General features: G+C 71.3%; 57 protein-coding genes, 3 tRNA genes and 2 pseudogenes (2 of these 62 only partly in view). 23 read left to right on the plus strand and 39 right to left on the minus strand.

The annotated features are described in order from the left end of the window. The 3 genes and pseudogenes from FS532_RS03270 to FS532_RS03280 all read left to right on the plus strand — a co-directional run. Window positions 1-422: the end of an ATP-binding cassette domain-containing protein gene (locus FS532_RS03270; protein ID WP_144750255.1), read on the plus strand. 1,975 nt of this gene lie to the left of the window's left edge; the window shows 422 of its 2,397 coding nt (coding positions 1,976-2,397); its start codon lies off the left edge, out of view; the stop codon is at window positions 420-422. Window positions 423-552: 130 nt separating this feature from the next. Then, a pseudogene (locus tag FS532_RS18980) lies at window positions 553-642 on the plus strand (VOC family protein); the annotation flags it as partial. 28 nt (window positions 643-670) lie between these two features. Further along, entirely contained in the window at window positions 671-1,231 is a 561-nt protein-coding gene (locus FS532_RS03280) for a hypothetical protein (protein WP_144750256.1), read from the plus strand. A 6-nt stretch (window positions 1,232-1,237) separates the two neighbouring features. Here the strand turns inward: FS532_RS03280 and FS532_RS03285 are convergent, their stop codons facing one another. Next, window positions 1,238-1,813 (minus strand): TetR/AcrR family transcriptional regulator, encoded by a 576-nt coding sequence (locus FS532_RS03285; protein ID WP_144750258.1) that lies wholly within the window; start codon window positions 1,811-1,813, stop codon window positions 1,238-1,240. A 41-nt stretch (window positions 1,814-1,854) separates the two neighbouring features. Continuing rightward, complete coding sequence (locus tag FS532_RS03290; protein ID WP_144750260.1) at window positions 1,855-2,682, minus strand: helix-turn-helix transcriptional regulator; 828 nt, start codon at window positions 2,680-2,682, stop codon at window positions 1,855-1,857. Between the two features lie 101 nt (window positions 2,683-2,783). On the opposite strand from FS532_RS03290, the gene hxlB reads away from it, so the two are divergent. The 4 genes from hxlB to FS532_RS19160 all read left to right on the plus strand — a co-directional run bounded on the left by hxlB (window position 2,784) and on the right by FS532_RS19160 (window position 6,026). Next, window positions 2,784-3,344, plus strand: coding sequence for a 6-phospho-3-hexuloisomerase (hxlB, locus tag FS532_RS03295; protein WP_440130694.1), 561 nt, complete (start codon window positions 2,784-2,786; stop codon window positions 3,342-3,344). A 44-nt stretch (window positions 3,345-3,388) separates the two neighbouring features. Then, window positions 3,389-4,012: a 3-hexulose-6-phosphate synthase gene (hxlA, locus tag FS532_RS03300; protein ID WP_079238857.1), complete on the plus strand. Its 624-nt coding sequence runs from the start codon at window positions 3,389-3,391 to the stop codon at window positions 4,010-4,012. A 122-nt stretch (window positions 4,013-4,134) separates the two neighbouring features. Further along, window positions 4,135-4,779 carry a helix-turn-helix domain-containing protein gene (locus FS532_RS03305; protein WP_144750262.1) on the plus strand — a complete coding sequence of 215 codons (645 nt, stop codon included), beginning with the start codon at window positions 4,135-4,137 and terminating at the stop codon, window positions 4,777-4,779. Next, a complete protein-coding gene (locus FS532_RS19160; protein WP_354029636.1) occupies window positions 4,776-6,026 on the plus strand; it encodes a HipA domain-containing protein in 1,251 nt (416 codons plus the stop codon). Before FS532_RS03305 ends, FS532_RS19160 begins: the two co-directional genes overlap by 4 nt. Here FS532_RS19160 and FS532_RS03315 read toward each other — a convergent pair. The 11 genes from FS532_RS03315 to FS532_RS03360 all read right to left on the minus strand — a co-directional run bounded on the left by FS532_RS03315 (window position 5,983) and on the right by FS532_RS03360 (window position 15,609). Continuing rightward, a tRNA-Val gene (locus tag FS532_RS03315) sits at window positions 5,983-6,058 on the minus strand. The genes FS532_RS19160 and FS532_RS03315 overlap by 44 nt on opposite strands. Window positions 6,059-6,070: 12 nt before the next feature. Then, window positions 6,071-7,240: a M20/M25/M40 family metallo-hydrolase gene (locus FS532_RS18875; protein ID WP_222121924.1), complete on the minus strand. Its 1,170-nt coding sequence runs from the start codon at window positions 7,238-7,240 to the stop codon at window positions 6,071-6,073. Beyond that, the gene (locus tag FS532_RS18880; protein WP_222121925.1) at window positions 7,237-8,265 is read right to left on the minus strand and encodes a ketopantoate reductase family protein; all 1,029 of its coding nucleotides are present in this window, start codon (window positions 8,263-8,265) and stop codon (window positions 7,237-7,239) included. Before FS532_RS18880 ends, FS532_RS18875 begins: the two co-directional genes overlap by 4 nt. Continuing rightward, complete coding sequence (locus FS532_RS03325) at window positions 8,262-9,047, minus strand: SDR family NAD(P)-dependent oxidoreductase (RefSeq protein ID WP_144750264.1); 786 nt, start codon at window positions 9,045-9,047, stop codon at window positions 8,262-8,264. The genes FS532_RS18880 and FS532_RS03325 overlap by 4 nt, the downstream gene beginning before the upstream one ends. Further along, entirely contained in the window at window positions 9,044-10,387 is a 1,344-nt protein-coding gene (locus FS532_RS03330) for an MFS transporter (protein ID WP_144750266.1), read from the minus strand. Before FS532_RS03330 ends, FS532_RS03325 begins: the two co-directional genes overlap by 4 nt. Before the next feature lie 98 nt (window positions 10,388-10,485). Further along, the gene (locus FS532_RS03335) at window positions 10,486-11,436 is read right to left on the minus strand and encodes a polysaccharide deacetylase family protein (protein ID WP_144750268.1); all 951 of its coding nucleotides are present in this window, start codon (window positions 11,434-11,436) and stop codon (window positions 10,486-10,488) included. A gap of 53 nt (window positions 11,437-11,489) precedes the next feature. After that, window positions 11,490-12,551 (minus strand): Lrp/AsnC family transcriptional regulator, encoded by a 1,062-nt coding sequence (locus tag FS532_RS03340; RefSeq protein ID WP_144750271.1) that lies wholly within the window; start codon window positions 12,549-12,551, stop codon window positions 11,490-11,492. A gap of 149 nt (window positions 12,552-12,700) precedes the next feature. Then, complete coding sequence (locus tag FS532_RS03345; RefSeq protein ID WP_144750273.1) at window positions 12,701-13,057, minus strand: VOC family protein; 357 nt, start codon at window positions 13,055-13,057, stop codon at window positions 12,701-12,703. A gap of 68 nt (window positions 13,058-13,125) precedes the next feature. After that, window positions 13,126-14,613, minus strand: coding sequence for a hypothetical protein (locus FS532_RS03350; protein WP_144750275.1), 1,488 nt, complete (start codon window positions 14,611-14,613; stop codon window positions 13,126-13,128). Between the two features lie 93 nt (window positions 14,614-14,706). Further along, window positions 14,707-15,198, minus strand: coding sequence for an AAA family ATPase (locus FS532_RS03355; RefSeq protein WP_186321889.1), 492 nt, complete (start codon window positions 15,196-15,198; stop codon window positions 14,707-14,709). A 21-nt stretch (window positions 15,199-15,219) separates the two neighbouring features. Continuing rightward, window positions 15,220-15,609, minus strand: a complete 390-nt coding sequence (locus tag FS532_RS03360; RefSeq protein ID WP_144750279.1) for a tautomerase family protein — start codon at window positions 15,607-15,609, stop codon at window positions 15,220-15,222. A gap of 97 nt (window positions 15,610-15,706) precedes the next feature. On the opposite strand from FS532_RS03360, the gene FS532_RS03365 reads away from it, so the two are divergent. The 8 genes from FS532_RS03365 (at window position 15,707) to FS532_RS03400 (ending at window position 22,541) form a co-directional block, all read left to right on the plus strand. Then, complete coding sequence (locus FS532_RS03365) at window positions 15,707-16,234, plus strand: hypothetical protein (RefSeq protein WP_144750281.1); 528 nt, start codon at window positions 15,707-15,709, stop codon at window positions 16,232-16,234. Window positions 16,235-16,270: 36 nt separating this feature from the next. Further along, window positions 16,271-17,251 carry an aldo/keto reductase gene (locus FS532_RS03370; RefSeq protein ID WP_144750283.1) on the plus strand — a complete coding sequence of 327 codons (981 nt, stop codon included), beginning with the start codon at window positions 16,271-16,273 and terminating at the stop codon, window positions 17,249-17,251. After that, window positions 17,245-17,808, plus strand: a complete 564-nt coding sequence (locus tag FS532_RS03375; RefSeq protein WP_144750285.1) for a hypothetical protein — start codon at window positions 17,245-17,247, stop codon at window positions 17,806-17,808. The genes FS532_RS03370 and FS532_RS03375 overlap by 7 nt, the downstream gene beginning before the upstream one ends. Window positions 17,809-17,839: 31 nt before the next feature. Continuing rightward, complete coding sequence (locus FS532_RS03380) at window positions 17,840-18,217, plus strand: holo-ACP synthase (RefSeq protein WP_144750287.1); 378 nt, start codon at window positions 17,840-17,842, stop codon at window positions 18,215-18,217. Window positions 18,218-18,494: 277 nt separating this feature from the next. Continuing rightward, window positions 18,495-18,782: an acyl carrier protein gene (locus FS532_RS03385; protein ID WP_144750289.1), complete on the plus strand. Its 288-nt coding sequence runs from the start codon at window positions 18,495-18,497 to the stop codon at window positions 18,780-18,782. Further along, the gene (locus FS532_RS03390) at window positions 18,779-19,987 is read left to right on the plus strand and encodes an acyl-CoA dehydrogenase family protein (RefSeq protein ID WP_222121926.1); all 1,209 of its coding nucleotides are present in this window, start codon (window positions 18,779-18,781) and stop codon (window positions 19,985-19,987) included. Before FS532_RS03385 ends, FS532_RS03390 begins: the two co-directional genes overlap by 4 nt. Beyond that, window positions 19,984-20,958 (plus strand): amino acid--[acyl-carrier-protein] ligase, encoded by a 975-nt coding sequence (locus tag FS532_RS03395; RefSeq protein WP_222121927.1) that lies wholly within the window; start codon window positions 19,984-19,986, stop codon window positions 20,956-20,958. Before FS532_RS03390 ends, FS532_RS03395 begins: the two co-directional genes overlap by 4 nt. Continuing rightward, the gene (locus FS532_RS03400; RefSeq protein ID WP_144750291.1) at window positions 20,955-22,541 is read left to right on the plus strand and encodes an alpha/beta fold hydrolase; all 1,587 of its coding nucleotides are present in this window, start codon (window positions 20,955-20,957) and stop codon (window positions 22,539-22,541) included. The genes FS532_RS03395 and FS532_RS03400 overlap by 4 nt, the downstream gene beginning before the upstream one ends. 6 nt (window positions 22,542-22,547) lie before the next feature. Here FS532_RS03400 and FS532_RS03405 read toward each other — a convergent pair whose 3' ends face one another. After that, window positions 22,548-23,474, minus strand: a complete 927-nt coding sequence (locus tag FS532_RS03405) for an alpha/beta fold hydrolase (RefSeq protein ID WP_144750293.1) — start codon at window positions 23,472-23,474, stop codon at window positions 22,548-22,550. Between the two features lie 52 nt (window positions 23,475-23,526). Continuing rightward, on the minus strand, window positions 23,527-24,015 hold the full coding sequence (locus FS532_RS03410) for a peroxiredoxin (protein WP_144750295.1): 489 nt from the start codon (window positions 24,013-24,015) through the stop codon (window positions 23,527-23,529). Window positions 24,016-24,261: 246 nt separating this feature from the next. Here FS532_RS03410 and aceE point away from each other — a divergent pair, with 246 nt between their 5' ends. From aceE to FS532_RS03440, 6 genes are all read left to right on the plus strand, one after another. Next, window positions 24,262-27,006 carry a pyruvate dehydrogenase (acetyl-transferring), homodimeric type gene (gene aceE, locus FS532_RS03415; RefSeq protein WP_144750297.1) on the plus strand — a complete coding sequence of 915 codons (2,745 nt, stop codon included), beginning with the start codon at window positions 24,262-24,264 and terminating at the stop codon, window positions 27,004-27,006. 7 nt (window positions 27,007-27,013) lie between these two features. After that, window positions 27,014-28,243 carry a PucR family transcriptional regulator gene (locus FS532_RS03420; RefSeq protein ID WP_079235784.1) on the plus strand — a complete coding sequence of 410 codons (1,230 nt, stop codon included), beginning with the start codon at window positions 27,014-27,016 and terminating at the stop codon, window positions 28,241-28,243. A gap of 91 nt (window positions 28,244-28,334) precedes the next feature. After that, complete coding sequence (locus tag FS532_RS03425; protein ID WP_144750299.1) at window positions 28,335-29,276, plus strand: ACP S-malonyltransferase; 942 nt, start codon at window positions 28,335-28,337, stop codon at window positions 29,274-29,276. Then, window positions 29,273-30,277 (plus strand): beta-ketoacyl-ACP synthase III, encoded by a 1,005-nt coding sequence (locus FS532_RS03430; RefSeq protein WP_144750301.1) that lies wholly within the window; start codon window positions 29,273-29,275, stop codon window positions 30,275-30,277. Before FS532_RS03425 ends, FS532_RS03430 begins: the two co-directional genes overlap by 4 nt. 88 nt (window positions 30,278-30,365) lie before the next feature. Next, window positions 30,366-30,614: an acyl carrier protein gene (locus tag FS532_RS03435; RefSeq protein WP_058741348.1), complete on the plus strand. Its 249-nt coding sequence runs from the start codon at window positions 30,366-30,368 to the stop codon at window positions 30,612-30,614. Between the two features lie 87 nt (window positions 30,615-30,701). Beyond that, window positions 30,702-31,946, plus strand: a complete 1,245-nt coding sequence (locus tag FS532_RS03440) for a beta-ketoacyl-[acyl-carrier-protein] synthase family protein (protein WP_079235781.1) — start codon at window positions 30,702-30,704, stop codon at window positions 31,944-31,946. 220 nt (window positions 31,947-32,166) lie between these two features. Here the strand turns inward: FS532_RS03440 and FS532_RS03445 are convergent, their stop codons facing one another. The 6 genes from FS532_RS03445 to FS532_RS03470 form a co-directional block, all read right to left on the minus strand. Then, complete coding sequence (locus FS532_RS03445) at window positions 32,167-32,667, minus strand: DUF3145 domain-containing protein (protein WP_440130695.1); 501 nt, start codon at window positions 32,665-32,667, stop codon at window positions 32,167-32,169. Window positions 32,668-32,815: 148 nt separating this feature from the next. Continuing rightward, window positions 32,816-33,619: a DUF1684 domain-containing protein gene (locus FS532_RS18580; protein ID WP_186321890.1), complete on the minus strand. Its 804-nt coding sequence runs from the start codon at window positions 33,617-33,619 to the stop codon at window positions 32,816-32,818. Then, a complete protein-coding gene (locus FS532_RS03455; protein ID WP_260852535.1) occupies window positions 33,616-34,689 on the minus strand; it encodes an AI-2E family transporter in 1,074 nt (357 codons plus the stop codon). The genes FS532_RS18580 and FS532_RS03455 overlap by 4 nt, the downstream gene beginning before the upstream one ends. Window positions 34,690-34,750: 61 nt before the next feature. Beyond that, window positions 34,751-34,825, minus strand: a tRNA-Ile gene (locus FS532_RS03460). A gap of 13 nt (window positions 34,826-34,838) precedes the next feature. After that, window positions 34,839-36,050 (minus strand): glycosyltransferase, encoded by a 1,212-nt coding sequence (locus FS532_RS03465; protein WP_144750305.1) that lies wholly within the window; start codon window positions 36,048-36,050, stop codon window positions 34,839-34,841. Window positions 36,051-36,174: 124 nt separating this feature from the next. Continuing rightward, entirely contained in the window at window positions 36,175-37,086 is a 912-nt protein-coding gene (locus FS532_RS03470; RefSeq protein WP_186321891.1) for a multidrug DMT transporter permease, read from the minus strand. A 39-nt stretch (window positions 37,087-37,125) separates the two neighbouring features. Between FS532_RS03470 and def the strand changes: the two genes are divergently transcribed. Further along, the gene (gene def / locus FS532_RS03475; protein WP_144750307.1) at window positions 37,126-37,701 is read left to right on the plus strand and encodes a peptide deformylase; all 576 of its coding nucleotides are present in this window, start codon (window positions 37,126-37,128) and stop codon (window positions 37,699-37,701) included. Window positions 37,702-37,751: 50 nt separating this feature from the next. Here def and FS532_RS03480 read toward each other — a convergent pair whose 3' ends face one another. The 12 genes and pseudogenes from FS532_RS03480 to dusB form a co-directional block, all read right to left on the minus strand. Next, window positions 37,752-38,240, minus strand: coding sequence for a hypothetical protein (locus FS532_RS03480; protein ID WP_144750309.1), 489 nt, complete (start codon window positions 38,238-38,240; stop codon window positions 37,752-37,754). Window positions 38,241-38,425: 185 nt separating this feature from the next. Further along, window positions 38,426-38,498 (minus strand) — tRNA-Asn (locus FS532_RS03485). Window positions 38,499-38,626: 128 nt separating this feature from the next. Beyond that, window positions 38,627-39,637 (minus strand): D-isomer specific 2-hydroxyacid dehydrogenase family protein, encoded by a 1,011-nt coding sequence (locus FS532_RS03490; protein ID WP_144750311.1) that lies wholly within the window; start codon window positions 39,635-39,637, stop codon window positions 38,627-38,629. Further along, on the minus strand, window positions 39,634-40,572 hold the full coding sequence (locus FS532_RS03495) for an ATP-binding cassette domain-containing protein (RefSeq protein WP_144750313.1): 939 nt from the start codon (window positions 40,570-40,572) through the stop codon (window positions 39,634-39,636). The genes FS532_RS03490 and FS532_RS03495 overlap by 4 nt, the downstream gene beginning before the upstream one ends. Before the next feature lie 145 nt (window positions 40,573-40,717). Continuing rightward, the gene (locus tag FS532_RS03500) at window positions 40,718-42,391 is read right to left on the minus strand and encodes an ABC transporter ATP-binding protein (protein WP_144750315.1); all 1,674 of its coding nucleotides are present in this window, start codon (window positions 42,389-42,391) and stop codon (window positions 40,718-40,720) included. Next, on the minus strand, window positions 42,388-43,383 hold the full coding sequence (locus FS532_RS03505; protein WP_144750317.1) for an ABC transporter permease: 996 nt from the start codon (window positions 43,381-43,383) through the stop codon (window positions 42,388-42,390). Before FS532_RS03505 ends, FS532_RS03500 begins: the two co-directional genes overlap by 4 nt. Before the next feature lie 2 nt (window positions 43,384-43,385). Further along, window positions 43,386-44,051, minus strand: a complete 666-nt coding sequence (locus FS532_RS19200) for an ABC transporter permease (RefSeq protein ID WP_440130699.1) — start codon at window positions 44,049-44,051, stop codon at window positions 43,386-43,388. Between the two features lie 135 nt (window positions 44,052-44,186). Beyond that, window positions 44,187-44,495: pseudogene (locus tag FS532_RS19205) on the minus strand (ABC transporter permease); the annotation flags it as partial. Between the two features lie 72 nt (window positions 44,496-44,567). Beyond that, window positions 44,568-46,199 (minus strand): ABC transporter substrate-binding protein, encoded by a 1,632-nt coding sequence (locus FS532_RS03515; RefSeq protein ID WP_144750319.1) that lies wholly within the window; start codon window positions 46,197-46,199, stop codon window positions 44,568-44,570. 531 nt (window positions 46,200-46,730) lie between these two features. Next, complete coding sequence (dnaG, locus tag FS532_RS03520; protein WP_144750321.1) at window positions 46,731-48,662, minus strand: DNA primase; 1,932 nt, start codon at window positions 48,660-48,662, stop codon at window positions 46,731-46,733. Window positions 48,663-48,871: 209 nt separating this feature from the next. Further along, a complete protein-coding gene (locus FS532_RS03525) occupies window positions 48,872-50,161 on the minus strand; it encodes a deoxyguanosinetriphosphate triphosphohydrolase (protein WP_144750323.1) in 1,290 nt (429 codons plus the stop codon). Next, entirely contained in the window at window positions 50,158-51,330 is a 1,173-nt protein-coding gene (dusB, locus tag FS532_RS03530; RefSeq protein ID WP_144750325.1) for a tRNA dihydrouridine synthase DusB, read from the minus strand. The genes FS532_RS03525 and dusB overlap by 4 nt, the downstream gene beginning before the upstream one ends. A 47-nt stretch (window positions 51,331-51,377) precedes the next feature. Here dusB and FS532_RS03535 point away from each other — a divergent pair, with 47 nt between their 5' ends. Further along, window positions 51,378-51,875: an aminoacyl-tRNA deacylase gene (locus FS532_RS03535; protein WP_144750327.1), complete on the plus strand. Its 498-nt coding sequence runs from the start codon at window positions 51,378-51,380 to the stop codon at window positions 51,873-51,875. A gap of 140 nt (window positions 51,876-52,015) precedes the next feature. On the opposite strand, the gene FS532_RS18585 is transcribed toward FS532_RS03535, so the two are convergent. The 6 genes from FS532_RS18585 to leuA all read right to left on the minus strand — a co-directional run. Then, entirely contained in the window at window positions 52,016-52,186 is a 171-nt protein-coding gene (locus tag FS532_RS18585; protein ID WP_186321892.1) for a hypothetical protein, read from the minus strand. Beyond that, entirely contained in the window at window positions 52,183-52,932 is a 750-nt protein-coding gene (locus FS532_RS03540) for a DsbA family oxidoreductase (RefSeq protein WP_144750328.1), read from the minus strand. Before FS532_RS03540 ends, FS532_RS18585 begins: the two co-directional genes overlap by 4 nt. A 129-nt stretch (window positions 52,933-53,061) precedes the next feature. Next, a complete protein-coding gene (locus tag FS532_RS03545; RefSeq protein WP_144750330.1) occupies window positions 53,062-54,447 on the minus strand; it encodes a glycine--tRNA ligase in 1,386 nt (461 codons plus the stop codon). A 117-nt stretch (window positions 54,448-54,564) separates the two neighbouring features. Further along, the gene (locus FS532_RS03550; RefSeq protein WP_144750332.1) at window positions 54,565-55,362 is read right to left on the minus strand and encodes an isoprenyl transferase; all 798 of its coding nucleotides are present in this window, start codon (window positions 55,360-55,362) and stop codon (window positions 54,565-54,567) included. Further along, on the minus strand, window positions 55,359-56,207 hold the full coding sequence (recO, locus tag FS532_RS03555) for a DNA repair protein RecO (protein ID WP_144750334.1): 849 nt from the start codon (window positions 56,205-56,207) through the stop codon (window positions 55,359-55,361). Before recO ends, FS532_RS03550 begins: the two co-directional genes overlap by 4 nt. 259 nt (window positions 56,208-56,466) lie before the next feature. After that, window positions 56,467-56,828, minus strand: partial view of a 2-isopropylmalate synthase gene (gene leuA / locus FS532_RS03560; protein WP_144750336.1) — the final stretch only. It continues 1,408 nt past the right edge of the window; only the last 362 of its 1,770 coding nucleotides appear in the window; its start codon lies beyond the right edge, outside the window; its stop codon occupies window positions 56,467-56,469.

A 56,828-nucleotide genomic window follows, 5' to 3' on the forward strand; every position in this document is an offset into this window, starting at 1 on the left:
TCCCCGCCGCAGCCCGCGGCCTCGAGACCCTCCGCCAGGTCGGTCTCGGCTACCTGCGACTCGGGCAGCCCGCACCGGAGCTGTCCGGCGGCGAGGCCCAGCGCATCAAGCTCGCCACCGAGCTCCAGCGCGCCCGGACCGGCCACACGCTCTACCTGCTCGACGAGCCGACCACGGGACTCCACCCGGCGGACGTCGAACTGCTCTCCGACCAGCTCGCCCGCCTCACCGATGCCGGCAACACCGTCGTCGTCGTCGAGCACGCGATGGACGTCGTCGCCGTCGCCGACCACGTCATCGACATGGGTCCCTCCGGCGGTGCCGAGGGCGGCCGGGTGGTCGCCTCCGGCACACCGGAGCAGGTGGCGGCGTCCGCCGCCAGCCGGACCGCACCGTACCTGCGCGCGCAACTCGGGCTCTGATGCTCGGCACCCACCGGACTGGAGGCACGTGGCGGGCCCGCCCCGCGCCTCCAGTCCGGACACCGGCCGCACCACCCCGTTGGCCTGCTGGCCATGGCCATCACGCCGGAGAACGCCGGCATCGCCGTCCGCGAACTACCAGGATGTCTACCGGCTGAGCTACCTGCGCGGACCGAGCGGGATCATCGTGATGCTGGCCCAGGACCTCCGGAAGCGGTAGCGCGCGCGGGGCTCCGTATGCTGGTGCGATGCATTCCGGACGTGCGGTCCTGGCCGCTTCCACGACCTTGGCGATCCTGGCCGGAGCAGCGGTCGCCGTCGTGGCCTGGCCGTCGACACCGCTGCGAACCGGCCACCTCGTGGGCGGTGCCTGCGCCAGCTACGCGGCAGGGGACACATCCACGTCGATGAGTGTCACGATCCCGGTGCAGAACGACTCCGCAGGCGACATCGAGGTCGTCGGGAGCCGGCCCCTCGGGCAGGTCGGGACGGCGGACGTCGACCTCCGCGTCGCGCCTGGTCGCTCGTTCGGGTTCAACGGCTTCGGCACGCTCAGTCAGCTCGCCGAGGGCCACCGCACGGTCCCCCTCGACGGTGCGGTCCTGCCCGCACACCGGACCTCCACGGTGATCGCGACGATCACGCGGAGCGACGGCGCGCCCTTCGGTGCGATCGGCGGCCTCGAACTGGACCAGCGCGCCGTGCTCGGGACGATCCGCAGCACGGTGCTGCCCGCGACGCTCGGCGTCGCCGCGGCCGGCCGGATCGACGAGTGCGACCTCGACCAAGTCTCGCTCGACCGGGACTGACCGCGGTCAGTCGCCGACGAGGGCGGTGACCGCGTCCACGACGATCTGCCGACGGCGCGCGGGGGTCACCGCCGCGACGAGGGTGTCGAACTCGGGCGTGGTCGCACTCCAGAACGCGGCGACGTGCACGACGAGGCCGAGCAGGACCGCCGGGCGGTAGGAGCGGGGCAGGACTCCGGCGCGCTGGGCGTGCTCGACCGCGGCGACCGCCTCGGTGTCGGCCCCGACCAGGGCGTCGAGCGGAGCGGCCTCGCCGCGTTCGAGCCGGTGCCACGTGAGCAGCCGCTGCGCCCACGGACGCCGGACGTACGAGTCGTGCAGGCGTGCGGCGTACCCGGGCAGGTCGTCCGTGTCGATCGGGACCTCGTCCGAGGTCTCCGTGACCGTCTGGGCGATCAGCGCGTCGAACAGGCCCTCCTTGCTGCCGAAGTAGTGGAACACCTGCGCCTTGTTGCTCTCCGCCGCTGCGGTGATGCGTTCCAGGCGGGTGCCGACGAGACCGGCGGCGGCGAACTCGTCGCGGGCGGCGAGCAGGAGTCGTGCGCGCATCGCGTCGGCGGCAGGGGGCGTGAAGCGGGCCATGGGTCCACGGTATCGGCAGCCGGGCGGGACCGGGCCGTGGCTCAGCGGGCGAGCGCTGAGAGCTCCGCCCGCGACCGCGCACCGTACTTCCGCAGCAGGTTCGCGACGTGGTACTTCGCGGTGTTCACGGTGATCCCGAGCTGCGCGGCGACGTCGGCGTTCGGTGCTCCCGCCACGACGAGCCGGAGAACGTCGCGCTCCCGGGGCGTCAACGCCTCGGCGTCCTCGATGCGGTCGCCGAGAGCCGGCGGGTCGAGGGGCATCACGATCGAGATCGTGGAACCCCATCCGTCCGTCGACTGGACCCGGAAGTCCCCGTCGAGGGCAGACACCCGTTCGGCGATCGGGCGCACCGTGTCGTCGTGGACGTCGAGCGACCCGTCGCCGTCGTCGCGGATCTCGACGAGCAGGTTGCGCCCGTCGCAGTCCCACTGCACCCGCACACGCTCGGCGGTCCCCCGGTCGACGTGCGCGAGCACCGCGGTGCGCACGATGGCGCGCGCGGCGTGGGCGACCTCACCGGGCAGGGCGCGACCGGTCGCGGGCGGCTCGACGAACTGGATGTCGATCGCACCGAAGCGCACCAGCGGTCGCAGGTCGTTCCGCAGCCGGAGGAACGCGCGGGACACCGGCTCGACCAGGGCGTTCCGCTCCTCGTCGTTGCTCGTCCGGAGGTCGACCAGCGCGGCCGACGCGATCTCGGCGGCCTCGACGCGTGCGGCGCGGTCGTCGACGCGCGTCGACCGGAGCACCGCGAGCAGTGACTCCAGGGTCAGGGCGTGCTGATCGGCCCGTTCCGCGACCAGCCGTGCGTGCTGCACGACGAGCGCGCGGGTGGCGGGTTCGGCGAGCGGTACGGGGTCGACCATGGCGCGATACTACCCCCGCCCCACTCCCCTACCCGGGCGGATGGGAACGCCCGCTCACCGGGTAGCTGCGACGACGTCACGGACCGGTCAGGCTCGGGGTCATGCATCAGAACGCGCTCCGCATGGTTGCCGACGAGGTCGCTGGTCTCCTGGACCGACTCGTCGAGACCGCAGGCGGCCGGCTCGACGACCTCGCCGACCTCGTGACGACCGCCGATCGCGTCTTCGTCCACGGCGCCGGCCGGTCCGGCATCGCGCTCCGCATGACGGCGATGCGGCTCATGCACCTCGGGATCCCGACCCACGTCGTGGGCGAGGTGACCACCCCCGCGATCGGCAGTGGCGACCTGCTCCTCACCGCAAGCGGCTCCGGCACGACGAGCGGCATCGTCCGCGCGGCCGAGACCGCCACCGCAGCCGGAGCGACCGTCGCAGCGATCTCCACCACGGACGACGCGCCGCTCTCCCGCACCGCCCGGATGACGGTCCTGCTGCCCGCCGCGACGAAGACCGACCGATCCGGCGTCGCCTCCGCGCAGTACGCCGGCTCCCTCTTCGAACAGGGTGTCGCACTCCTCGGCGACGCACTGTTCCACACGCTCTGGCAGCGAAGCGGTCAGAGCGCCGACGACCTGTGGCCCCGGCACGCGAACATCGAGTGACTCCGGCCACGACCCCCACCCGCACGACAGGAAAGAAGCACATCATGCAGTTGCAGTTCGCCATGGACACCCTGACCACCGACGCCGCGCTCGAGCTCGCCGCCGCCGCAGCACCGCACGTCGACATCCTCGAGCTCGGCACCCCGCTCATCAAGAGCGAGGGCCTCTCCGCGATCACCGCGATCAAGCAGGCGCACCCGGACAAGATCGTCTTCGCCGACCTCAAGACGATGGACGCCGGTGAGCTCGAGGCCGACATCGCGTTCCAGGCCGGCGCCGACCTCGTCACCGTCCTCGGCACCGCCGGTGACAGCACCATCGTGGGCGCCGTGAAGGCCGCCGAGAAGCACGGCAAGGGCATCGTCGTCGACCTGATCGGCGTCGCCGACAAGCCGGCCCGCGCCAAGCAGGTCGTCGCCCTCGGCGCGACCTTCGTCGAGATGCACGCCGGTCTCGACGAGCAGGCCGAGCCGGGCTTCACCTTCGAGACCCTGCTGCGCGACGGCGAGTCCGCGGGCGTGCCGTTCTCGGTCGCCGGCGGTGTCAACGCCGGTTCCGTCGCGTCCGTCCAGGACGCCGGCGCGCGCGTCGCCGTCGCCGGCAGCGCGATCTACAGCGCCGACGACGTCGCGGCCGCAGCCGCGGAGATCCGCGCCGCCATCAAGTGACGCACTGAACGTGCGCACCTGAGGGACGGGAGGCACGGTGCCGGCTGGCACCGTGCCTCCCGTCCGTCATACGGTCCGGCCATTCGTTGCACTTCCTGTTCCGCGAGACGTAGCATGGGCGCGTGGTCACCATCGCCGAGTACGCGACCGAGCACGGCATCTCGCCGCGTCGCGCACGGACGCTCGCGCAGCAGGGTCGCGTTCCCGCTCGACGCATCGGACGCGCGTGGGTGCTGGACGACGACGCCACGACGTCACCGGTCACCGGTACCCGCCCGATGAGTCCGCGGACCAGGGTGATGTTCCTCCGCGCCCTCTCCGACCAGTCCGTCCGCGGGCTGACCGGCTCGGACCGTCGGCGCATCGCCGGCTACCTGAACCGACTCCGTCAGGCGGAGCACCCTGCCGCACTGCTGCGCGCGTGGTTCCGTGGGGCCGTGACGCCGAGCGGGTTCTCCCTCGGCGAGCTGCTCGTGCGTGCGGCGATGGACGGTGACGACGACATCGTCTCCGAGCGCCTCGCCCGCCCCCAACGCCGCTTCCTGAACTCGCCCGACCGCCTGGCTCGGGTGGTCGCGGACGAGCGGGCCATCCACGGGTTCACCCGCGCAGAACTCGCCGCCCGTGCCGGCACGACGGAGCACGACGTCAAGGCCGTCGAGTCCGGCGAAGCGATCGACTCGCTCGTCACCGTCCTGCAGGTCATCAACGCCCTCGACGTGCACCCGCTCGCGGTCCCCACCGCAGCGGTCAGGGACTCAGCGTGACGAAGGTCCTGCACGCGTGGCTCGAAGGTCGGTACGTCGGGGAGTTCGTCGACGCCGGGAGCGGGCGCGTCACCCTGCGCTACGACAGCGATGCGCCGGACACTCCCGTGTCGTTGTCGATCCCGCGCCACGGCACGGTGCCCGAGCACGCCGCGAGTCGGTTCCTCGACAACCTGCTCCCAGACCGGCCCGAGGCCCGCGAGTGGATGCGGCGCATCACCGACGCGAGGTCGACGAGCACGTTCGACCTCCTCGCGGAGGTCGGCGGAGACGTTGCGGGCGGTCTCGTCCTCCTCCCCACCGAGGACCTTCCCGAGTCCGCCGCGACGGCGCTCCTCGTGGCGGACGACGATGCGATCGCCTTCCGGATCAGCAGCCTGCACCAGGACCCCGACCGTTGGTGGGAACGCGCCGATCCGGCGCGGTTCTCCCTCGCCGGCAGCCAGCCGAAGTTCGCGCTCGCCGACGTCGGCGGGACCTGGTTCTGGTCGAACGCGTCCGTTCCGTCGACCCACATCGTCAAGCCCGCAGCCTCCACGAACCGTGGTGCAGAACGGGCAGAAGTCGCGGCTGAACGGCTCGCCGCGGACATCGGCCTCGTCGCACCGCGGGCGGACGTCCTCGACGTGGCCGGAGAGCGTGCCTACATCGTCGAGCGGTTCGACCGGGCAACGCAGCCGAACGGGCTCGCGACACGGATCCACGTGGAGGACCTCACCCAGGCCCTCGGTCAGGCGGGCGCGAGCAAGTACGCCATCGGCGCGAAACCGATCATCGAGCTGTTGCTGCGGCACGACCCGACCGGCGAGGCCGCTCACACCTTCCTCAGGCAGGCGGCCTTCAACGCCGCCATCGGCAACGCCGATGCGCACGCGAAGAACTACTCCGTCCTCCTGCGGCCCACGGGGATCCGGCTCTCCCCGCTCTACGACGCCCTGCCCACCCGGCTCTGGCCCGCCTACGACGACACGCTCGCGATGCGCATCGGTGGTGCGGAGCACCCGAACGAGCTGACGCTCGACCACTGGTCGAAGCTCGCGCGCAGGTCTGGTCTCGACGTCGACCGCGCTCGTACCGAGGTGCGGGAGGTCTACGAGGCCGTCGCTGACCGTGTCGACACTGCGTGGACCGAACTCGACGACGACCAGGCCGAACGCATGCGCGCCCTCGTCGCGGAGCAGACCAGGAAGATCACGTCTGCGGTGGTGGGCCCTGCCGGGATCGAACCGACGACATCCACGGTGTAAACGTGGCGCTCTACCAGCTGAGCTAAAGGCCCTTCCCCTCGATCCTAGACGAGTCGCCGCAGCACCCCCGCGGTGAGCGCCGTGCGCTCGACCATGCGGTCCAGGTCGACCCACTCGTGTCGCGCGTGCGCCCCGTCGCCGACCGCGCCGAGACCGTCGAGCACCGCTGCTCCGAGCGCCGCTGCGAAGTTCCCGTCGCTCGCGCCCCCGACGCTCGTCTCCGCGACGGTGAGGCCGAGTGCGGCAGCGGCCGTCTCGGCGACCCGGAACAGCTCGACGTTGCGGTCGGTCCGCGCCATCACGGGTCGGTTCCAGTCACCCGTCACCGAGATCGACGCCGCCGGGTTCGCCGGCTCGAGACCGCCGAGGACCTCGTCGATCCGTGCGGACTCGGCATCCGACGACACGCGGACGTCGAGCGCCGCCGTCGCCGCACCGGCCCGGACGTTGGGCCGGGTTCCGCCGGTGACGACCCCGACGTTCAGCGACGTGCCCGCGTCGAGGTCGGCCGCGCCGTGGAGCGCGAGGACCACCCGGGCGAGCTCGTCGACCGCGCTGGCGCCCCCGGCCGGGTGCAGACCCGCGTGCACCTCGACCCCGCGGATGTGGACGTCGAACAGTCCGACGCCCTTCCGTGCGGTCTTGAGTGCGCCGTTCGGCCCGGCCGAGGCCTCGAAGACCAGGACGGGGCCGGGGGTCCGTCGGACGACGTCCTCGATGACCGGGCGGGAACCGATGCTGCCGACCTCTTCGTCCCCGTTCAGGACGAGGCGGATGTTCGGCCGTGGGACGCCGAGGCCGTCGAGGAGCGCGACCGCGTGGGCGAACTGCACGAGCCCGGCCTTCATGTCGTAGGCACCGGGGCCGGTCAGTCGGTTGCCGTCGATCCGCACCGGCCAGTCGGCGAGCGTTCCGGCGGCCCACACGGTGTCGTAGTGGCAGAGCACGACGGCCCAGGACTCCGTCGCGTCGGGTGCCACGAGGTCACCGACGACGACCGGGCCGTGCTGTTCGGGCTCGTGGAGGGCGCGCTCGGCGAACGGCCCGACGGTGGCGGCGAGGAACCGTTCGACGTGGTGGAGTCCGACGCGGAGCAGGGCGAGGTCGTCCGAGGGGGTCTCCGTCTCGACGTACGCGACGAGGTCGTCGACCATCTGCGCGCGCCGGACGACCGCGGCCTCCAGGAGGTCGACGTCGACCACGGTGGCCGTCACCGCGCCGCTCCGACCGCCGCGACGAGGCCACGGATCCGGTCCTCGTCCATCGCGGCGCCGTCCTCCACCGCGACGATCTCGTCGACGAGCGCGCGGATGCCGGGCGTCGGGATGCCGAGCGTCTCCCCGGCTTCGACGACGGGGCCGTAGTGCAGCGGCACCTCGGTCTTCCGGTGCCGGACGGCGATGTCGCGCCAGATCCCGGAGCGGGTCTTCGACTGGGTGGCGAGCCACGCGACGAGGCCGTCGAGCGCAGCGGTCGTCGTGGCGGGGTCGGCACCGGGGGCGAATGCTGTCGGCTCGAACGCGTCGAACGGTTCCGGCGTGATGCCCTGCGCCTCGGTCACGGCGAGGACCTCCCGAGCGAGCGCGGCCATCACGTCGCGGTTGTCATCGATGAGGACGCTCATGTCCTCGTCCGCCAAGGCCGTCGCGGTGAGCATCGCGCCGAAGGCCAGCTTCGACCAGAGGAAGCCGGCGACGTTGTCCGTGACGACCGGGGCCCCCCATCGGCGCAGGTCCTCCGCGAGCTGTCGGTTGCGGTCGCTCGTCCCGCCGGCGTACTCGCCGAGCGACATCGCGCCGAGGCCGCCGTCCTGCACGACACCGGGGGCGACGACGTCCGCGAACAGATCGACGAACGCGATGACGGTGCGGTCGGCACCGACGTGGCGGGCGATCGTCGCCTCGTTGAGACCGTTCTGCAGCGAGGCGACCCAGCCGTCGCCGGCGAGCCGAGGTGCGATCCAGGCCGACGCCGGGTCGGTGGCGAGCGCCTTGACGGCGAGCAGGACCGGTCCGAGTGTGGTCGGTGCGTCGGGGTCGTCGAGGTGCCAGATCGGGAGCCGGGCCACCCGTTCGCCGTCGGCGGTCCGGAGGCGGAGTCCGTCGGCGCGCACCGCGGCGACGTGCTCGGGGTCGGCGTCGACGAGCTGCACGGGGACACCGGCGGCGTCGAGGTGCACGGCGAGGGTGCCGCCGATCGCGCCGGCACCGACGATCGTGTACGGAGTGCGGTCGGTCATGCGGGGACTTCCTCTCGGGTGGTGCTGCTGCTCAGCGGCAGGTTGTGCGCGCCGGTGGACGATCCGCCGTCGACGCGCAGGATCGTCCCCGTGACCCACCCGGACTGCTCCGGGTCGGCCAGCCAGACGACGGCCTTCGCGATGTCGGTCGGGTCGCCTGGTCGCCCGAGCGGGTTCGGCGACACGGCGGCGGCGTACTCGTCGCTCACGCGGTTCACCTCGCTGTCCACGACGACGAACCCCGGCGCGACGGCGTTCACCCGGATGCCGGCGGCCCCGAGCTCCAGGGCGCTCGCACGGGTCACCATCTCCAGCGCGGCCTTCGACGTGCTGTACGGAGCGGCGCCGGGGCGGGCGCGGAGGGCGGCACCCGACGTGATGTTGACGACGGTCGGGGTCCGACCGGACCGGGTGGCGAGGCGGCCGAGTGCCACGGTGGCGAGCAAGGGCGCTCGGACGTTGACGTCCTGCACGGAGTCCCACGTCGTGGCGTCGAGCTCGAGGAAGGGTGTCGCCGGGTAGACACCGGCGGCGTTCACGAGGACGTCGACGGGTGCCTGCTCCCACGCGGCGGTCACGGCACGCGTCGGGGCGTCCGGGTCGCGGAGGTCCGCCACGACCGTGCCTGCGGCGTCCGTGGAGCCGATCGACCCTGCGGCTGCGGCGAGTGCGTCGGCACGGTGGTCGACGAGCGTCAGCCGGTCGCCGAGGGCGGCGAACGACCGGGCCACGGCGAGCCCGATCCCGCTGGCCGCCCCCGTGACGAGCACGTGCCGCGTCATCGGAGGACCTTCCCCTTCGTCTCCGGCATCGTCAGGTAGACGACGAGTCCGATCGCCGCGGCCACCGCGCAGTAGACCCAGACGAGGTTCCCGTACCCGGCGCCGCTCATCCAGGTCGTGATGTAGGGCGCGGTCCCGCCGAAGATCGCGACTGCGAGGGCGTAGGGCAGGCCGATCCCGGTCGCACGGACCTCCGGCGGGAACTGCTCGGCCATGATCACCGCGCAGTTCGCCGAGTAGCCGAGCAGGAACAGGATGCCGATGACCTGGATGATGAGCAACGACCAGAACGTGCCGCTCAGGAACGTGAACGCCGGCCATGCGAACAGCAGGAACCCGCCGGCGAAGATCGACATCGTGGGCTTGCGTCCGATCTTGTCCGACAGGATGCCGGCGAACGGCAGCAGCACGAGGAACACGACCATGGCGATCACGTTCGCGAGGAGCGCCTGGTTGAGCGGGAGCCCCGTCGTGACGTGGGCGTAGGTCGGCATGTACGAGACCCACATGTAGTAGAGCAGGGTGCCGGCGATGGTGATCCCGAACACGCGTGCGGTGGCACCCGGGTGGTCGCGGAACATCGCGACGACGGCGTTGCGCTTCGGCGCGGCCGTCTGCGCGTCACGGTCCCGCTGGGCGGTGAAGGACTCGGTCTCCTCGACCGAGGTCCGCAGCCAGATGCCCACCAGCCCGATCAGCGCGCAGAAGACGAAGGCGGCGCGCCAGCCCCAGGCGTCCAGGGCCTCGGGTGAGAGCACCGAGGTGATGATCGCACCGATCCCGGAGGCGATCAGCACGCCCGCACCGACCGACACCTGCTGCCAGGATCCGGCGAAGGCGCGGCGCTTGGGAGCGGCCGACTCGACGAGGAACGCCGACGAGGAGCCGAACTCCCCGCCCGCCGAGAAGCCCTGCACGAGTCGCGCGAGGAGCAGCACGATCGGTGCGGCGATCCCGATCGTCGCGAACCCGGGCGTGATGCCGATGACGAGCGAGGCGGCGGCCATCAGCCCGATCGTGAGCATCAGCCCCTTCTTGCGGCCGTGCCGGTCGGCGTACGCGCCGAGGACCGCGGCGCCGATCGGACGCATCACGAACCCGACCGCGAACACCGCGAGCGTCGCGAGGAGCGCCGCCGCGTCGTTGCCCGGCGGGAAGAAGTGGTGGCCGAACACCGACGAGAACGTCGTGTAGACGGCCCAGTCGATCCACTCGACCACGTTCCCGATGCCGCCGGCGATGATCGCCTTGCGGCCGCGGGCCGTGAGCCGCGTCTCGTGCACGGCATCCGGCGCGGTGCCGGCGGCACCGAGCCTCGGGTTGGTTGCTTCTGCTGTCATCGTTGCGTCGACTTCCTGGGTGGGAGGAACGGGGGTGCGGAACGGGTGGAGCAGCGGACTGGAGGCGCGGGGCGGGGTCGACCCGTGCCTCCAGGCCGTCAGACGGTCGCGTCCGTGGCGGACGCTCCGACCGGGTCGAGACCGCTCGCGGTCGCGACGTGCTCGGCGAGGCCGGCGTGGGTGGTGAACCAGACGTCGTCGAACGAGCGGATGTGGGCGAGGAGCGCCTCGAGGACGACGAGGCGCGACCGGTGCCCGATGAAGTGCGGGTGCATGGTGAGTTGGAACACGCCGCCCTCGGCACGCGCCACGTCGAACTCGTCGCGCCAGATGCGGCCGACCTCGTGCGGCGGCGTGTACGGCCGCAGCGACTGGAAGCGCTCCATCATCAGGTACGGCGCGTCGTCGCGGATCCAGTCCACCGGGATCTCGACGATGCCCGTCGGCTCGCCGCGGTGCAGGATCTCGTACGGGTCGTCGTCGGCCATCAGCGAGGAGTCGTAGCGGAAGCCGAGCTCGCGGGCGACGTCGAGCGTGGAGTCACTGAAGTCCCACGACGGCGTCCGGATGCCCGTCGGGCGCACACCGGTCTGCGACGTCAGCACGTCGACCGCCCGGCTCAGCAGGTCCAGCTCGTCGTCGTGGCCGAGCAGGGTGTTCCGCTCGTGGATCCAGCCGTGCACCGCGACCTCGTGGCCGTGTGCGACGTACGTCGGGGCCTCGTCGGGGCGGAGCAGCGCGCACACCGCGGGCACGTAGAACGAGGACGGGGCCTCGTAGCGGTCGAGCAGCCGGAGGATGCGTGGGACGGCTGCTCGCGCGCCGTACTCCCCCATCGCCATCCGGCCGGGCGACGTCTCGCCGTCGCGCAGTGACGGGGTCTCGTGGTCGGAGTCGAACGAGATCGCGACCGCCACGCGGGCGCCGCCGGGCCAGCGGTCGGGGCCCTCCGGCGGCAGCAGGTTCCGTCCGGCGCGGACCTCCTCGACGTGGCCACGCCAGGTGGGCTCGTTCCACTGCCAGGGCTGCTGGTGGTCGGGCTGGGGCATGGTGTCCTCCTGTGGTGGTCGGGTCACGCGATCGTGGGGGCCGAGGCGTCGGGTCACGGGATCGCGGGGGCCGAGGCGTCGCTGGCCGGGACGAACCGGCCGTCCTCGATCCGGCTCCACATCCGTTTGACGGTGCGGAGCTGCACCGTCACGTCGACCTCGCGCACGCCGGGCAGCGCGCCCAGGACGTCGGTCGTGAAGGTGTAGACGGACGCGAAGTCGGGCAGGAACGCCTGGCCGATGAGGTTGTACCGTCCGAGCGACGCGGCGGCGTAGTGCACGGCGGGGTGCCCGGCGAGCTGTGCGGCCGCAGCGGAGAGCCGGTCGGGTGCGACGGAGATCCACACCTCGAGTTCGGTCGTGCGGCCGAGGAGCGCCGGGGCCACGAGCGGGCCGATCCGGAGTCGACCGCTCTGCACCAGGTCCTCGAGGGTGCGGCGGGTGGCCGCCTCGGACCGACCGACCTCGCGTGCGAGATCGGTGAGGGGCTTGCGACCGTCGCGGACGAGGGCGGCGAACACGGACCGCTCCTCAACGGTGGCGTCGGCGTGCAGCGGTGCCACGCCTTCGCCCGTCGACGGATCGGGAGCGGGCGCGTTCGCGGTCGCCGATCGCGGGGCGGCCGTGGGTGTCGGCCGCGGGCCGTCGCCGGGGAACACCGTGAACGGGGCGGTGAAGGTCCGCACGATCGGCAGGGCCTCGGTCTCGACCGGACGCCCGTCGACCACGATGGTGCTGAGGAACGCGGTCAGGTCACCGACCCGGGGCAGGACGACCTCGGCCGTGCAGTCCGCCGAGCCCGTGAGGGTCGCGGCGAACCGGACCTCGGGGCGTCGGGCGAGGGCATCCGCCAGGGCGTCGGCACGGTCGGCCCCGGACTTGATCCGGACCTTCGTGGAGACGCCGAAGCCGGCGGCGAGCACGTCCGACGCGGCGATGATCCGGACGGCTCCGTCCTCGATCAGACGTGTGACGCGGCGTTGTGCGGTCGAGGGCGAGCAGCCCGCCAGCTCACCGATCGCCGCCCAGGAGGCACGGCCGTCGTGCGCGAGGGCACGGAGGACGGCGCGGTCGACCTCGTCGGCGGCGGTGGGACGAGCATCCGTCAAGGTCATGCGGATCAACGTATTCCGTCATTCCACGACCGTCAATGCAAGATTTGCGTCACACACGACTCGTAACACGATGTTTTCATTCACCTCCACTGAGACGGACAGCGAAGGCCGCCCCGGTTCCCCGGGACGGCCTTCGTCGTGCACACGTGTCAGGACTGCGGCGGCGAGTAGAACTGCAGGTCGTTGCCCTCGGAGTCCTTGAACGGGAAGATCCGGCCCCACGGGTGCTCGCTGATCTCCCCCTCGACGTCCGCTCCGCGCTGCCGCAGCTCGGCGAGTTCGTCCTCGATGATGCCGTCCGGCTGGAAGGTGATCACCGCGCCGCCGGCGGACGAGACGCTCGCGTCCTCACGGGCGTTCAGGCCGATCATCAGACCGCCGACCTCGAGTTCACTCCAGTCGTCGCTCTCGTTCCGCACCGTCAGTCCGACGGTGTCGCGGTAGAACGCCACCGCTCGTTGCATGTCGGTCACCGGGACCCACACCGTTGCCACTCCGGATGCCATTGCCGTCTCGTCTCCGGCCGCGCGGTGCGGCCCTCGACGCCGTTGTACGCGAGCGTGTCCGCACGCCCTCACGGCGTTGCGGACTCCGGCTTGCCGGCGAGTGTGCCGGGGTCAGACTGGACGAGCAGCGGCGCCATCCGGAACCCGTGCACGTCCCCGCCGTTCATCGGCATCCGGAAGCCGGCGAGCTCCTCGTGCGCACCGGTGTCCGGGTCGACGGACCTGACCGATACCTGCCGCCCGTCGCGGACGACGGCGAGCAGTGCGCGGTCGTCGATCCACCCCGGGTACTCGATGCGCTGGTGTTCGTCGCCCGGGAGCACCGCGACCGGTCGCGTCTCCCGCGACCACGTGCGGAGGACGCAGGTCTCCCGTTCGAGGACGCCGGAGCGGTGCTCCGTCCGGAGCACGAGCAACCGCGAGCCGTCCGGACTGACCGCGCCGGAACCGACGAGTTCGAGCCCGAAGCCCGAGTACCTGCGGGGCCACGACGAGTCCAGGTCGATGAGGTCCAGTCTGCTGAACGGGTTCGCGACCCACCCGAACCCCACTGCGGCCCACCGACGGTCCAGGGAGAACTGCACGCTGGGCCCGGTCAGGTTCGGGCTCAGGCCGACGGCGAACTGGTGCTCGAGCTCCCGCACGTCGCCATCGCGTTCGATCGTCACCACTGCGGTGGCGTCGTAGACGTCGAGTGGAACGGAGTGCACGGTGGCCGACAGCCCAGGACCGCCGTCGAAGACCAGGGTGTTCGGGGGCTGCTCGGGTTCCACCACGACGGATCCGGACACGAGATCGATCCTGCGTCGCTCCGGAACGGGCCCTCGACCCCGGCGCCACGCCGTGTAGCGGGCGGAGGCTCCGTCAGGCGCCAGCTCCCATCCCCCGCAGTCGTCGCCGTCGGCGAACGGGTCGGTGAGACGGACCAGTCCCTGTCCGGGGTCCCACACCCAGATGCCGTCGGCGCCCGTGAGCATCCACGGCACCGGACTGTGTGGTCGGCCGGAGCGTGTCCGGCGCGCGGGGCCGGTCGGACGACGGGTCCGCGTGACGAGATCATCGGGGGTCGGGGCGACGCGTCGGACGATCTCGAGCGGCGCGGCCGCGTACTCGGCGGTGTTCATCACCGCGAGCGCGTCGAAGGTGGACACGTCCCACCGCGGGTCGTTCGCGACGATGCCGTGCCGGAGGGCTTCGCAGTACATCGCTGCGTCGATCGAGGTCCAGTGGTCGCCCGCTTCCTCGTCCATCGCGTGGTACAGGTAGTGATCGATCGCCTTCAGTACCTCGACGGCCGTCCAGGTCTCGCGCTCGGGTGCGGCGTGCTCGTACGGCTCGTGGTCGTCGTCCCAGTCGTGGCGGGCGTCGAACACCGCCTCGTTCTGTCCGACGAGCGCGGCGCCGAGCTCGGCCGCGGAGCCCGCGTCGACCGTCCCGACCACGACGGCGCCGTCCTCTCCGTGGTGGCCCCACCGGAGCGGCCCGCCGAACCGGGGTTGCAGGCCGGCCCAGACCAACACGCGGATGTGTTCGTGGTCGATCAACGAGTTGCTCACGACCACATCGTGGGAGACGGCCGCGCTCCGGCTCGACCCCCAGTCCGGGCTGTCGAGCCACGTGCGTGGGCCGCTCGCCGCGAGCCGCCCGTGTCACCGGTCCCGCAGGACCCGCTCCACGATCGCGTCGAGGCCCTCGTCCGGCCGCAGGGGTCGCTCCGTGACGAAGGGCAGCGGGTCCCAGCCGCGGTACCACTCCCGCATCTGCTCGGGAGTGAACTCCACGGCCTGCGGGCGGCTGCCGTGCCGGACCACGGTCTCGTCGAACGTCAGGTCGAAGGCGTAGAACCGTGCCTCGTCGGCATCACCCGCGATCCGCTCGATCATCGCCGCGTACCGGTCCGCGCGGAGGATGCCCTCGAGCACGACGTGGTGCCCCGCGGCGAGACAGTGCAGCGCAGCCGCTTCGAGGAGGGCCGCGTGCGCCATCCCGTCCGCGACGCCGGCGTCCTGGCGTTCCTTGTAGACGATCCGCCGGAAGTGGTCCTGCCCGAGGACGGCCGTGGGCCAACCCAGCGCACGCTGCAGCGCGGCTGCGACGGTCGACTTGCCGGAGCCCGAGTTCCCACGGATCACGATCAGCACGGGGTTCACGCTACGTCGTCGTCACACGTCGACCCGGTACCCGAGCGCCAGGTCCTCGGCGTTCACCCCGCGGATGCCCCAGTTCACCTTCGGCGTCTCGGTGATCGTGATCTCCACGCTGTGCGGCGCGATGCCCACCTCGGCCGCGATCCGGTCGAAGAGCTGCCGGATGAGCGCCCGCTTCGCGTCGGCGGACCGACCCTCGAACATCGACACCTCGATGATCGTGTAGTCGTCACCGCGGTCCTCCGGGTACACGAAGTCGGCCGGGTCGAGCCCGACGAACCGGTGGAAGCGCTTCTCCGCCGGGTAGTCGAGGGCCGCCACGACCGCGCCGTGGATCGCGTCGGACAGCTGCTGGCGTCGTGCATCGATGGAAGTCCGCCGTCCGTACACGATCACCTGCGCCATAGCGAGACCCTAGCGGGCCGGGCGCGGCGCAGCGCGGCGCGGCTGGCCCTGCGGGAGTGCCAGCAGTTCCGCGCCGACACCGGGTACCGTCACCCCCGTGAACGGAGTCGGAACCCTCGACGAAGCCGGCCGGCTGCGGCTGCTCGGCGCCGGTGTCACGGGCGCCGCGTTCGCCGTCGTGCTCGCCACCCTCGTCATCTCGTCGTGGGCGGGTTCGAGCACCGCGGTCGTGGTCTCGATCGCCATCCCCGCAGCGGTCGCCGGCATCGCGATCGCCGTGGTCCTGCAGCTCCGCGAGTGGCGGGCCGAGGGCGGGTACGCGCGCTCGGTGGTCGTCCGGAACTGGATCGTCGACGGGCAGGTGCCGGCCGGCGTCCCCGCGACGGAGTGGATCCCGCTCGTCCAGGCGCAGGCCGAACGCGAGGCCGCCGGCTGGGGGAAGATCGTCCTCAGCACACTGTGGATCGCGATGACCTGGTCGATGCGCGACCAGCACGGCCCCCTGATCACCACGATGTTGATCGCGCTGTGGATCGGACTCGGCCTCTGGAGCGCCGCATGGGTCATCCCGCGCGCCCGCGCCGCGAAGGCCCTGCTGCGGAACGGCGTCGCGACCGCGAACTGACCGTCGCCCGAGCACCGGGTGACTACGCTCACCGTCATGCAGAGTCGCACCCTCGGCCGTACCGGCCGCCCCGTGTCCGTCGTCGGCCTCGGCACCTGGCAGTTCGGCGGCGACTGGGGTCCCGTCTCCGACGCCGACGCGAACGCCGTCATGGACGCGTCCGTCGAGTCCGGCGTGACCCTCTTCGACACCGCCGACGTCTACGGAGACGGCCGCAGCGAACAGCTGATCGGCGCCTGGCGGACGGCGAACCCCGACGTCCCGCTGACGATCACGACGAAGATGGGTCGGCGAGCCGAGCAGGTCCCTGCGAACTACGTCGCCGCCAACTTCCGCGAGTGGGTCGACCGCTCCCGCCGGAACCTCGGGCAGGACACCCTCGACCTCGTCCAGCTGCACTGCCCACCGACCGCGGTCGTCGAGGACGACGCGGTCCACGACGCCCTCGACGCACTGGTCGCCGACGGCTCCGTCGCCGCCTACGGCGTCAGCGTCGAGACCGCCGACCAGGCGCTCGCCGCGATCGCCCGCCCGGGCGTCGCGACGGTCCAGATCATCCTCAACGCGTTCCGTCTCAAGCCGCTGGACCGCGTGCTGCCGGCCGCCCTGGAGGCACGGGTCGGCATCCTCGCGCGCGTCCCGTTGGCCTCGGGGCTGCTGTCCGGCAAGTACACGGCGGAGACCTCGTTCGCCGAGGTCGACCACCGCAACTACAACCGGCACGGCGAGGCCTTCGACCAGGGCGAGACGTTCAGCGGCGTCGACTTCGAGGACGGCGTCCGCGCCGCCCAGGCGTTCGCGGCGGCCCTGCCCGAGGGTGTCTCGGTGCCGCAGGCCGCGCTCGCGTGGATCATCGCGCAGGACGGTGTGACCGCCGCGATCCCGGGAGCCCGCAACCCGTCGCAGGCGCGCTCGAACGCCGGCGCCGGTGACCTGCCCGAGGTCCCGGGGCTCGACGAGACGGTGCGCGAGCTCTACGACGAGTGGTTCCGCGCCAGCGTGCACGACAAGTGGTGAAGCCGGCGGTCGTCGGGCTGGCGCTGACGGTGCTCACCGTCCTCGCGCTGCTCGTCGGCGGGACGAGCCCGTCAGGCGGGACGACCGCGTCCGCACCCCCGTGGCCGGCACCGACCGACCTGTCCGAGCGCGCCGACGCAGCAGGGCTCCGGAACGTGTGGGGCGAGCGGCTCGCCGAGCACGTCCACACCCACCTGACGATCCTGGACGGAGACGAGCGCGTCACCGTGCCGGCGAACATCGGGCACTCGGACCGGGAACGGTTCGCGGCGCAGCTCCACACGCACGACACCTCGGGCATCCTGCACGTCGAGTCGCCGACCCGGGAGTCGTTCACGCTCGGACAGTTCTTCGACGAGTGGGGCGTCCCGCTGACCGCCTGGCACGTCGGCGGTCTCCGCGGTGAACTGACGGTGTGGGTCGACGGCCGCCGGTACCTCGGCGACCCGCGCTCGATCGACCTGGCGAACCGACGTGAGATCGTGCTCGACGTGACCACTATCGGCGAGGTCCCGCGTCGGCCCGCAGCCTTCGACTGGCCCCCGCAGTACCGCTGAGGTCCGCCGCACCGTCGCGTAGCCTGCTGCCGTGACCACCATCCGGACCGGGACCGACCTCGCCGCCGTGGAGGACGTCATCGCCGGGATCACCGCGCACGGCGAGCGCTACCTGTCCCGCGTGTTCACCGCCCGCGAGCGTGCCGACGCCGGCGACGACCCCGAGCGCCTCGCCGCGCGGTTCGCCGGCAAGGAGGCGGTGCTGAAGCTCCTCCGGCCCGCGGCCACCGACGCCGTCCCCCTGACCGACGTCGCGATCGTGCACGACACCGTCGGCGCCCCCGTGGTCGAGCTCACCGGACGCGCCGCGGAGCTCGCGAACCGGATCGGCTGCGACACCATCGCGATCTCGCTCTCCCACGAGCGCGGGCTCGCCCTCGCGACGGCGGTCGCCCTCACCGCCTCCTGACGCCCTGGGGCCGCCCCGGGGCGGACGGGAGGCACGGTGCGGGGCCGCCCCGCGCCTCCAGGCCGGCGGGAACGCGCGTTCCTTCCCATCGCGCGCGACCTGGGATGCCGAATCGCGCGTAGTGAGCAAGAAGGAACTGCTCCCTACGCGCGGAACGGCCACCTACGCGCGAGACGGCACCCCGCCTGTACGCCCACACAGCCCCACGACGGTGCGTGCGGTTTCGCGCACCCGCACAGCGGTTTTCCGGGCCACCGTCCTCCTTATGGTTGCGGACATGGACCAGGACCCGACCACCTCCGCGACCCCCGTCGCACTCGCCGACCCGACGACCGAACAGGCCGTCCGACGCGCACTCGCTGACCACGGGCGCCTCACCGTCGACGCCATGGACGTGGCCTCGATCGCCGACCTCTACGCGCTCGGGCTGACCTCGCACGCGACCGTGAACGTCATGCTCGCGGTGGAGAACGACCTCGACGTGGAGTTCCCGGACTCGGTGCTGAACCGCTCGACGTTCGCGACCGTGGAGTCGATCGTGGCTGCCGCGGAGCTGGCGCAGTGATCGCGCCGGTCCTCGAACGCCGCGAACCGCGGACCGCTCCGACCGCGCCGGAGCCGGCGAAGGACCGTTTCGCTGCTCGCACCGCACTCGTGGCGGACATCGCCGCGCGCTTCGCCGACGAGGTCGACCGCGACGCTCGTCCCCCGCGCGAGGCGATCGCCGCCATGAAGGAGCACGGGCTCCTCGCCGCCGCGGTCCCGACCGAGCTCGGGGGCGAGGGCGCGACCCTCGCCGAGCTGTCCGTCATCGCGACCGAACTCGGGCGGTCCTGCGCCGCCACGGCGATGGTCTTCGCGATGCACCAGGGCCAGGTGATGGCGCTGTGGCGGCACGGCGGTGCGTCGTGCGGTGTCACGGCGATGATCGAGGCGGTGCGGGCCGGAGCGCTCGTCGCCTCGTCCACCACCGAGCGCGGCATCGGCGGCGACGCCCGACGGAGCACCTGCGCGATCGAGCCGGACGCAGCAGGACGGATCCGGCTCCGCAAGGACGCGCCCGTGATCTCGTACGCGACCGAGGCCGACGCCGTCTTCGTCACCGCTCGTCGGAGCGTCGACGCCGCGGCCTCCGACCAGCGACTCGTGATCTGCCTGCCATCGGAGACCACGCTGACGCAGACCTCGACGTGGGACACCCTCGGGCTCCGCGGCACGTGCAGCAACGGCTGGACGCTCGACGCCGAGACCCACGAGGACAACGTTCTCCGCGACGACTACGCCACGATCTCGGCCCGCACGGTCCTGCCGGTCTCGCACGTGCTCTGGGCGTCGGTGTGGCTCGGCATCGCCGCCGACGCCGCCGACCGTGGACGTCGTGCGGTCCGGAAGCAGGCACGTGCCGCGGTCGGGCAGACGCCGCCCGGCGCGCTCCGGCTCGCCGAGCTCCTCGTCGACCTGCAGGCGCTCGCGGACACGGTCCGTCACGCTGCGGCCCGGTTCGACGCCGTCGCCGACGACGGCGCGGTCCTCGAGTCGAGCAGCTTCGCCCTCGCGGCCAACGCACTCAAGATCGGTGCCTCCGAACGGGTCACCGACCTCGTCACCAAGGCGATGCGGATCGTCGGCATCGCCGGCTTCGCCGCCACCGGACCGCTCAGCGTGGCCCGGCACCTCCGAGACGCCCACGGGGCCGCCGTCATGGTGAGCAACGACCGTCTCCTCCAGAACGACGCCGGACTGGCACTCATGACCGGAGCAATCCTGTGACCATCACCGAACACCCCACGACCGCCCCCGCCGACACCGCCGTCGCCGACTCCGCCGCTGCCCTCGACGCCGCTCGGGCCGCCCTGCGCGCACGACTGCTCGCCGACGGCGTCCTCATCGACCTCGGTTCCCCCGGCCTCTACGGGCGGACCGGCGTCTTCGAGCGCGTGTACACGGCCGTCGACGCCGCCGCCGTCCGGAGCCAGCACGACCTCGACGCCGAGGTCCTCCGCTTCCCGCCGGTCGAGCCCCTCGCCGCGTTCGAACGCACCGACTACATCGCGTCCTTCCCGGACCTCGCCGCGTCGATCTCCGGGTTCACCGGCGACGACCGCACCCACCGCGCACTCCTGGCAGCCCGGGAGCGCGGCGAACGCTGGGAGTCCTTCCTGCAGCCGGCCGACCTGATGCTCACCCCGGCCGTCTGCCACCCGGTCTACGGACTCGTCGGCGACACCGTCCCGCAGGAGGGCCGCTCCTTCGACATCGTCGGCGACTCCTTCCGTCGCGAGCCGTCGCTCGACCCGATGCGCCTGCAGGCCTTCCACATGCACGAGTTCGTGCACATCGGCACCCCGGCGTCCGCCGAGGCACACCGTGACGGCCGGATCCCGATGATGCGCGCGCTGCTCGAGTCGTTCGGGCTCGCGATCGACGTCGTCCCCGCGAACGACCCCTTCTTCGGTCGCGTCGGGCAGATGCTCGCGCGCAACCAGGTCGAGCAGTCCCTCAAGTTCGAGTTCGTCACCCCGGTGTACGGCCCCGACCACGAGCCGACGGCGATCAGCTCGGCGAACCTGCACGAGGACCACTTCGGCACGTCGTTCGGCATCCGGACCGCGGACGGCGCGGTCGCACACAGCGCCTGCCTCGCCTTCGGCCTGGAGCGGATCACGATCGCCCTCTTCGCCGCGCACGGCACCGACCCCGACACGTGGCCGACGGAGGTCCGCACGGCCCTCGCGCTGTGAGCACGCACCACGGCTGGTCGGGATCGCCCGCCCTCCGCGTGGCGGTGCAGCTGCCGCGCGCGGCGCGCGCGGGCGTCGTGATCTGCCCACCGCTCGGGCAGGAGGGCATCATCGCGTACCGCACGCTGCGCCTGCTGGCGGACGGCCTGGAGGCGCGTGGCGTGGCCTCGGTGCGCTACGACCCGTCCGGACGTGGAGACGCCGCGCCCGACACGCGTCCGGACGCGCAGGTCAGGTCGGCTGAGCACGCCGCAGCGCTGCTGCGGTCCGCCGGCGTCGAGCACGTGACGTTCGTCGGGCTCGCGTCGGCGGCGCTCGTCGCTGCCGCGGCGGCAGCGGACGGCGACGGTCTCGTCGTCTGGGACGCCCCGGCCTCCGGCCGTGCGTGGCTGCGCGGGCAGCGTGCCCTCGCTGCCATGACGATCGGTCCGGACCGGGTGGTCGACGGCGTCGAGAGCCTGATCGGCATCGACGTGGACCCCGCCGAGGCGGACGAGCTCGCACGCCTGACGTTCGCAGCCCGACAGGACCCCACGGTGGCGCTCGTGCGCCCCGGCAGTCGTCCGCCGCGCGGGCTCGGCGCGGTCGACACGACCGAGGTGACCGGGAGCGCCGAGCTCCTCGACGGCTCGAGCCTCGTCGCGGTCATCCCGGGGTCCGCGGTCGAGGCGGTCGTCGCGTGGGTCGACGCCTGGGCCCCGACCACAGCACGCCCCGTCGCGCCACCGCCCCTGCACGAGGTCCTCGACGTCGACACCCGCGTGTCCGAACGGATCGTGCGCTTCGGCCCGGACGACCTCTTCGCGATCGAGACGGTCGGCTCCGGCCAGGCCGAGCACGCGCCCGTCGTGGTGCTGCACAACGGCGGCGCCGAACACCGGGTCGGCGTCGCGGACTTCCAGGTCCAGCTCGCCCGGGGTCTCGCGCGCGACGGCGCCCGGGTCGTCCGGGTTGACCGTCGTGGCACCGGCGAGAGCTCCGCCGTGGCCGCGGACGAACGCGCGCTGTTCTACACGCAGGAGTGGCTCGACGATCAGTCCGCCGTCCTCGACGCGCTGGCGACCCCGGCCGAGCAACTCGTGCTCGTCGGGATGTGCGCCGGCGCCTGGCTCGCCGGCCGGGACACCGAGGACCCGCCGCGGCTCGTCGTGGAGATCAGCCCGAACGACTACCGCCGGAACACCGCCCAGCCCGGCACCTACGCGGAGTCCTTCCGCACGGTCGCCCGTCCGTCACCGCTCCGCCTGCGGGTCCGCGGCTGGTGGAACGCGCTCGTCCCGGAACCGGTGCGCGAGCGCGTGGCCCGACGCGGGAGCCACGGCGGGGTCATCGGGCACCTGCGGCCGCTCGTCGAGCACGGCACCGACGTCGTCGTCATCGCCGCACCCGAGGACGCCGAGCTGTTCGACCGCCTCGGCGGTCGTCGTGCCGAACGCCGGTGGTCCGGCGAGGGACGATCCGGCCGACTGCAGGTGGTCCGGGTCGCGGACGGCGACCACGCCATGTTCTCCCCCGTGATGCGCGAGGCGACCCTCGCCGAGGTGCGCTCGCGCGTCGCCGCGGCGTTCCCCGTGCACGCCTGACCGAGGTCAGGCGATGCCGAGCACCCGTGCGACGGCGTCGGGGTGTTCGACGTGCGCGAAGTGCCCGCAGTCGTCGAGCAGCACGGTCCGTACCTGCGGCAGGAGCGCACCCAGGGCGTCGAGGTCCGACACCCGGGCGAACACGTCGTCCCGTCCGGCGACGGCCGTCACCGGGCAGGTGACCGCGCGCCAGCGGTCGAGGTCGTAGGTGGCCGCTGACCGTGCGGCACCGAGGAACGCCGTCGGGCGGAGCTCGTCGACGAAGGCGTCGAGCACGCTCCGGTCCAAGTGCCGCACGTGGGTGAACACCGGCGCGGCCAGGAGCGGGAGCAGCCCCACCCGCGCGAGCCCGCGGAGCACCGGCCGAGCCGTCTCCCGCGTCACGGCGAGCCCGGCCCGGAGCAGGGCGAACGCGGGCAGCCGGAGGACGCCGCGCCAGGGGTGCCGGGCCGCAGCGGCGGTGGCCACCGTCGTGCCCGAGACGAGCGCGACCGAGCGGACGCGTCCGCGAGCGCGCACGGCGAGGTGCATCGCGACGAACGCACCCATCGAGTGCCCCACGACGTCGACGGCGTCGATCCCGAGGGCATCGAGCACCGCGGTCAGCACGTCGACCGCCTCGTCGATGCCGAGCGGCGCAGCGGGCGCCGGCGACGATCCCCAGCCGGGCAGGTCGACCAGCACGAGGCCGCGCCCCGGGACACCCCCGGCGGCCTGCAGCAACGGCGTCCACGTCGACCACGACCCCGCGACGCCGTGCAGGAGCAGCATCGGGTCGGAGCCGACCCGGTGGTGGACGACGACGGGACCGACGCCGGTCGGCACGACCGTCCGGGCGAGGGACCACCTGCCGGGGTCCGCGGACACCGGGAAGGGTGCGTAGGGGTCGACGGCGACCACGCGCTCGCGCGATCCCGTGCCGATGGCGTGCACCGTGCCTCCAGTCCGTCCGACGCGTCAGCGTCTGCCGGAGGGATTCGGAACGCTAGCCGACGGGGACTGGTGCGGTGCAGGCGGCGAGCCGGTCGAGGGCAGCCCTGTACTCCGTGACGTCCCGGGCGACGCCCGGCTCGGAGATGATCGACGCCTTGATACGGCCCTGCACGTCGATCACGAAGGTCGCGCGCGTGGCGAAGCCCTTCTTCTCGAGGAACACGCCGTACTCCTTGGACACGGCACCGTGCGGCCAGAAGTCGGCGAGCAGTTCGAAGTCGTAGCCGTTGGACTCGGCGAACGACCGCAGCGTCGCCTTCGAGTCGACCGAGATACCGATGAGCTCGACCCGCTGGTCCTGGAACATCGCGATGTTGTCCTGCAGGGCGCAGAGCTCGTTCGTGCACGTGGACGAGAACGCGAGCGGGAAGAAGACGAGGGCGACCGGGCGGGAACCGCGGAAGTCGCTGAGGCGGACGTGCTCACCGAACTGGTTCGGGAGTTCGAAGTCCGGCGCGAGTGAGCCGATCTCCAGTGCCATCAGTGCGTTGCTTCTTCCTCGGGCGTGGGGTGTGCCCGGTGTCCTCGCGCACGCACGGGTCGCGTGTGCACGATCGGCAATCGTACGCCGACGCGTCGTGAATGCAAGCACCGGTCACGTTGCGCTCCGTCAGGTGACTCGTCGGTGGTGGGGCCTAGAGTGGACTGCGGTTCCCACCGCCGGTCGCGACCCGATCGATCGGTGGACCACCTATGTCCACCACCACGAGAACGAACGAGGTCAAGGGTGACGGTGAACGACCAGGACCCGTACAGCCACGGCAGCAGCGACCAGGACCCGGAGGAGACCGCCGAGTGGCGTGAGTCCCTCGACGGCCTGGTGCAGACCCACGGCCACCAGCGTGGCCGCGAGATCATGCTGAGCCTGCTCAAGCGGTCCAAGGAACTGCACCTCGGTGTGCCGATGGTCCCGACCACGGACTACGTGAACACCATCGCGCCGGAGAACGAGCCCGAGTTCCCGGGCGACGAGGAGCTCGAGCGCCGCTACCGCCGGTGGATCCGGTGGAACGCCGCGATCACCGTGCACCGCGCACAGCGTCCGGGCATCGCCGTGGGCGGCCACATCTCGACGTACGCGTCGAGCGCCGCCATGTACGAGGTCGGCTACAACCACTTCTTCCGCGCGCAGGACCACGCGTCCGGCGGCGACCAGGTCTTCTTCCAGGGCCACGCCTCCCCCGGCATGTACGCCCGCGCCTACATGGAGGGCCGGCTCAGCGAGGACCAGCTCGACGGCTTCCGGCAGGAGAAGTCCCACGCCGGCGGCGGCCTCTCGTCGTACCCGCACCCGCGCCTCATGCCGCACTTCTGGCAGTTCCCGACCGTGTCGATGGGCATCGGTCCGATCAACGCGATCTACCAGGCACAGCAGGCCAAGTACCTCTCCAACCGCGGCATCAAGGACGCCTCCGACCAGCAGGTCTGGGCGTTCCTCGGCGACGGCGAGATGGACGAGGTCGAGTCGCGCGGTCAGCTCCAGGTCGCCGCGAACGACGGTCTGGACAACCTGAACTTCGTGATCAACTGCAACCTGCAGCGGCTCGACGGCCCGGTCCGCGGCAACGGCAAGATCATCCAGGAGCTCGAGGCGTTCTTCCGCGGCGCGGGCTGGAACGTCATCAAGGTGGTCTGGGGCCGCGAGTGGGACGACCTGCTCGCCCGCGACACCGAGGGCGCGCTCCTCAACCTGATGAACCAGACGCCGGACGGCGACTACCAGACGTACAAGGCCGAGAACGGCGCGTACGTCCGCGAGAACTTCTTCGGGCGCGACCCGAAGGCGCTCGAGCTCGTCAAGGACTACACCGACGACCAGATCTGGAACCTCAAGCGCGGTGGCCACGACTACCGCAAGGTCTACGCCGCGTTCAAGGCCGCGACCGAGCACAAGGGCCAGCCGACGGTCATCCTCGCGAAGACGGTCAAGGGCTACGGCCTGGGCCCGAGCTTCGAGGGTCGCAACGCGACCCACCAGATGAAGAAGCTCACGCTCGACAACCTCAAGCAGTTCCGCGACGAGATGCGCATCCCGATCTCCGACGCGCAGCTCGAGGAGAACCCGTACACGCCGCCGTACTACCACCCGGGCAACGACGACGAGGCGATCCAGTACATGCACGAGCGTCGCCGTGAACTCGGTGGCTACGTGCCGGAACGCCGGACCAAGTACACGTCGATCACCCTCCCCGAGGACGCGAAGTACCAGGTCGTCAAGAAGGGCTCCGGCAAGCAGGAGATCGCCACCACCATGGCGTTCGCCCGACTGCTGAAGGACCTGCTGCGCTCCCCCGACTTCGGCGACCGCGTGGTGCCGATCATCCCGGACGAGGCACGCACGTTCGGGATGGACGCGTACTTCCCGACGGCGAAGATCTACAACCCGAACGGCCAGCACTACACGTCGGTCGACCGTGAGCTCCTCCTGGCCTACAAGGAGAGCCCGCAGGGCCAGATCATCCACGTCGGCATCAACGAGGCGGGCGCCCTCGCGGCGTTCACCGCGGTCGGTACCTCCTACTCGACGCAGGGCGAGCCGCTCATCCCGGTCTACGTCTTCTACTCGATGTTCGGGTTCCAGCGCACCGGCGACGCCATCTGGGCCGCCGGTGACCAGATGACCCGTGGCTTCATGATCGGCGCCACCGCCGGTCGCACGACGCTCACGGGCGAGGGCCTGCAGCACGCCGACGGCCACTCGCTGCTCCTCGCGACGACGAACCCGGCCGTGGTGTCCTACGACCCCGCGTACGGCTACGAGATCGGGCACATCGTCCAGGCCGGCCTCGACCGGATGTACGGCACGAACGAGGACGGCAGCGCGAAGCACGCCGACCCGAACGTCATGTACTACCTGACGGTCTACAACGAGCCGATCGTCCAGCCGGCGGAGCCCGAGGGCATCGACGTGGACGGCATCGTCAAGGGCATGTACCTGCTCAAGCCGAGCGAGCACGACGGCCCCAAGGCCCAGCTGCTCGCGTCGGGTGTCGCCGTGCCGTGGATCCTCGAGGCGCAGCAGCTCCTCGCCGAGGACTGGGGCGTGTCGGCCGACGTCTGGAGCGTCACGAGCTGGGGTGAGCTGTACCGCGACGGTCTGGACGCGGAGCAGCACGCGTTCCTCAACCCGAACGAGGCCCCGCGCACGCCGTACGTCACCGAGCGCCTGCTCGCGACGGAGGGCCCGGTCGTCGCGGTCAGCGACTTCATGCACGCCGTGCAGGAGCAGATCCGGCCGTTCGTGCCGACCGACTACGCCACCCTCGGCGCCGACGGCTTCGGCTTCTCGGACACCCGTCCGGCCGCTCGCCGCTTCTTCCACATCGACGGTCCCTCGGTCGTCGTGCGGACGCTGCAGCAGCTCGCCCGCCAGGGCAAGGTCGACGGCGCACTCGTCCAGCAGGCGATCGACAAGTACCGCCTGCACGACGTGACCGCCGGCACCACGGGCAGCGCCGGCGGCGAGAGCTGATCACCCGGTGACGACACCCCGCACCGACCCTGCCGTGGGCCGGGAGAACGACCGTGAACGGGCGCTCTCCTGGCTCCGGCAGGTGTCGGGCGAACTCTCGACCGCCACCATCAAGCGGCTCGAGGACACCCTCCCGTGGTACAGCGAGATGCCCCCGGGTCGCCGCTCCGCCGTGGGGCTCGTGGCGCAGGCCGGCATCACGTCCTTCATCAGCTGGCTCGAGGGCACCGCGTCCACCCCGTGGATCGCGGCCGCCGACGTGTTCGGGTCCGCGCCCCGCGAACTCCTGCGATCGGTGAGCCTGCAGCAGACGCTCCAGCTCATCCGCGTGGTCGTCACGGTCGTCGAAGAGCGCGCCAAGGACGACGAGATGCTGCAGGAGGCGATCCTCAAGTACTCGCGGGACATCGCCTTCGCAGCGGCCGACGTGTACGCCCGCGCGGCCGAGGCCCGCGGGCTGTGGGACGCCCGACTCGAAGCCCTCGTGGTCGACTCGATCCTCTCCGGCGAGTACGACGACGAGCTGCCGTCCCGCATCGCCGCCCTCGGGTGGCACGGCCACGGCGAGGTCGCGGTCCTGGTCGGCAACGCCCCGAAGCAGCTCGAGGTGGACCAGATCCGCCGGACCGCCCGCCACATGGACGCCGACGTGCTCATCGGCGTGCAGGGTTCGCGGCTCGTCGTGGTCATCGGTCGGGCCACCCCGCGGGACGACGTCCCCGAGGGCGAGGAACCCGTCTCGTTCACCGCGATCGCGCAAGCCCTGGAGCCCTCGTTCGGCGAGGGCCACCTGGTGCTCGGCAACGAGGTCCCCGGCGTGGTCGACGCCTCGACCAGTGCGAAGGGAGCCCTCGCCGGGTTCGCGGTCGCACGGGCGTGGCGTGGTGCACCCCGTCCGGCACTCGCCGACGACCTGCTCCCCGAGCGGGCCCTCGCCGGCGACCCCCTCGCCCGGTCGGCCCTCGTGCAGCGGATCTACGTGCCGCTCAAGGACCAGTCGACCGAGCTCCTGCAGACGCTCTGGTGCTACCTCGACACCGGGCGTTCGCTCGAGGCGACCGCCCGCGAGCTCTTCGTGCACCCGAACACGGTGCGCTACCGGCTCCGTCGCGTGGCGGACATCATCGGGTGGGACGCCACGCACGCGCGGGACGCCCTGATCGTGCAGTCGGCACTCATCCTCGGTGCGATGTCCGAGTCGACCGCCGGGCGGCGTCGCATCCCGCACCGCCGGTGAGCGCCGCCGCTAGGAAATGCACAATGTCGAATCAACATCACTGTGGGAAGTCCACACGGGGCCAACACGGGTCGACAGGCAGGATTGTCCGGTGATCGTCGTCGTCGCGCCCGGACAGGGCTCCCAGACCCCCGGCTTCCTCGCCCCCTGGCTCGAGGACGCCGCCGTTCGTGACCGTGTGGGGGCGTGGTCGGAGGCCATCGGCGTCGACCTCGCGAAGCACGGCACCGAGTCCGACGCGGACACGATCAAGGACACCGCGCTCGCGCAGCCCCTCATCGTCGCCGCCGGCCTCGTGACCGCCGACGCGCTGCTCGCCGACGGCCGCCGTGCCCTGGTGGGTGGGGTCGCCGGTCACTCGGTCGGTGAGTTCACCGCCGCCGGGGTGGCCGGGATCCTCGAGCCGACGGACGCCGTCGCGCTGGTCGCCGAGCGGGGCCGTGCGATGGCGGACGCCGCCGCGCTCGAGCCGACCTCGATGGCCGCGGTCCTCGGTGGGGACGCCGAGTCGGTCGCCGCGGCACTCGAGCAGCACGGCCTCGTGCCCGCCAACCACAACGGCGGCGGACAGACCGTCGTCGCCGGCTCGGCCGACGGCATCGCGGCCCTCGCCGCGGAGCCGCCGGCCAAGGCCCGCGTGATCCCCCTCGCCGTCGCCGGGGCGTTCCACACCCGGTACATGGCGTCCGCCGTCGAGCGTGTCGCCCCGGTCGCCGCCGCTGCGACCGTGCAGGACCCGACCCTCCCGATCTGGACGAACGCCGACGGCTCCCGCATCGACGACGGTCGCCGCTTCGTCGACCTCATGGTCAACCAGATCGCGAACCCCGTGCACTGGGACGCCGTGATGGAGTCCTTCGCCGGTGCCGGTGTGACCGGGATCATCGAACTCGCACCGGCCGGTGCCCTCGTCGGCCTGGCGAAGCGCGGACTCCGCGGCACGCCGACCGTCGCCATCAAGACCCCCGACGACCTGCCCGCAGCGATCGACCTGCTGCAGAGCGCGGGCCAGGAAGCAGACGCCACCGCATGACCGACCGTCCCACGCTCGCCCAGCGACGCGGCCACGAGTTCACCCGCATCCTCGCCTTCGGCGCTGCCCGCGGCGAGAACGAGGTGCCGAACGACGACCTCGTCGGCCCGATCGACTCGTCCGACGAGTGGATCCGCCAGCGCACCGGCATCGTCACGCGCAAGCGTGCCGGACAGGACGTCGAGGCGGTCGACCTCGCCGAGACCGCTGCGCGCGAGGCGATCGCGAAGGCCGGCATCGAGCCGTCGCAGATCGGCGTCGTCCTGGTCAGCACCGTGACCCACACGGTCGCGACGCCGTCCATGGCGTCGCTGCTCGCCGAGCGCATCGGCGCGACCCCGGCGGCCGCGTACGACATCAGCGCCGCCTGCGCCGGGTACGCCTACGGGATCGCCCAGGCCGACTCGTTCATCAAGTCCGGTCTCGCCGACCACGTGCTCGTCGTCGGGGCGGAGAAGCTCAGCGACGTCGTCGACCCGACCGACCGCTCGATCTCCTTCCTGCTCGGCGACGGAGCGGGTGCTGCCGTGATCGGCCCGAGCGACTTCCCCGGTATCGCCCCGACCATCTGGGGATCCGACGGCTCGAAGTGGGACGCCATCGGCATGACGGCGACCTACAAGGAGTGGGAGGCTGGCGCACCCCGTCCGACCATGCGCCAGGCGGGCCAGACGGTCTTCCGCTGGGCCGTGTGGGAGATGGTCAAGGTCGCCCGCGAAGCCCTCGAGACCGCCGGCGTCCGGCCGGAGGACCTCGCCGCCTTCGTCCCGCACCAGGCGAACATCCGCATCATCGACGAGTTCGCCAAGCAGCTCGGCCTGCCGGAGTCCGTCGTGATCGCACGCGACATCACCACCACCGGCAACACCTCCGCGGCGAGCATCCCGCTCGCCACGCACCGCCTGCTCGAGGAGAACCCCGAGCTCTCCGGCGGCCTCGCCCTGCAGATCGGCTTCGGCGCCGGTCTGGTCTTCGGCGCCCAGGTCGTCGTCCTCCCCTAGTCCATCCCGACGAGCCTCCGGGCGCGCGCGCCGCTCGTGCCCTAGGCTGGTCCACGGTCAAACGACACCCCCCTCAAGGAGAATCCCCATGGCCCTGTCCAACGAAGAAGTCCTCGCCGGCCTGGCCGAGCTGATCAACGACGAGACCGGCATCGCGACCGACACCGTCGCAGCCGACAAGTCGTTCACCGACGACCTCGACATCGACTCCATCTCGATGATGACCATCGTCGTCAACGCCGAAGAGAAGTTCGACGTCAAGATCCCCGACGAAGAGGTCAAGAACCTCAAGACCGTCGGCGACGCTGTCGACTTCATCGTCAAGGCGCAGGCCTGACGCGAACTTCCTGAGCGCCGCGGCCCCGGCGAACCGACGGCCGCGGCGCTCATCTCGTTCCATCCACACGAAAGAACACGTCGTTCCATGACCAACAAGACCGTCGTCGTCACCGGGATCGGTGCCATCACGCCCCTCGCCGCGACCGCCCCGGAGACGTGGGAGGCGCTGCTCGCCGGCAAGTCCGGCATCACCCGCATCGAGGACCCGCGCTACGCCGAGCTCGAACTCCCCGTCGAGTTCGCCGGCCAGGCGCGCCGGTTCCTCACGGACCAGCTCACCCGCCCGGAGACGAAGCGCCTCGACCCGTCGTCGCAGCTGTCGCTCGTCGCCGCGCGCGAGGCCTGGGCCGACGCCGGCATCGACGACGAGTCCGTCGTCCCCGAGCGCCTCATCGTCGACTGGGCGACCGGCATCGGCGGCGTGAACACGCTCCTCGACGCCTGGGACACCCTGCGCGAGAAGGGCCCGCGCCGCGTCATGCCGATGACGGTGCCGATGCTCATGGCGAACGGTCCGGCCGCCGCCATCGAGATGGAGTTCGGTGCCCGCGGTGGCGCCCGCACCTACCTGTCCGCGTGCGCGTCGTCCACCGAGTCCCTCGCCGAGGCCTACCGCCACGTCGCGAGCGGCGACGCCGACATCGTCATCACCGGTGGTGCCGAGGCCGCCCTGCACCCGCTGCCCCTCGCGGCGTTCGCGGCCATGCAGGCGCTCTCGCGTCGCAACGACTCCCCCGAGACCGCGTCGCGTCCGTACGACGTCACGCGCGACGGCTTCGTGCTCGGTGACGGCGCTGCGGCGCTCATCCTCGAGTCGAAGGAGCACGCCGAGGCCCGCGGCGCCAAGATCTACGCCGAGGTCGCCGGCGCCGGCATCACCTCGGACGCCTTCCACATCACCGCGCCGGACCCCGAGGGCAGCGCAGCCGCCCGCGCCGTCCTGCAGGCGCTCGAGCACGCCGGTGCCGCGCGCGAGGACGTCGTGCACGTCAACGCGCACGCCACCTCGACCCCGGTGGGCGACATCGCCGAGTACCACGCGATGCGCCGGGTCTTCGGTGACCACCTCGACCAGATCGTCGTGTCGGCCACCAAGGCGTCGACCGGTCACCTCCTCGGTGGTGCCGGTGCGATCGAGGCTGCCTTCACGGTGCTGGCGCTGCACAACCGCGTCGCGCCCCCGACGATCAACCTCACCGAGCAGGACCCGGAGATCGTGATGGACGTCGCCACGGCGCCGCGTGAGCTGCCGCAGGGCGACCTGCTCGCGGTGAGCAACTCGTTCGGCTTCGGTGGGCACAACGCGGTGGTCGCGTTCCGCACCGCCTGATCCGGTCCACCCCGGCCTGGAGGCCCGTCCCGCGTCGTCGGGGCGGGCCTCGGCTGGTTCCGTGACCGGTTCCGGCGCGAAAGCGACGCACTGCCGCCGAGTGCCGCCGTCTTCTCCGCGAAAGCGACAGTTCCCCGCCGAACATCGGCGGGGAACTGTCGCTTTGGTGGAACCGGAGGACGGGACGGAGGAAGGACGGAACGGAGGAATTGGTGCGGGCTCAGCCGACGCGGTGGAGCCAGACGACGGGGTTGCCCTCGGCCGCGTGCCGGAAGGGCTCGAGTTCGTCGTCCCACGCCTGACCGAGCGCCAGACGGAGCTCGCGGTGCAGCTCGAGGGCGTTGCTGCCGGCGACCTCCATCGCGTAGCGGACGCGGTCCTCGGGGACGACCATGTTCCCCGTGACGTCCGTCTGCGCGTAGAAGACGCCGAGGTCCGGCGTGTGCATCCAGCGGCCGCCGTCTGACTCCGAGGTCGGTTCCTCGGTGACCTCGTAGCGGAGGTGCTCCCAGCCGCGGAGGGCAGAAGCGATCGCGGCACCGGTGCCGACCGCGCCGGTCCAGGTGAACTCGGTGCGTCGGGCGCCGTCCTGCGCCGGCTGGTCGAGCCACGAGAAGTTCACGGCACGGGTCATGGCACGACCTGCCGCCCATTCGACGTGCGGGCAGAGCGCGCGTGGTGAGGAGTGCACGTAGAGCACCCCGGTGGTCGTTCCGTTCACGATTCCTCCGATTCGTCAGGTGCGACTTCCCCATCGACCTGTACTTCGGAGTGTTCGTTCGGAACCATCGATATCCGATTGTGATGTCCTTGCGGACACGCCCATTATGCAGCCTGGGCGCTGGGAACGCCAGACACCGCGTCGGGAGTCAGTGGAAGACGTGTCCGGTGGTGTCGACCGGGTGCCGCTCTCCCGCGGTGATCGCCACCGGGATGCGGTTCTCCTCCGGTGGGATCGGGCAGGCGAACTGGTACGAGAACGCGCACGGCGGCAGGACGAGCAGGTTCCAGTCGAGTACGACCTCGGCGGCGGCGCCGAGGTCGTCGAGGTACAGGAAGCGCCCCATGGAGTAGGTGCTGCCCGGGTTGTCCTCGGGCAGGGCGCTGGTGGCGTCCTGCACGATGAGCTGCAGCCGCGCCGACCCCTGGAACGGTGCCGAGCGGACCGCGACGAGCCGGACGGCCGTGCTGCCGAAGGCCGTCTCGATGTGTCCGGCGACCTCGAGCGGATCGCCGGCGGCGTCGAGGACGCTCCCACGCGCCTCCAGGCCATCCACCGGCTTGTACCTGCCGGACGTGACCCAGGCGTCGGACCGGTCGAAGCGCGCGATCGCCGCGAAGCGGGTGATCGCCTCGGATGCCGGGTCCCAGACGCGGAGCATGCCGCCGGACACCGTTCCTGCGAAGCCGTCGGGGAACGCGACCGTGGACGGGACCACGGCCTGGTCGCCGGCGACCAGGACCTCGCCGTCCACCGGGACACCGTCGACGACCACGCCGTCCTCGGCCGCGGCCGTGACGGTCAGACCGCCGGCAGCCGGGGCCCACGTGCCGGGGACGGGCCACACCGGCTGGACGTGGTCGACGTGCTGGGCGTTCACGAGCGCCAACGGGCCACGAGGACTCGTCGCCCAGCGCGCACGGCCGGCGACGTGGTCGTCGTGGTCGGTCACGACTGCTCTTGCCGCGGGTAGATGACCTTCTGGACGATGATGATCACCGACGCGGCCACGGGCAGGGCGACGAGTGCGCCGAGCACCCCGCCGATCGTGCCACCCGCGACGGCGGCGATCACGACGAGGGCGCCGGGGACCTGGACCGCGCGGGACATGATGCGCGGGGAGATCACGTAGGCCTCCACCTGCATGTACACGAGGTAGTAGATCGCCGCGGCGAGGGCGGTCGCGGGCGAGGCGAACAGGCACAGCAGCGAGATGACGATCGCGGCGGCCAGGGTGCCGACGAGCGGGATGAGCGAGCCGAGGAACGCGAACGACGCGAGCAGCACGGGCAGCGGGGCACCGATGATGAGCAGGAACACCAGGCTCAGGATGCCGTTGATGAGCGCCTGCGAGATCTGGCCGACCACGTAGCGACCGACGGCCTGGGTGATCTGCTCGCTGACGTCGATGAAGTTCTGCCGACGCGACGCCGGGACGAACCGGTAGGTCATCGACTTCATCCCGCGCATCGACGCGAGGAAGTAGAGCATCAGGATGATGACGATCACGGCACCGGTCAGCCCGGACAGGATGCCGCTGCCGACCGCCAGGATCCCGCCGCCCAGGCTCAGCAGGTTGCCCGGGTTCTCGACGAAGGACTGCACCGACTGCAGCGCGTGGTCGATGTCGAACGACCCCGAGAACTGGTCGGAGAGGTTCTGGACCCACTCCTGGTTCGAGATGTCCTTGACGATGTCCGGGAAGTTCTGGATCAGGTTCGTGGCCTGCTGCACCAGGATCGGGACGACCGCGAACACCACGCCCGCGAACGCCGCGAGGACCCCGACCACGACCACCGTGATGGCGACCCAGCGTGGGACGAAGCGCTCGAGGAACGAGACCAGCGGGTCGATGCCGAGCGCCAGGAACAGGGCGACGCCGATGTAGACGAGGACCGTGGACAGCTGGTGCACGATCGAGCCCGCGACGAGTGCGACGAGCACACCGATCGCGCCCATGAAGCCGATCCGGAACGCGTTGACGCGCACGCCGGTGCCACCACGGGTCACCTCGAACGTCACGTTGGGCGTCGGGCTGTGGTCCTCTTGCTGCGGTGTGTCGCGCTTTCTCGGCAGGTGCACGTAGGGCGGGCGGGACTTGAACCCGCGAATCGTTCGGTTATGAGCCGACTGCCTTGACCAGCTTGGCTACCGCCCCTCGCCGGGGACCGTCAGGCCACCGGCTCCCCACGATACAGCGACTCGAACGTCGAGAGCGTGCGGTTGATGTCGTGTGCCTCGATCATCGCCAGGCTGCGCTCCCGCATGGCCACGTAGTCCTCGTCCGACGCGGTGAGCACCGCCGTCAGCTTCGCCGCGAGGTCCTGCTCGTCACCCGGGATGAACAGGTACCCGTTGCCGTCGATGAGGTGCGGCAGTGCCATCGAGTCCGCCGCGACGACGGGGAGCCCGGAGGCCATGCCCTCGAGCGACGAGATGCTCTGCAGTTCGGCCGTCGACGGCATCGCGAACACCGTGGCGTTCGTGAGCGCCTGCCGCTTCGCCTCGTCGGAGACGAAGCCGAGGAACCGGATGCGGTCCTCCAGCCCGAGCTCCTTCGCCTGTGCCTTGAGCTTCGGGATCATCTCGCCGTCGCCGACGATGGTGAGCGTCGCCTCGAGCTCGGCCGGCAGCGCGGCGAGGGCACGGACGAGGACGTCGAGGTTCTTCTCCGGAGCGACCCGGCCGACGAAGACGATGTCGTTCTGCGCCGGGCGGCCCTCGCGCGCCACGTACCGGGTGGCGTCGATCCCGCACGAGATCGCGAGGACGCGCTGCCCGGCGATGGCCCGACGGAGGTAGTCCGCCGCGAGGTTCGTCGGCGTCGTGATCGTGTCGGCCAGCCGGTAGGTCTTCGCGGCGTCGTTCCAGGCGATCTTCAGCGCGATCGGCAGGGTCCGCTTGCCGAAGGGCGTGTACTCGAGCAGGTTCTCCGGCATGAAGTGGTTCGTCGCGACCACCCGGATACCGCGGTCGTGCGCCTCGTGCACGATGCCGCGGCCGATCACCACGTGCGACTGGATGTGGAGGACGTCCGGCTTGACGGCGTCCAGGATCGGCGCCGTCCACTTGCGGACGCTCCACGGCCAGACGAAGCGCAGCCAGGCGTGCAGCGGCCACTTGTACGACTTCAGGCGGTGCACCACGAGCGTGACGCCGCGGTGCTCCTCGTCGAAGGTGCCGTAGTGGCGGCTCGACGCGGGGGCGACGACGTGGACCTCGTGCCCGCGCTCGGCGAGGCCGACGGCGAGTTGCTCGGCGAAGGTGGCGGCGCCGTTGACGTCCGGCGGGAAGGTGTCCGCGGCGATCAGGACACGCAGCGGTCGTCGACCCCCCGTCGCACCCGTCGGCTCGGCGGTGGCGGTGGTGGCGTCCTCTGACACGGCGGGCGTCGTCCTCTCGTGGGCGATTGCTGGTCGGTCTCCGACGGTACCGCAGGGGCCCGACGGAGCGCGTCCGCCTCGCGGCGGACACGACCCTACGCAGGTATGACGGGTGCTCTGGCGCCTACGACCGGGTCTGCGGGTGGTGCTTCGCGAGCAGGAACACACCGGTGATGGCGATGGCGGCGGCGACCACGAAGCCGGCGACCGCGATGAACGGCGCACCGGCCGCCTCGCCGAGGACGATCACGCCGATGCCCACGGCGACGATCGGGTCGATCACCGTCAGGCCCGCGATCACCAGGTCGGCCGAGCCGGCGGAGTAGGCGTTCTGCACGAAGTACCCGCCGAGCGACGCGGCGACGATCACCCCGACGATCGCGAGGACCGTCAGCCAGTCGAACGTGTGGTTGACGAAGCGGTTCAGCGTGACCTTCGCCAGCGTCGCCACGAAGCCGTAGAGGATGCCCGCGCCGACGATGTAGTAGAGCGCGCTCTTGTGCTTCGCCACGACCCGGAACGACACCAGCACGAGGACGAGCACGACCGCCAGGATCACCAGCACCGTGACGAGCTGCTGCCGCGTGATGGCGCTCTCGTGGCCGACGAACGCCGCGATGCCCACGAAGATCGCGACACCGATGATGCAGGTCCACACCGCCCGGCGGGCACGCCGCCCGAGCGGGACGCCGGACGACCGCGAGGAGAACCACGTCGTGATGACCAGGGCGACCGCGCCGAGCGGCTGCACGACGATCAGCGGTGCGTAGGTGATGCTCACGAGCTGCAGGACGACGGCGATGCCGAGCATGAGCGTGCCGAGCACCCAGTAGCCGCTTGACACCAGCCCGACCACGTGCCGGACGCTGAGGCCCTTCGACTGCCGACCGAGACGTGCCTCGACCCGCTGCACGCCACGGCTCTGGAACTGCGCGCCGAGGGACAGGAACACCGCCCCGATGAGCGCGACGGGGATCATGAGCGCCTGGAACGGCGTGAGGTTCACCGCGTCCGGCAGCTGGAGGTCCGTCGTCACGCGTCGAGGCTACCGTCCCCCGCCGGATAACCTGGGTGAATGGCCGTTCTCCCGATCCGCATCACCGGCGAACCCGTCCTGCACGAGCGTGCAGCCGAGGTCACCGAGTTCGATGACGACCTCCGTTCCCTCGTCGCCGACATGTTCGAGACCATGGACCTGGCGCCGGGCGTCGGGCTCGCCGGACCCCAGGTCGGCGTCGGCAAGCGGCTCTTCGTGTACTCATGGACCGATGATGACGAGGTCCTGCACCGCGGTGTCGCCGTGAACCCCGTCCTGTGGACGACCCCCGCCGTCCCCGAGGCTGTGGAGGAGCTCGACGAGGACGACGAGTCCGAGGGCTGCCTCTCCGTGCCGGGTGAGCGCTTCCCGCTCCGCCGGTCCGGAGCAGCCCTGCTCCGCGCGGTCGACGAGCAGGGTGACCCCTTCGAGGTCGAGGCGCACGGCTGGCTCGCCCGCATCTTCCAGCACGAGTACGACCACCTCGACGGGTACCTCTACGCCGACCGGCTCGTGCACCCCTACGGCAAGCAGGTCGCCAAGGCGATCCGCAAGAACAGCTGGGGCGGGCCGGGCAAGTCCTGGTTGCCGGGTCGCGACCACCCCGAGGGCTGACGCCGCAGGACACCGCAGGCTGTCGCCCGGACCCAGCCTGGAGGCGCGGGTCAGCTCCGCCAGGCAGCGAGTGCGTCGCGCAGGTGGTCGGTCTCCGGATGGCCCGGGCAGTACTCGAGCAGACCGGCGGCGACGTGCGCCCGGGCCGACGAGGTCACCGCATCGACCCACGGGCCGCTCCCCCGCACGGCGCACCCGGACGCGAGCTCCTCGAGGGTCGCCCCACCGTCGGTCGCCTGCACGGCGGCCCGCTGCTGCGAGGACATCTCCGTCCCGGTGATCCGCTCGGCCGTGCAGTCGGTGCGGTCGTCCTCCCACACCGCCGAGTACGTCGTGTAGGTCTCGGTGCGCTCGGACGAGCCGTCCGCGCACACGAACGCGAACACGATCGGCGACGTCCCCGAGGCCGAGACCCCGGAGGTCGCACCGGTGTCGAGGGAGTCCTCCGGCTCGGACTCTGCTCCGGTCGTGCAGCCCACGAGGCCGATCGCCGCGGCGACGACGACGCCCACGGCGAGGGCTCGGCGCACGGTGATCACCTGTGAACGCTAACAGCTTCCGCCCAAGCGTCCGCTGCGAGTCCGGCTCGCCCGAGACTCGGCCCCAGCGACACTTCTCGCGCCCCGGAACCCGAGAAGTGTCGCCCAGCGCGAGACTCGGCCCACCGCGCGCGCTCGCACCTGCGCACGCAAAAGGCCCCCACCCGAAGGTGAGGGCCTGTCTGCTCCCCGAGTTGGACTCGAACCAACAACCTGCCGGTTAACAGCCGGCTGCTCTGCCAATTGAGCTATCGAGGATCACTGTCCGCTGGCGAATGTCGTGCGAACAACGGGTAACAGCATAGCAGCAACCCGGAGCCACCCCGCGCATCCGGCACGCATCCCGGGCGTGCCGCCCGCGGGACCGGTGCGCCGCGCGACCGTGCTCAGTACCCCGCCACCGGGTCGACGACCCCCGCGAACCCCGTGCCGGACCCACCGAGGAACGCCGCCGTGTTCAGCCGCACCCGCTCGGCGAGCAACGGCGCCACCATCTCCGGCGTGTCGGCCTGGTGCGGCGTGATGATCGCGCCCGGCTCGTCCCACAGCGGGTGACCGTCGGGCAGCGGCTCGGGATCGGTCACGTCGAGCCCCGCAGCGGCGATCGAGCCGTCACGCAGCGCGTCCACCAGGGCGTCGGTGTCGACGAGTCCCCCGCGGGCGATGTTCACCAGTCGTGCGGACGGCTTCATGATCGAGAACTGCCGGGCGCCGAACAGCTTCGCCGTGCCGGAGGTCATGGCGGCGGCGATCATCACGACGTCGGCATCGGGCAGGACCTCGTCGAGCTGGTCGGTGGTCACCGTGCGCGAAGCCCCGTCGACGGGCGACGACGAGCGCCGCACGACGGTCACCGAGACCTCGAACGGCGCGAGCAACCGGATGTACTCCTGCGCGATCCCGCCGGCACCGATCACGACGACGTTCCGGCCGTACAGCGAGACGCCCTCGGGCTCGGTCGCCCATGAGCGTGCACGGGCCCGCTTCTGCAGCACCCGGAGCGTCCCAAGGGTCAGCGCGAGGGCGTGCTCGGCGACCGGCTCGGCGTACGCGCCCTTCGCGGAGGTGAAGAGCACCCGGTCACCGTGGGACTGGATCAGCTCGGCGAACGCGTCGACGCCGGCGAACGGCAGCTGGACCCAGCCGACACCGGGAGCGGACTCCAGCGCATCGGACAGGCCCGCGGGGTCGCGGGGGTCGAGCCACACGAGCCCGCGGGCGTCGGTGTCGAGCGGGCCGACCGTTCCACCGGCGGACGCCACTGCCGCTTCGTGCAGCGACGCCGACGACGTGGCCGGCGCGATCGCGACCGGTCCGGCGGCGGGCGGCGCGATCGGCAGCGCAGCGCCCGCGTCAGTCACGACCGCGCGGTGCCCGCGAACGTCCGAGGCGCTCACGCGTTCTCCTGCCGTTCCGAACGCGGGCCGGTCCCGGCCGAGACGGGCCGGCGGGGAGCCGACGAGCGTCGGGCCGGGTTCACGGCCGCAGCAGCGGGGCGCCGCTTCACCGGCCGGGCCGCGGTGGACGCGAGCGTCTTGACGTACGGGTCGACGGGGTTCTCGAGGACCTCGTCGAAGGTGCCGAGGCCGACGAGCCGGCTCTCGGCCATGATCGCCACCCGGTCGGCGAGGGCCCGGGCCTCGCGGAGGTCGCTCGACACGACGACCGCCGAGAACTGCCGGTTCCGCTGCAGGGTCGCGAGCGCCTCGAGCACCGACTGGCGCACGAGGACGTCCACGCCGCGCGCGGGTTCGTCGGCGACGAGGAGCTGCGGCTCGAGGACGAGCGCCCGGGCGAGGGCGACACGCTGCCGCTGCCCGCTCGAGAGCTCCCACGTGTTGAGCCGCATCACCCCGAGCGGCAGGTGCACGGCGTCGACCAGGCGCGCGACGATGAGGCCGGCTTCCTTCCGGTCGAACCGCCGGTCGCGCACGTAGATCGGTTCGGCGATGGCTTCGCCGACGGTCAGGTCCGGGCTGAGCCGGTCCGCGCCGTCCTGCGGCAGGTAGCCGATGCGTCCGCTGAGCCGCTCGGCCTTCCGCGAGGTCGTCCGCAGCCCGCGGGTCTTCTGCCCGAGCACGGTGAGTTCGCCCCCGACGATGTGCCGGCGGTGGGCGCCCTCGCCCTCGCCGGTGGCGCCGAGCTGCCCCGCGATCGCCGCGGCGAACGTCGACTTGCCGGACCCGGACTCGCCGAGCACGGCGAGGATCTCCCCCTGGCGGACCGTCAGGCTGACGCCGTCGACGGCACGGATCGCGTCCGTCCCCCTTCCGCTCCGGTACTCGATCGACACGTCGTCTGCGACGACCGCCGGTCCGTTCACCGCGATCATGGGTCCCCTTCCACGCCGCCCCCTGGCGGCGGTTCGCGACGGGCCGGGTGCACCGGCCGTCGTGCGTGGTGCGGTGGAGGCGACTGCCTGGAGGCGCGGCGTGCGTCGTCGACGCACGCCGCGCCTCCAGGCTGGTCGCGTCGGGTCAGGACCCGGCGTTCTCCAGTGCCTCAAGCGTACGCCGTCGCTCGGCCTGTTCCGCTGGGTCCGGCACCGGGAGTGACGCCAGGAGTCGCTGCGTGTACGGGTGCTGCGGTGCGCCGAGGACCTCGGCCGTCGTCCCGGTCTCGACCAGGTCGCCGCGGTAGAGCACCGCGATCCGGTCCGAGAGCGCGCCGACGACCGCGAGGTCGTGGCTGATGAACAGCGACGCGAACCCAAGGTCCTGCTGGAGCTCGAGGAACAGCTCCAGCACGCGCGCCTGCACCGACACGTCGAGCGCACTCGTCGGCTCGTCGGCGATGAGCAGCTTCGGACGCAACGCGATCGACCGCGCGAGCGACGCCCGCTGCCGCTGCCCACCGGACAGCTCGTGCGGGTACCGGTCGCCGTACGCGGCCGGCAGCTGCACCATCTCGAGGAGCTCACCCACACGCTTCCGGGCGGCCCGCGGGCTCGACACCTCGCCGTGCACGACGAGCGGTTCGGCGACGCACTCCGAGATCGTGAGGAGCGGGTTGAACGAGGTCGCCGGGTCCTGGAAGACGAACCCGATGTCCTTGCGGTGCCGCTTGAAGTCCCGCTCGCGGTACCCGAGCATCTCGGTGCCGAGCACGCGGAGCGACCCGCCGGTGACCCGCGTCAGCCCGGCCATCGCCCGGCCGATCGTGGTCTTGCCCGAGCCGGACTCCCCCACCAGGCCGAGCACCTCGCCGGGACGGATGTCGAGGTCGACGCCCTTCACGGCCTTGAACGCGTGCGCACCGAGCCGGCCCGGGTACTCGATCTCGAGGCCCTTCGCCGACACCAGCGGCTCGACGTCCGACGTGATCGCGGCGCGACGGGCGGCTCCGGTCGAGGCCTCGAGCCGGGGCACCGCGGCGAGCAGCCGCTTCGTGTAGTCGGCCTTCGGGTCCGCGAAGAGCTCCCCGACCGGGGCTTCCTCGACGACCTCGCCCTGGTACATCACGGCGACGCGGTCGGCCAGGTCGGCGACCACGCCCATGTTGTGCGTGATGATCACGATCGCAGCGCCGAACTCGTCACGGCAGCGGCGGAGGAGGTCGAGGATCTCGGCCTGCACCGTCACGTCGAGCGCCGTCGTCGGTTCGTCCGCGATGATCACCGACGGCTCGAGTGCCAGCGCGCTCGCGATCACGACGCGCTGCTTCTGCCCACCGGAGAACTGGTGCGGGTAGTGGTCGACGCGCGTCTCCGGGTCGGGGATGCCGACCCGACGGAGGTAGTCGATCGCCTTCGCGCGGGCCTCCTTCTTGGAGACGCCGCCGTGCGCCCGGAGGCCCTCGGCGATCTGCCACCCGACCGTGAAGACCGGGTTGAGCGCCGTGGAGGGCTCCTGGAACACCATCGCGCCCGCCGTGCCGCGGAGGCTCCGCAGCTCCTGCGCGCCGACCGAGACGACGTCCGTGCCGTCGAGGTACACCGCGCCGCCGAGGGTCGCCGTCTCGGGCATGAGCCTGAGGATGCTGCGGGCCGTGACGGACTTGCCCGAGCCGGACTCGCCGACGAGGGCGAGGACCTCACCGGGGCGGACGTCGAGGGTGACGCCCTTGACCGCGTCGACGGCGCCGCCGTCCGTGGCGAAGGTGACGGTCAGGTCGTCGACGACGACGACCGGTTCCGTGGTGGTGTCGCTCATGCTGCCGCCCCTTCCGTGCTGGCGGCCTGCTTGCGCGACACCAGCTGCTTCAGCCGCCGGCGCGCACGCAGGCGGGGATCCGAGATGTCGTTGAGGCTCTCGCCGATGAACGTCACGCCGAGCACCAGCACGACGATCGCGACACCCGGGAAGACACCGGTCCACCAGACGCCGCTCGCGACGTCGGACAGCGCGCGGCTGAGGTCGTAGCCCCACTCGGCGCCGCTGGTCGGGCCGATGCCGAAGCCCAGGAAGCCGAGGCCCGCGAGCGTCAGGATCGCGTCACTCGCGTTCAGCGTGAGGATCAGCGGCAGGGACCGCGTCGAGTTGCGGAGCACGTGCCGCGTCATGATGCGCCACGGGTTCGTGCCCATCACGCGCGCGGACTCGACGAACGCCTCGTTCTTCAGGCGGACGGCCTCGGCGCGGACGACCCGGAAGTACTGCGGGACGTACACGACCGTGATCGAGATGGCCGCGGCGATGATGCCGCCGGAGTAGCTCGAGTTGCCGCCGGAGATGACGATCGAGACGACGATCGCGAGCAGCAGCGACGGGAACGCGTAGATGGCGTCGGCCACCACCACGAGGATGCGGTCGAGCCAGCCGCCGATGTAGCCGGAGACCATGCCGAGGATCACGCCGATGATGATCGACACGACGACGGCCACGATCACCACGAGCACCGCGGTCCGGGCGCCGTAGACCACGCGGCTGAACACGTCGAAGCCACCCACGGTGGTGCCCCAGATGTGCACGGAGCTCGGCTCGCCGGTGCGCGGGAAGCTCTGGCCGTCCGCGCCCTGCAGCTGGCCGAAGCCGTACGGGGCGATGAGCGGCGCGGCGATCGCGACGATCAGGTACAGGGCGCAGATGACCACGCCGGTGATGAGCATGGCGCGCTGCCAGCCCGTGCTCTTGCGGAGCTGGAGGACGACGGGCAGCCGCTTCCAGAGCGGCTCGTGGCGGTCGACGAGGGAGGTGTCAGCCATCTCTAGAACCTCACTCTCGGGTCGATCAGTGCCGCGACGACGTCGACGATGAAGTTCGTCACCGCGACGATCACGGCGAGCATCGCGACGATGCCCTGGACGGCGACGAAGTCGCGGGCCGACAGGTACTGGTTCAGCTCGAAACCGAGGCCGCGCCAGCCGAAGGTGGTCTCGGTCAGGACGGACCCGCCCAGCAGCATGGCGATCTGCAGTCCCATCACGGTGATGATCGGCACCAGGGCCGGACGGAACGCGTGCGTCCGGACGAGACGGGCCTCGCGGACGCCGCGGGAGCGGGCCGCGTCGACGTACTCTGAACCGAGCGACCCGATCATGTTCGCGCGCACCAGGCGCAGGAAGATGCCGGCGGTCAGCAGGCCGAGCGTCATCGCGGGCAGCACGGCGTGCGCCAGGACGTCGGTGATGATCTCGGCGTTGCCGGTCCGCAACGCGTCGATGATGTAGATGCCGGTCGCGCCGGGGATGTTGTCGAGGACGAGCGACACCCGTGTCGACGCCCGGTCACCGAGCGGCAGCCAGCCGAGCCACACCGAGAACACGAGCTTCAGCAGCAGCCCGCCGAAGAACACCGGCGTGGCGTAGGTCAGGATCGCGAGGGCGCGGAACAGCACGTCCAGCCACTTGTCGCGCATGTACGCGGCGAGCATGCCGAGCGGGATGCCGAGCACCAGCGCGACGATGAGCGCGTAGAACACGAGCTCCGCGGTCGCGCCGCCGTACGTGACGATGATCTCGGTGATCGGGCGGTTGTCGGTCGCCGTCGTGCCGAAGTCACCGCGGACGATGTTGCCGAGGTACTCGAAGTACTGCACGAGCACGGGTCGGTCGTACCCGGCCGCGTGCAGGCGCTCCTGCAGCTGGCTCGGGGTGAGGCGACCGCCGACGGACGCGGTGATCGGGTTCCCGATGACGCGCATCAGGAAGAACACGAGCGTCACCAGGATGAAGACGGTCGGGAAGATGAGGAGGAACCGGACGAGGACGTACCGGCCGAGCCCGCCACCACTGCCCTTGGCACTGCGCTGTGCCTGTGGCTTGGTGGGGTCGGAACCGTTCACGTCCTGCGTCGCCTCGGGGGTGCTGAGGGTCACGGGGAGGGGTGCCTTTCGTGGACGTGACCAGGGGGCGTCCCTCGTGGGAACGCCCCCTGGTCGTCGTCGGTGTTACTTGGAGAGGGTCGCGTAGCGGAACTTGTACGAGGAGTCGAGGGTCAGGCCCTTGACGTCCTTGGCCGCGACGGCGACGGACTTGCCCTGCAGCAGCGGCAGCGTCGAGATCTGCGTCGCCTCACGCTCCTGCGCCTGCTCGATCAGGGTGGCGCGCTTGTCCTTGTCGGACTCCTGCTGCTCGTCGGAGATGAGCCCCTGGATCGTCGGGTCGTCGTAGTGGTTCTGGACGAAGTTGTCCTTCGTGAAGAACGGCGACAGGTAGTTGTCCGCGTCCGAGAAGTCCGGGAACCAACCGAGCTGGTACACCGGGTAGGCGTCCTTCGTGCGCTCCTGCGCGTACGTCGTGTAGACCGTCGACTGGATGTTCACGGTGAACAGGCCGGAGTTCTCGAGCTGGGTCTTGAGCTCCGCGTACTCGTCGTCCGACGTCGAGCCGTAGTGGTCCGGTGCGTACTGGATGTCGAGCTGCACCTTGCCGGTGACGCCCGCCTTCGACAGGGTGTCCTTCGCCTTGTCGACGTCGGCCCCACCGTCACCGTCGCCGTAGAGCTTCTCGAACGGCTTCGCGGCGCCCGTCAGGCCGTCCGGGACCATCGAGTAGAGCGGCGAGTAGGTGTCGTTGTAGACGTCCTTCGCGAGCTTCTCGCGGTCGACGACGTCGGCGACGGCCTGGCGCACGGCGAGGGCCTTCGTCTCGTCGGCGTCCGACTGCTTCGCGCCGAACGGCTGCGTGTTGAAGTTGAAGACCAGGTAGCGGATCTCGCCGCCGGGGCCGTCGGTGACCTTGACCTTGTCGTCCTTGCGGAGATCGGCGATGTCGGTCGGCGTCAGCGAGCGGTACGCCACGTCGACGTCGCCCTTCTGCACGGCGAGCTTGAGGTCGGTCTCCTTGGTGTAGTAGCTCGCCGTGACCTCGTCGGTCTTCGGCTTGCCCAGGAGCCCGTCGTAGTTCTTGTTCGCCTTGTACTGGATCGTGTCGTTCTCCTTGTAGGAGCTGATCGAGTACTGCCCGGCGAAGGCCTTGCCCTTGACGACGTCGGCCGCCGGCGTGAGCTTGTCGGCGGAGAACACCTGCTCGTCGACGATCGGGCCGGCGGGGCTGGAGAGCACCTGCGGCCAGGTCTGGTCGGCGTGGTCGAGGTTGAACACGACCGTGGTGTCGTCCGGCGTGTCGATGCTCTTGAGGTTGGCGAGCAGGGACTGCGGGCCGTTCTCGTTGTTGATCTTCAGCTCGCGGTCGAACGAGAACTTGACGTCGCTCGACGTCAGGTCGTTCCCGTTGGCGAACTTCAGCCCGCTCTTGAGCTTGACCGTGTACGTCGTGTCGTTGGTGAACTCGCCGCTCTCGGCGATGTCCGGCTTGACGTCCGGGCTGCCGACGGGGGTGTTCATCAGGAACGGGAAGACCTGGTTCTGCACGGCGAACGAGCCGTTGTCGTACGAACCAGCCGGGTCGAGCGAGGTGATCTTGTCGGTCGTGCCGATGCTGATGCCGTCGAGGGCGGTGTCGCTGACACTGCCGCTCGCGCAGCCCGTGAGCACCAGCGCCGTCGCTGCTGCCCCGGCGCCGAGCGCGATGCCGCGCCTGCCCCACTTCGCTGTGTGCTTCTTGAACACGGATGCCATGTTCGATGCCTCTCTTGGTGGTGAATGCAAGGGTCCTGAGCCGGAGGTGGATCGTCTGTGTGCCCGGCCAGGAACGCTCATTGCTATCACCCTGTCACGGAACTGCACGAACCGAGGGAGATTTGTTTACACCGCTGTAATGCAGGAGTGCGTCGCGTGTTGCATCATCCGTGCGTGCGAGACCGGCGCGTCGCGCACGAAAGTTGCGCGTTGCAACGGGCGGTCTTGTCGCGCTCCACCCGCGCGGCGACTCGGCTTCGGTCCCCCGGTCGGGTTCCCTGAGGTCGCACGAAACGTCGCTCGCCCGGGCCGGACGCAGCACGTCGTGCGACCTCGGTGAAACGCACGCGGCATGTCGTGCGACCTCGGAAGGTTGGCTGGAGTCGCGGCGCTCGTGCGCCGAGGTCGCTCGAACTGCCGCTCCGCCGCGTCACGAGCGGCCATTCGTGCGACCTCGGCGCAACGCACGTGGCATGTCGTGCGACCTCGGGCACCGCCCGCCGCCACCGCCCGTCCGCCGGACCGGCTGCGCTAGGAAGCAGCCTCGGCGTCGGCGCGCAACCGCATCCGCTGGGCGTCGATGTCGACCAGCTGCCGTTGGATCTCGGCGCGGCGATCGGCCTGCTCGTGCGGGTCCGCCCGCTGCAGCTGCCCGAGCAGGGACGCTTTTCGCGCGAGGAGGTCCCGCTCCACCAGCGCCACGACGATGCTCCGGGCGTAGATCGCCAGGTCCTCGTCGGTGCGCGCCGGGATCGGCGCCAACGCGAGCTCCTGCACGAGCCCCCGGAACGGCGCCGGGACGTCCTGGAGCAACCGGTCGAGCCAGTCCCCTGCGCCGACGGCGTCGACGTTCGCGACCACGGCGTCCCGGACGACGGAGAGCATCGGCGCCGAGAACGTCGCGGCGGCGGCCAGACCGAGCAGCGGCGCACCGACGTGCCCGGGCTGCTGCACCATCGCCATCACGGCGTCGCGCTCCATACGCGTGATCGGGTCGTTCGGCAGCAGACGGAGTCCGGCGACCGGCTCTTCCGGCGGGGTGACCAGCTCGCCACCCGGACCGGCCTGCCCGACCGGCACCGTGCCTCCTGTCCGGTCGTCGTGCCGACCGCCGGAGCCGGACCCGGCTCGCTGACGGGCGTTCTCGACGGCTCGGCGCACCTCGGGGATGTCCATCCCGAGCCACTTCGCGGTCTCCCGCGTGTACGCGGTCGCGAGGGTGCGGTCCCGGATGCCGGCGACGACGGGTGCCGCGTCGCGGAGCCCGGCGACGCGGCCCTCGGCGGTCTCGATGTCGTGCGTGGCGAGGCGACGCCGGATGATGAACTCGAACATCGGACGCTTGGTCTCGATGAGCCGGGTGACGGCGGAGTCACCGCGGGCGAGCCGCAGGTCGCACGGGTCGAGCCCGCCGGGCGCCACGGCGACGTACGTCTGCGACGCGAACCGGCTCTCCTCTGCGAACGCGCGGGAGGCAGCTCGCTGCCCGGCCTCGTCCGGGTCGAACGTGAAGACGATGTTGCCGAGCTGCGACAGGTCACGCCCGGCGGAGTCGCCGAGCATCGGGCGCAGCACCTTGATGTGCTCGACGCCGAACGACGTCCCGCAGGTGGCGACCGCGGTGGTGATGCCCGCGAGGTGGCACGCCATGACGTCGGTGTACCCCTCGACGATGACGACCTGCTTCTGCTTCGAGATGTCCCGCCGGGCGAGGTCGATCCCGTAGAGCACCTGGCTCTTGTGGTAAATCGGGGTCTCCGGCGTGTTGAGGTACTTCGGGCCCTTGTCGTCGTCGAGCAGCCGGCGCGCGCCGAAGCCGATCGTCGCCCCGGTCACGTCTCGGATCGGCCACATCAGACGCCCACGGAACCGGTCGTACGGGGAGCGGTCGCCCTGCCCGGCGAGCCCCGCGGCGAGGATCTCGTCCATCGAGAACCCGCGACTGCGCAGGTGCTCGCGCGTGGCGTCGTAGGACTGCGGTGCGAAGCCGACACCGAAGTGCTGCGCAGCCGCCGGGTCGAAGCCGCGCTCCCCCAGGAACTGCCGGGCGGGTTCGGCCGCCGCGGTGGTGAGCTGCGCGACGTAGAACTGCTGCGCGGCCTCGTTCGCGGCGATCAGCCGGGCGCGCTGGTTGTAGTCCGTGCGCGGACCGTCGCCCTCTTCGTAGTGGAGCGTGAAGCCGATCTTCGCCGCCATCCGCTCGACGGCTTCCTGGAAGGTGGTGTGGTCCTGCCGGATGATGAACTCGAAGACGTCGCCGTCCTCGCCGCAGCCGAAGCAGTGGTACCGACCGACCTGCGGCCGGACGTGGAACGACGGCGATCGTTCGTCGTGGAAGGGGCAGAGGCCCTTCAACGAGCCGACACCGGCGGACTTCAGGGTCACGTAGTCGCCGACGACGTCCGCGATGTTGACACGCGAGCGGACCTCGTCGATGTCGTTACGCGCGATCCTGCCAGCCACCCCTCGATCCTAGTTCGTGGCGGTGACACCGCCCGACCGAACGGGCGTCCTGTGGACGGGCGACGGCCTGGAGGCGCGGCTCGGCTCCACCCGTCGGCGTCCGTCCCGGGACGGTGCGTTCGACGCCGTCGAGTCGCGTCCGTGGGACGGGTCGCGTCGGCAGGACGGGCCGCCGTCGGCGGCTTCGGTTCGCGTCCGGGGCCTGCGGCTCAGACCGGGATGTGGACGCTCTCGTGCTCGCCGACCACGAGCCGCCGGTGCCACGCCAACGCGCCCTGGTCCGTCAAGCTCGCGACCTGGTCGACCACCGCACGCAGCCGTCCGGTGTCGTCGGAGGCAGCACGCCAGTCGGCGGCGAACCCCGGCTCGAGGTCCGCGCTCCCGCTCGCCGCGAGGGCGTCGAGCAGTTCCGTGAGGATCCGACGCTGGTCCTCGTACACCGGCTGCCGGTCGCCCTGCGTCATCACGAAGGCCGCGACGATGCCCTTGAGCACCGCGATCTCGCCGATGATCTCCGGCGGCGTCACCACCGAGGCAGCGAAGCGCACGAGGGACCCCGACGCGTAGGACTCCCGCGTCGCAGCGGTCGCGGTCCGCGCGAATCGGCCGATGAGCTGCGAGGTGAGGTTCTTCAGGCGCGCCAGGTCCCGCCGCGACCCGTCGTACGACGTCATCCACAGCGGCAACGCGCGGAGCCGGTCGAAGGCGTCGAGGAGCTCGTCGCGGCTGAGGTCCGAACCGACCCACGCGTGCATGGCCGACACGATGTCGTTCTCGCCGACGCGGTCCCCGAGCGCGGCGACGTCGATGAAGCCCGCGACGACGGCGTCCTCGAAGTCGTGCACCGAGTACGCGATGTCGTCGGACAGGTCCATGACCTGCGCCTCGATGCAGCGCTGCCGTCGAGGAGCGCCCGCGCGCAGCCACTCGAAGGCGTCGTGGTCGTCGTCGTAGAAGCCGAACTTGGTGCGCCCCGACGATGCTTCGGACACGCCCTGGGCGGCCGGCCACGGGTACTTGCAGCTCGCGTCGAGCGACGCCCGCGTGAGGTTCAGTCCGTAGGGCCGATCATCGTCCGGTCCGTCGCCGTACACCTTCGGCTCGAGCCGGGTGAGGAGTCGCAGCGTCTGCGCGTTCCCCTCGAACCCGCCGATGCCCGCGGCCCAGGCGTTCACCGCGGTCTCGCCGTTGTGCCCGAACGGCGGGTGGCCGATGTCGTGCGCGAGGCAGGCGGTGTCGACGACGTCGGGGTCGAGGCCGAGCGAGTCGGCGAGCTCCCGGCCGACCTGGGCGACCTCGAGCGAGTGCGTCAACCGGTTCCGGGCGAAGTCGAGGCCGGTCGTCGGGCTGAGGACCTGGGTCTTCGCGGCGAGTCGCCGGAGCGCGCTCGAGTGCAGGAGCCGTGCGCGGTCACGGGCGAAGTCGGACCGACGGCTGCCGTGGGTCTCGGGCAGCCAGCGCTCGGCGTCGGCCGGCCCGTACGAACTCGTGGCGCTCATCCGCCGCTGTGGTGCAGCTCGGCGGCGGCGAGGACCTTGCGGAACTCGCTGTCGACGTCGCGCGACTCGAGCCAGCGGTCGGGCAGGGCGGTGCGCTTCGGGTGGCCCGCTCGACCGCGCGGGCCCTCGGCGTCGGCGCCCGGGTACGGCGCGTCGTGGTCGAGCTGCGCGAGCAGGTCGTCGATCTCCTGCAGGCTGGACGCCATCGCGAGCCCGGACCGGACGTCCCCGCCGATCGGGTACCCCTTGAAGTACCAGGCGACGTGCTTCCGGATGTCCCGGCAGCCGTGCTCCTCCGAGCCGAAGAACTCGACGAGCAGTTCGGCGTGCCGCTTGAACGCGACCGCCACCTCGCCGAGGGTCGGCATGTAGCGCAGGCCCTCGCCGCGGAACGCCGCCGCGAGGTCGCCGAACAACCACGGCCGACCGAGGCACCCGCGCCCGACGACCACGCCGTCGGCCCCGGTCTCGTCGACCATGCGCAGGGCGTCGGCCGCGGACCAGATGTCACCGTTGCCGAGCACCGGGATGTCGGTGATGGTCTCCTTCAGGGTGGCGATCGCCGACCAGTCCGCGTGCCCCGAGTAGTGCTCGTTGGCGGTGCGGGCGTGCAGGGAGACCGCCGCGACACCGGCGTCCCGTGCGATGCGGGCGGCGTCGAGGTACGTGAGGTGGTCGCTGTCGATGCCCTTGCGCATCTTCACGGTGACGGGGACGTCACCGGCGGCGCGCACCGTCTTCGTCACGAGCTCCTTGAAGAGGTCGAGCTTCCACGGCAGTGCCGCTCCCCCGCCCTTCCGCGTGACCTTGGGAACCGGGCACCCGAAGTTGAGGTCGATGTGGTCCGCTCGGTCCTCGCCCACGAGGATCGTCGCGGCCTCGGCCACCGTGTTCGGCTCGACGCCGTACAGCTGGATCGATCGCGGGGTCTCGGACTCGTGGTGCTGGATGAGCTGCATCGACACGGGGGTGCGTTCGACCAGCGCGCGGGACGTGATCATCTCGCAGACGTACAGGCCGGCGCCGTACTCGCGGCAGAGCCGGCGGTAGGCCATGTTGGTGATGCCCGCCATCGGCGCGAGCACGACCGGCACGTCGACCTCGATGGGGCCGATGCGCAGGGGCTTCGCCGGACGGGTCGCCGTCCTGGGTGCGTCAGTGATCGTCATACGTCTCCCATTCTCCCACGTCGGTGCCCGCCGGTAGCGTTCTCCACATGACGACCGACGCCACGAGCCGATTCGACACCTCCCGATTCGACGCCGACGCCACCGCCCGCGCGCTCCGGGTCGACGTCGTCGAACGCCCGGCGGCGAACTCCCTGCACGAGGCCGCAGCACTGCTCGGCATCGAACCGGGCGACATCGTGAAGACCCTCGTCGTCAAGCGGCACGACGGCGGCTTCCTGCTCGCCCTGGTGCCCGGCGGCCGGAGCATCGCGTGGAAGAAGCTCCGGACCGTCGTCGGCGTCAACAAGCTCTCGATGCCCGACGCCGCCACCGCACTCGAGGCCTCCGGCTACGAACGCGGCACCATCACCCCGATCGGCGCGACCGGCGACCTGCCGGTCTACGCCGACGAGCGGATCGTCGGACGCCGGGTCGCGCTCGGCGCCGGCCGCCACGGCGCGAGCGCCTTCGTCGACGCCGACGACCTGATCGCGGCCTACGCCGCGACGGTCGCCGACATCACCGACGAGGAACCCGTCCGCTAGGTCCCGTCGGCGCGGATCGCACTGCCAGACGTCTCGATCGCGCCCCGTGCTGGACATCGCGCCCCGCCGCAACGAGGCGCGATGTTCACAGCGGGGCACGGCATCGGCCCGCCGAGTAGCGGGTCGACGCACGGGTCCCGTCAGTCGGGGACCTCGGTCCAGACGCCCTCCGCGCCGGGGACGAAGCACGAGTCGCCTTCGCAGACCGGCGCGCCGCCGGACGTGACGAGCGTGAGCAAGGCGGGTCGCGCCTCCAGACCGTCCGACTGGAGGCGCGGCTCGGCCGAGCCGTCGACGCGCACGTCCGTCATCGGGTCGCCTCCGCGTCGGCTGCCGCGTCCTCCGCGGCGCGCTGCTGGGCGTCCGCGATGTCCGACGGCGTCGTCTCGCGGAGCGCGACGACCTGCGTCAGCACCTGCTCGAACGCGGCCGGGTCCTGTGCGCCGGAGACGCCGTACTTGCCGTCGATGACGAAGAACGGGACGCCGTTGATGCCGTACGACTGCGCCTGCGCCTGGTCGGCGCGGACGGCCGCGAGCTGGGAGTCGTCGCGCAGGGTGGCGAGGACCTCGTCACGGTCGAGCCCGATCTCCGCGCCCAGGTCTGCCAGCGTCGCCTCGTCGCCGACGTGTTCACCGCGCTCGAAGTAGGCGGTGAAGAGCCGCTCGACCATCTCGAGCTGCTTGCCCTGCTGCTTCGCGAGGTGGATGACCTGGTGCGCCTTCACCGTGTTGGTGTGGTGCATCGACTCGAAGTCGTAGTCGAGGCCGACGGACGCGGCGATGCCGGTGACCTGGTCGAGCATCTGCTGGGCCTGCTCGACGGGCATGCCCTTGTGGTTCGACAGGAACTCGGCCTCGGTGCCCTCGAAGTCGACCGGGGTGTCCGGGCTCAGTTCGAAGGAGTGGTACTCGACCTCGACGGGCCGGCCGGAGTCGGTCGCGGCGAAGGCGGCGACGCCGGCCTCGAACTTCCGCTTGCCGATGTAGCACCAGGGGCAGGCGATGTCCGACCAGACATCCACCTTCACGGTGTCGTTGAGAGCACTGTCGTTCATGCCGGGTGCAACGCGATGGCGACGATCGCATTCCCGTCGCTGGCAGCAAAGCACCGGTGTTCGCAGGTCGAACACCCGCGTGTGGGTGTGCAACGCACGAACACCGGTGCTTTGCGGAGCGAAACCCCCCTACGCGCCGAGCAACCGCGTCGCGAGGTACCCCTGCAGCTGGTCGAGCGCCACGCGCTCCTGCGACATCGTGTCGCGCTCGCGCACCGTGACTGCCTTGTCCTCGAGCGTGTCGAAGTCCACCGTGATGCAGAACGGCGTGCCGATCTCGTCGTGGCGACGGTAGCGGCGACCGATCGCGCCGGCGTCGTCGAAGTCGACGTTCCAGTGCTTGCGGAGGTCGTCCGCGAGGCCACGGGCCACCGGCGACAGCTGCTCGTTGCGGGACAGCGGCAGCACCGCGGCCTTGACGGGCGCCAGGCGCGGGTCGAGCCGCAGCACCGTGCGCTTGTCGACGCCGCCCTTCGCGTTCGGGGCTTCGTCCTCGTGGTACGAGTCGAGCAGGAACGCCATGAGCGCACGGGTCAGGCCGAAGGACGGCTCGATGACGTACGGCACGTACTTCTCGTTCGCGGCCTGGTCGAAGAAGCGCAGGTCCTGCCCCGACGACTCGATGTGGTTGTTGAGGTCGAAGTCGGTGCGGTTCGCGACGCCCATGAGCTCGCCCCACTCCGAACCGGTGAAGCCGAAGCGGTACTCGATGTCGGCCGTGGCGTCGGAGTAGTGCGCCCGCTCGCCGTCCGGCACGTCGAAGCGGCGGAGGTTCTCCGGGTCGATGCCGAGGTCGGTGTAGAACGCGACGGAGTCGGCGATCCACTGCTCGTAGTGCTCCTCCGCCTCGGCCGGGGGCACGAAGTACTCGATCTCCATCTGCTCGAACTCGCGCGTGCGGAAGATGAAGTTGCCGGGCGTGATCTCGTTGCGGAACGCCTTGCCGACCTGGCCGATGCCGAACGGGGGCTTCATGCGGCTGGTCGTGACGACCTGCGCGAAGTCGACGAAGATGCCCTGCGCGGTCTCGGGGCGCAGGAAGTTCAGGCCCTCTTCGGACTCGACCGGGCCGAGGTAGGTCTTGAGCATCCCGGAGAACTCACGGGGCTCGGTCCACTCGCCGCGGGTGCCGCAGTTCGGGCAGGCGATCTCGGCCATGCGGCCCTCGGGGTCGCGGCCCTTCTTGGCGACGAACGCCTCGATCAGGTGGTCCTCGCGGAACCGGTGGTGGCAGTGCAGGCACTCCACGAGCGGGTCGGTGAACGTCGCGACGTGGCCGGAGGCCTCCCACACCTTACGGGGCAGGATCACGGCGGAGTCGAGACCGACCATGTCGCCGCGGCCGCGGACGAACCGCTGCCACCACTGACGCTTGATGTTCTCCTTGAGCTCCACACCGAGGGGCCCGTAGTCCCACGCGGAGCGGGATCCGCCGTAGATCTCCCCCGACTGGAAGACGAAGCCGCGGCGCTTGGCCAGGGCGATGACGCTGTCGAGACGGGAGGGCTGTGCCAAAGGGTGCTCCAGAGGTCGCCGAGCTGGGTGCTCGGTGCGGAAACGTACCGGGCAAGCGTACCGGCGTTCGCGTCGGACTGGAGGCGCGGCTCGGCCCCGGTGGAGAACCGCCGTCCGTCAGGCCGTGGGCGCGTCCACGGCGCCGCCGTAGCGTCGGTCGCGGCGTGCGTACTCCTCGATCGCTCCCCACAGGTCGGTGCGTCGGAAGTCCGGCCAGAGCCGGTCGAGGAACACCATCTCGGCGTACGCCGACTGCCAGAGCAGGAAGTTGGACGTGCGCTGCTCCCCCGAACTCCGGAGGAACAGGTCGACGTCCGGCATCTCCGGCACGTAGAGCCGCTTCGCCAGGGCCTTCTCGGTGACCTGGCTCGGTTTGAGGCGCCCCGCCGCGACGTCCTCGGCCATGCCCCGTACGGCGTCGACGATCTCGTTCCGACCGCCGTAGTTGACGCACATCGTCAGCGTGAGGACCTCGTTGCCCGCGGTCATCCGCTCGGCCTGCTCGAGCTCGTCGATCACGCTCCGCCAGAGCCGCGGCCGACGCCCGGCCCACCGCACCCGGACGCCCCACTCGTGCAGCTGGTCGCGTCGACGCCGGATGACGTCGCGGTTGAAGCCCATCAGGAAGCGCACCTCCTCCGGGGAGCGCTTCCAGTTCTCCGTCGAGAACGCGTACGCCGAGATGTGCTTCACGCCGATCTGGATCCCGCCCGCGACGACGTCGAGCAACGAGGCCTCGCCCGCTTTGTGACCCTCGATGCGGGTGAGTCCGCGACCGTTCGCCCACCGGCCGTTGCCGTCCATGACGATCGCCACGTGCTCCGGCACGAACCGGGCCGGGATCGCCGGGGGCGTCTCGCCGGTCCAGTCGATCGGGCGGAACGGTTCGACGTCGTCTCGGCGGCGGTGGCTCATGCGGTGCGGGTTCCTTCGGCAGCGGGATCGGGGTCGGGCACGGTCGGTGCCGGGGTGGAGGCGACGGCGCGTGCAGTGGCCTCGGGCCCGTCGTGGGTCAGCGGCACCGGCAGCGGGTGCTCCGACCGGTCGACGTGCGGCAGGGACCGGAGCGATCGTTCCAGGTGCCACTGGGCGTACGCCGCGACCACGCCGGAGGCCCGGGAGCGCGTCCGTTCGTCCGCCGCGTCGACGACGGTCCAGTCCCCCGCGAGCAGTGACCCGAGCAGGCCCAGTGTCTCGCCGTCGAGCCGAGGAGTGCCGGGGGGCGCGGCGTGGTCGGCCACGACTCCACCGAGCTGCACGACGAACGCCGAGTGCGGGCCGGGCTCGCCGGTCACCGCACAGTCCGAGAACGAGGGCGCCCACCCCGCGATGCTCATCGCGCGGAGCAGGTACGAGTCGAGGGTCGCGCTCGACACGTGCTCGCCGCGGGACAGGGACCGCAGCGCACCGACGAGGAGCAGGTACTGCTGGAGTCCCGCGTCCGCCTCGCTCAGGCGGTCGGCGGTCTCGACCATGGCGCTGGCCGCGGTGTACGCGCCGTAGTCGGCGACGATCTGTGCACCGTACGACCCGAGGGACTCCGCCTGCGTGACGATGTCGAGCGACCGACCCTCGTAGAACTGGGCGTCGACGACCATGAACGGCTCCAGCCGGGAGCCGAACTTCGAGGCGGTCCGACGGACACCCTTCGCCACCGCACGGATCTTGCCGTGCTGCCGGCTGAGCATCGTGACGATGCGGTCGGCTTCACCGAGCTTGTGGGTGCGCAACACGACGCACTCGTCCCGGTACAGCGGCATTGCTCCAGTATCCCCCTCCGCACCGACACCCCGCGCCGCCTGCCCGCCTGCCCGCCTGCTGCCGATTCGCGCGTAGGAGGCAGGATCGCGCATGGGAAGCGGAACCGCGCATAGGGAGCAGGTTCTTTCGGCCTCCTACGCGCGATTCAGCTTTCCATTGCGCGCGCTATGGGCAGGAACGTACCCAGACCAGCGGGACGACAGACGGGAGGCGCGGTGCAGGTCGGACCCGCACCGCGCCTCCAGGAGGGGTCGCGTCTCAGGCGGAGACCAACTCCGGCGCGCCGGACGCGGCACCCGCGCGCACCGCGCGGTTCACCGCCGACACGATCGCCTTGAGCGACGCCGTCGAGATGTCGGCGTCGATCCCGACGCCCCACAGCCGCACACCGTCGACGTCGAGCTCGACGTACGAGGCCGCCTTGGCGTCTCCGGAGGCGCTCATCGTGTGCTCCGAGTAGTCGTAGAGCGTGACGTCGACGCCCTGCTCCCGCATCACGGTCAGGAACGCGTCGATCGGACCGGTGCCCACGGCGTCGGCCTCGACCGCGCCCTCGTCGACGCGCATCGCGACCGACAGCTTCGTCGTGCCGTCGAAGTCGCTCGACGTCGCCGTCTTCG

Source organism: Curtobacterium pusillum (assembly GCF_007673235.1).
Taxonomy (GTDB): Bacteria; Actinomycetota; Actinomycetes; order Actinomycetales; family Microbacteriaceae; genus Curtobacterium; species Curtobacterium pusillum_C.

Excerpts from the sequence above, each read along its gene's own strand:
- FS532_RS03280 (WP_144750256.1), top strand. The coding sequence starts at position 671 with ATGCATTCCGGACGTGCGGTCCTGGCCGCTTCCACGACCTTGGCGATC.
- FS532_RS03285 (WP_144750258.1), bottom strand. The coding sequence starts at position 1,813 with ATGGCCCGCTTCACGCCCCCTGCCGCCGACGCGATGCGCGCACGACTC.
- FS532_RS03290 (WP_144750260.1), bottom strand. The coding sequence starts at position 2,682 with ATGGTCGACCCCGTACCGCTCGCCGAACCCGCCACCCGCGCGCTCGTC.
- hxlB (WP_440130694.1), top strand. The coding sequence starts at position 2,784 with ATGCATCAGAACGCGCTCCGCATGGTTGCCGACGAGGTCGCTGGTCTC.
- hxlA (WP_079238857.1), top strand. The coding sequence starts at position 3,389 with ATGCAGTTGCAGTTCGCCATGGACACCCTGACCACCGACGCCGCGCTC.
- FS532_RS18880 (WP_222121925.1), bottom strand. The coding sequence starts at position 8,265 with ATGACCGACCGCACTCCGTACACGATCGTCGGTGCCGGCGCGATCGGC.
- FS532_RS03325 (WP_144750264.1), bottom strand. The coding sequence starts at position 9,047 with ATGACGCGGCACGTGCTCGTCACGGGGGCGGCCAGCGGGATCGGGCTC.
- FS532_RS03330 (WP_144750266.1), bottom strand. The coding sequence starts at position 10,387 with ATGACAGCAGAAGCAACCAACCCGAGGCTCGGTGCCGCCGGCACCGCG.
- FS532_RS03335 (WP_144750268.1), bottom strand. The coding sequence starts at position 11,436 with ATGCCCCAGCCCGACCACCAGCAGCCCTGGCAGTGGAACGAGCCCACC.
- FS532_RS03340 (WP_144750271.1), bottom strand. The coding sequence starts at position 12,551 with ATGACCTTGACGGATGCTCGTCCCACCGCCGCCGACGAGGTCGACCGC.
- FS532_RS03345 (WP_144750273.1), bottom strand. The coding sequence starts at position 13,057 with ATGGCATCCGGAGTGGCAACGGTGTGGGTCCCGGTGACCGACATGCAA.
- FS532_RS03360 (WP_144750279.1), bottom strand. The coding sequence starts at position 15,609 with ATGGCGCAGGTGATCGTGTACGGACGGCGGACTTCCATCGATGCACGA.
- FS532_RS03370 (WP_144750283.1), top strand. The coding sequence starts at position 16,271 with ATGCAGAGTCGCACCCTCGGCCGTACCGGCCGCCCCGTGTCCGTCGTC.
- FS532_RS03385 (WP_144750289.1), top strand. The coding sequence starts at position 18,495 with ATGGACCAGGACCCGACCACCTCCGCGACCCCCGTCGCACTCGCCGAC.
- FS532_RS03410 (WP_144750295.1), bottom strand. The coding sequence starts at position 24,015 with ATGGCACTGGAGATCGGCTCACTCGCGCCGGACTTCGAACTCCCGAAC.
- FS532_RS03430 (WP_144750301.1), top strand. The coding sequence starts at position 29,273 with ATGACCGACCGTCCCACGCTCGCCCAGCGACGCGGCCACGAGTTCACC.
- FS532_RS03435 (WP_058741348.1), top strand. The coding sequence starts at position 30,366 with ATGGCCCTGTCCAACGAAGAAGTCCTCGCCGGCCTGGCCGAGCTGATC.
- FS532_RS03440 (WP_079235781.1), top strand. The coding sequence starts at position 30,702 with ATGACCAACAAGACCGTCGTCGTCACCGGGATCGGTGCCATCACGCCC.
- def (WP_144750307.1), top strand. The coding sequence starts at position 37,126 with ATGGCCGTTCTCCCGATCCGCATCACCGGCGAACCCGTCCTGCACGAG.
- FS532_RS03495 (WP_144750313.1), bottom strand. The coding sequence starts at position 40,572 with ATGATCGCGGTGAACGGACCGGCGGTCGTCGCAGACGACGTGTCGATC.
- FS532_RS03500 (WP_144750315.1), bottom strand. The coding sequence starts at position 42,391 with ATGAGCGACACCACCACGGAACCGGTCGTCGTCGTCGACGACCTGACC.
- FS532_RS03505 (WP_144750317.1), bottom strand. The coding sequence starts at position 43,383 with ATGGCTGACACCTCCCTCGTCGACCGCCACGAGCCGCTCTGGAAGCGG.
- FS532_RS19200 (WP_440130699.1), bottom strand. The coding sequence starts at position 44,051 with ATGCTCGCCGCGTACATGCGCGACAAGTGGCTGGACGTGCTGTTCCGC.
- FS532_RS03515 (WP_144750319.1), bottom strand. The coding sequence starts at position 46,199 with ATGGCATCCGTGTTCAAGAAGCACACAGCGAAGTGGGGCAGGCGCGGC.
- FS532_RS03525 (WP_144750323.1), bottom strand. The coding sequence starts at position 50,161 with ATGAGCGCCACGAGTTCGTACGGGCCGGCCGACGCCGAGCGCTGGCTG.
- dusB (WP_144750325.1), bottom strand. The coding sequence starts at position 51,330 with ATGACGATCACTGACGCACCCAGGACGGCGACCCGTCCGGCGAAGCCC.
- FS532_RS03535 (WP_144750327.1), top strand. The coding sequence starts at position 51,378 with ATGACGACCGACGCCACGAGCCGATTCGACACCTCCCGATTCGACGCC.
- FS532_RS18585 (WP_186321892.1), bottom strand. The coding sequence starts at position 52,186 with ATGACGGACGTGCGCGTCGACGGCTCGGCCGAGCCGCGCCTCCAGTCG.
- FS532_RS03540 (WP_144750328.1), bottom strand. The coding sequence starts at position 52,932 with ATGAACGACAGTGCTCTCAACGACACCGTGAAGGTGGATGTCTGGTCG.
- FS532_RS03550 (WP_144750332.1), bottom strand. The coding sequence starts at position 55,362 with ATGAGCCACCGCCGCCGAGACGACGTCGAACCGTTCCGCCCGATCGAC.
- recO (WP_144750334.1), bottom strand. The coding sequence starts at position 56,207 with ATGCCGCTGTACCGGGACGAGTGCGTCGTGTTGCGCACCCACAAGCTC.